Source organism: Candidatus Omnitrophota bacterium (assembly GCA_021735655.1).
GTDB lineage: Bacteria > Omnitrophota > Gorgyraeia > Duberdicusellales > 4484-171 > JAHKAJ01.
The window spans coordinates 215,343-273,013 of the sequence record JAIPGM010000002.1; the positions used below are offsets into that span (position 1 = coordinate 215,343).

63 protein-coding genes, 2 tRNA genes and 2 riboswitches (2 of these 67 cut by a window edge) are annotated in these 57,671 nt (G+C 37.0%); of the genes, 41 read left to right on the forward strand and 24 right to left on the reverse strand.

Features of this window, described 5'->3' with window-relative positions; translation table 11 throughout:
- A protein-coding gene (locus tag K9L86_02105; GenBank protein ID MCF7907653.1) for an AAA family ATPase crosses the window boundary here: on the reverse strand, positions 1–1,499 show its 5' end (the start). It extends 1,549 nt beyond the left edge of the window; 1,499 of the gene's 3,048 nt are visible here — the first part of the coding sequence; the start codon lies at positions 1,497–1,499; its stop codon lies beyond the left edge, outside the window.
- 171 nt (positions 1,500–1,670) lie between these two features.
- Between K9L86_02105 and hflK the strand changes: the two genes are divergently transcribed.
- The 39 genes from hflK to K9L86_02300 all read left to right on the forward strand — a co-directional run bounded on the left by hflK (position 1,671) and on the right by K9L86_02300 (position 33,354).
- Complete coding sequence (gene hflK / locus K9L86_02110) at positions 1,671–2,684, forward strand: FtsH protease activity modulator HflK (protein ID MCF7907654.1); 1,014 nt, start codon at positions 1,671–1,673, stop codon at positions 2,682–2,684.
- Complete coding sequence (hflC, locus tag K9L86_02115; protein ID MCF7907655.1) at positions 2,677–3,624, forward strand: protease modulator HflC; 948 nt, start codon at positions 2,677–2,679, stop codon at positions 3,622–3,624. The genes hflK and hflC overlap by 8 nt, the downstream gene beginning before the upstream one ends.
- A gap of 27 nt (positions 3,625–3,651) precedes the next feature.
- The gene (gene purU / locus K9L86_02120) at positions 3,652–4,503 is read left to right on the forward strand and encodes a formyltetrahydrofolate deformylase (protein ID MCF7907656.1); all 852 of its coding nucleotides are present in this window, start codon (positions 3,652–3,654) and stop codon (positions 4,501–4,503) included.
- 109 nt (positions 4,504–4,612) lie between these two features.
- Positions 4,613–5,896: an ABC transporter substrate-binding protein gene (locus K9L86_02125; GenBank protein ID MCF7907657.1), complete on the forward strand. Its 1,284-nt coding sequence runs from the start codon at positions 4,613–4,615 to the stop codon at positions 5,894–5,896.
- A complete protein-coding gene (locus tag K9L86_02130; protein MCF7907658.1) occupies positions 5,893–6,807 on the forward strand; it encodes a sugar ABC transporter permease in 915 nt (304 codons plus the stop codon). The genes K9L86_02125 and K9L86_02130 overlap by 4 nt, the downstream gene beginning before the upstream one ends.
- A complete protein-coding gene (locus K9L86_02135) occupies positions 6,788–7,627 on the forward strand; it encodes a carbohydrate ABC transporter permease (GenBank protein ID MCF7907659.1) in 840 nt (279 codons plus the stop codon). The genes K9L86_02130 and K9L86_02135 overlap by 20 nt, the downstream gene beginning before the upstream one ends.
- A complete protein-coding gene (locus K9L86_02140) occupies positions 7,627–9,942 on the forward strand; it encodes a hypothetical protein (protein MCF7907660.1) in 2,316 nt (771 codons plus the stop codon). Before K9L86_02135 ends, K9L86_02140 begins: the two co-directional genes overlap by 1 nt.
- Before the next feature lie 102 nt (positions 9,943–10,044).
- Entirely contained in the window at positions 10,045–11,235 is a 1,191-nt protein-coding gene (locus K9L86_02145; GenBank protein ID MCF7907661.1) for a hypothetical protein, read from the forward strand.
- A gap of 68 nt (positions 11,236–11,303) precedes the next feature.
- Positions 11,304–12,686, forward strand: coding sequence for a hypothetical protein (locus tag K9L86_02150; GenBank protein ID MCF7907662.1), 1,383 nt, complete (start codon positions 11,304–11,306; stop codon positions 12,684–12,686).
- A 44-nt stretch (positions 12,687–12,730) separates the two neighbouring features.
- The gene (locus K9L86_02155; GenBank protein ID MCF7907663.1) at positions 12,731–13,363 is read left to right on the forward strand and encodes an energy transducer TonB; all 633 of its coding nucleotides are present in this window, start codon (positions 12,731–12,733) and stop codon (positions 13,361–13,363) included.
- Between the two features lie 182 nt (positions 13,364–13,545).
- Entirely contained in the window at positions 13,546–14,349 is an 804-nt protein-coding gene (gene amrB / locus K9L86_02160; protein ID MCF7907664.1) for an AmmeMemoRadiSam system protein B, read from the forward strand.
- A gap of 24 nt (positions 14,350–14,373) precedes the next feature.
- Positions 14,374–14,715 (forward strand): DUF1844 domain-containing protein, encoded by a 342-nt coding sequence (locus K9L86_02165; GenBank protein ID MCF7907665.1) that lies wholly within the window; start codon positions 14,374–14,376, stop codon positions 14,713–14,715.
- The gene (locus K9L86_02170; GenBank protein MCF7907666.1) at positions 14,705–14,872 is read left to right on the forward strand and encodes a Trm112 family protein; all 168 of its coding nucleotides are present in this window, start codon (positions 14,705–14,707) and stop codon (positions 14,870–14,872) included. Before K9L86_02165 ends, K9L86_02170 begins: the two co-directional genes overlap by 11 nt.
- Before the next feature lies 1 nt (position 14,873).
- Positions 14,874–15,323, forward strand: a complete 450-nt coding sequence (gene aroQ, locus K9L86_02175) for a type II 3-dehydroquinate dehydratase (GenBank protein ID MCF7907667.1) — start codon at positions 14,874–14,876, stop codon at positions 15,321–15,323.
- Positions 15,320–16,384, forward strand: coding sequence for a Xaa-Pro peptidase family protein (locus K9L86_02180; GenBank protein ID MCF7907668.1), 1,065 nt, complete (start codon positions 15,320–15,322; stop codon positions 16,382–16,384). Before aroQ ends, K9L86_02180 begins: the two co-directional genes overlap by 4 nt.
- The gene (efp, locus tag K9L86_02185; GenBank protein ID MCF7907669.1) at positions 16,365–16,925 is read left to right on the forward strand and encodes an elongation factor P; all 561 of its coding nucleotides are present in this window, start codon (positions 16,365–16,367) and stop codon (positions 16,923–16,925) included. The genes K9L86_02180 and efp overlap by 20 nt, the downstream gene beginning before the upstream one ends.
- Before the next feature lie 11 nt (positions 16,926–16,936).
- On the forward strand, positions 16,937–17,356 hold the full coding sequence (gene accB, locus K9L86_02190) for an acetyl-CoA carboxylase biotin carboxyl carrier protein (protein ID MCF7907670.1): 420 nt from the start codon (positions 16,937–16,939) through the stop codon (positions 17,354–17,356).
- A gap of 34 nt (positions 17,357–17,390) precedes the next feature.
- Complete coding sequence (gene accC / locus K9L86_02195; GenBank protein ID MCF7907671.1) at positions 17,391–18,743, forward strand: acetyl-CoA carboxylase biotin carboxylase subunit; 1,353 nt, start codon at positions 17,391–17,393, stop codon at positions 18,741–18,743.
- A 33-nt stretch (positions 18,744–18,776) separates the two neighbouring features.
- Positions 18,777–19,355 (forward strand): alkaline shock response membrane anchor protein AmaP, encoded by a 579-nt coding sequence (gene amaP / locus K9L86_02200; GenBank protein MCF7907672.1) that lies wholly within the window; start codon positions 18,777–18,779, stop codon positions 19,353–19,355.
- A 16-nt stretch (positions 19,356–19,371) separates the two neighbouring features.
- Complete coding sequence (locus tag K9L86_02205) at positions 19,372–20,394, forward strand: 6-phosphofructokinase (GenBank protein MCF7907673.1); 1,023 nt, start codon at positions 19,372–19,374, stop codon at positions 20,392–20,394.
- 15 nt (positions 20,395–20,409) lie between these two features.
- A complete protein-coding gene (locus K9L86_02210) occupies positions 20,410–20,973 on the forward strand; it encodes a D-sedoheptulose 7-phosphate isomerase (GenBank protein MCF7907674.1) in 564 nt (187 codons plus the stop codon).
- Positions 20,974–21,028: 55 nt separating this feature from the next.
- Positions 21,029–21,490, forward strand: coding sequence for an adenylyltransferase/cytidyltransferase family protein (locus K9L86_02215; GenBank protein ID MCF7907675.1), 462 nt, complete (start codon positions 21,029–21,031; stop codon positions 21,488–21,490).
- On the forward strand, positions 21,487–21,894 hold the full coding sequence (locus K9L86_02220) for a thiamine-phosphate pyrophosphorylase (protein ID MCF7907676.1): 408 nt from the start codon (positions 21,487–21,489) through the stop codon (positions 21,892–21,894). Before K9L86_02215 ends, K9L86_02220 begins: the two co-directional genes overlap by 4 nt.
- Entirely contained in the window at positions 21,894–23,147 is a 1,254-nt protein-coding gene (gene thiC / locus K9L86_02225) for a phosphomethylpyrimidine synthase ThiC (GenBank protein ID MCF7907677.1), read from the forward strand. Before K9L86_02220 ends, thiC begins: the two co-directional genes overlap by 1 nt.
- A 2-nt stretch (positions 23,148–23,149) precedes the next feature.
- Positions 23,150–23,220 (forward strand) — tRNA-Gly (locus K9L86_02230).
- A 165-nt stretch (positions 23,221–23,385) separates the two neighbouring features.
- Positions 23,386–24,021 carry a peptidoglycan DD-metalloendopeptidase family protein gene (locus tag K9L86_02235; GenBank protein MCF7907678.1) on the forward strand — a complete coding sequence of 212 codons (636 nt, stop codon included), beginning with the start codon at positions 23,386–23,388 and terminating at the stop codon, positions 24,019–24,021.
- Positions 24,022–24,026: 5 nt separating this feature from the next.
- Complete coding sequence (locus K9L86_02240; protein ID MCF7907679.1) at positions 24,027–25,589, forward strand: hypothetical protein; 1,563 nt, start codon at positions 24,027–24,029, stop codon at positions 25,587–25,589.
- A gap of 7 nt (positions 25,590–25,596) precedes the next feature.
- On the forward strand, positions 25,597–26,097 hold the full coding sequence (locus K9L86_02245) for a metallophosphoesterase (protein MCF7907680.1): 501 nt from the start codon (positions 25,597–25,599) through the stop codon (positions 26,095–26,097).
- On the forward strand, positions 26,090–26,560 hold the full coding sequence (locus tag K9L86_02250) for an HIT domain-containing protein (GenBank protein MCF7907681.1): 471 nt from the start codon (positions 26,090–26,092) through the stop codon (positions 26,558–26,560). The genes K9L86_02245 and K9L86_02250 overlap by 8 nt, the downstream gene beginning before the upstream one ends.
- A gap of 14 nt (positions 26,561–26,574) precedes the next feature.
- Positions 26,575–27,615: an HD domain-containing protein gene (locus K9L86_02255; GenBank protein ID MCF7907682.1), complete on the forward strand. Its 1,041-nt coding sequence runs from the start codon at positions 26,575–26,577 to the stop codon at positions 27,613–27,615.
- 48 nt (positions 27,616–27,663) lie between these two features.
- On the forward strand, positions 27,664–28,194 hold the full coding sequence (locus K9L86_02260; protein ID MCF7907683.1) for an SPOR domain-containing protein: 531 nt from the start codon (positions 27,664–27,666) through the stop codon (positions 28,192–28,194).
- Positions 28,195–28,204: 10 nt separating this feature from the next.
- Entirely contained in the window at positions 28,205–28,450 is a 246-nt protein-coding gene (locus K9L86_02265) for a small basic protein (GenBank protein ID MCF7907684.1), read from the forward strand.
- 6 nt (positions 28,451–28,456) lie between these two features.
- Entirely contained in the window at positions 28,457–29,218 is a 762-nt protein-coding gene (locus tag K9L86_02270) for an SH3 domain-containing protein (protein MCF7907685.1), read from the forward strand.
- 6 nt (positions 29,219–29,224) lie between these two features.
- Positions 29,225–29,836 carry a site-2 protease family protein gene (locus K9L86_02275; GenBank protein MCF7907686.1) on the forward strand — a complete coding sequence of 204 codons (612 nt, stop codon included), beginning with the start codon at positions 29,225–29,227 and terminating at the stop codon, positions 29,834–29,836.
- Positions 29,833–30,942 (forward strand): 3-dehydroquinate synthase, encoded by a 1,110-nt coding sequence (aroB, locus tag K9L86_02280; protein ID MCF7907687.1) that lies wholly within the window; start codon positions 29,833–29,835, stop codon positions 30,940–30,942. Before K9L86_02275 ends, aroB begins: the two co-directional genes overlap by 4 nt.
- A gap of 87 nt (positions 30,943–31,029) precedes the next feature.
- Positions 31,030–31,359, forward strand: a complete 330-nt coding sequence (locus K9L86_02285) for a PilZ domain-containing protein (GenBank protein ID MCF7907688.1) — start codon at positions 31,030–31,032, stop codon at positions 31,357–31,359.
- A gap of 151 nt (positions 31,360–31,510) precedes the next feature.
- The gene (locus tag K9L86_02290) at positions 31,511–31,861 is read left to right on the forward strand and encodes a PilZ domain-containing protein (protein ID MCF7907689.1); all 351 of its coding nucleotides are present in this window, start codon (positions 31,511–31,513) and stop codon (positions 31,859–31,861) included.
- Positions 31,862–31,880: 19 nt separating this feature from the next.
- Positions 31,881–32,411 carry a DUF4416 family protein gene (locus K9L86_02295; GenBank protein MCF7907690.1) on the forward strand — a complete coding sequence of 177 codons (531 nt, stop codon included), beginning with the start codon at positions 31,881–31,883 and terminating at the stop codon, positions 32,409–32,411.
- A complete protein-coding gene (locus tag K9L86_02300; protein MCF7907691.1) occupies positions 32,401–33,354 on the forward strand; it encodes a radical SAM protein in 954 nt (317 codons plus the stop codon). Before K9L86_02295 ends, K9L86_02300 begins: the two co-directional genes overlap by 11 nt.
- On the opposite strand, the gene K9L86_02305 is transcribed toward K9L86_02300, so the two are convergent.
- The gene (locus K9L86_02305) at positions 33,347–33,625 is read right to left on the reverse strand and encodes a hypothetical protein (GenBank protein MCF7907692.1); all 279 of its coding nucleotides are present in this window, start codon (positions 33,623–33,625) and stop codon (positions 33,347–33,349) included. The two genes, K9L86_02300 and K9L86_02305, sit on opposite strands and share 8 nt — an antisense overlap.
- 180 nt (positions 33,626–33,805) lie before the next feature.
- On the opposite strand from K9L86_02305, the gene K9L86_02310 reads away from it, so the two are divergent.
- The gene (locus tag K9L86_02310) at positions 33,806–34,021 is read left to right on the forward strand and encodes a hypothetical protein (protein ID MCF7907693.1); all 216 of its coding nucleotides are present in this window, start codon (positions 33,806–33,808) and stop codon (positions 34,019–34,021) included.
- 349 nt (positions 34,022–34,370) lie between these two features.
- On the opposite strand, the gene K9L86_02315 is transcribed toward K9L86_02310, so the two are convergent.
- From K9L86_02315 to fusA, 13 genes are all read right to left on the reverse strand, one after another.
- Positions 34,371–34,976 (reverse strand): type II secretion system protein GspG, encoded by a 606-nt coding sequence (locus K9L86_02315; GenBank protein MCF7907694.1) that lies wholly within the window; start codon positions 34,974–34,976, stop codon positions 34,371–34,373.
- Positions 34,977–34,998: 22 nt separating this feature from the next.
- Positions 34,999–36,402: an HD domain-containing protein gene (locus tag K9L86_02320; GenBank protein ID MCF7907695.1), complete on the reverse strand. Its 1,404-nt coding sequence runs from the start codon at positions 36,400–36,402 to the stop codon at positions 34,999–35,001.
- A gap of 64 nt (positions 36,403–36,466) precedes the next feature.
- The gene (locus tag K9L86_02325) at positions 36,467–39,397 is read right to left on the reverse strand and encodes a PAS domain S-box protein (GenBank protein ID MCF7907696.1); all 2,931 of its coding nucleotides are present in this window, start codon (positions 39,395–39,397) and stop codon (positions 36,467–36,469) included.
- 201 nt (positions 39,398–39,598) lie between these two features.
- Positions 39,599–40,306, reverse strand: coding sequence for a DNA alkylation repair protein (locus K9L86_02330; protein ID MCF7907697.1), 708 nt, complete (start codon positions 40,304–40,306; stop codon positions 39,599–39,601).
- A 48-nt stretch (positions 40,307–40,354) separates the two neighbouring features.
- Complete coding sequence (locus tag K9L86_02335) at positions 40,355–40,555, reverse strand: hypothetical protein (protein ID MCF7907698.1); 201 nt, start codon at positions 40,553–40,555, stop codon at positions 40,355–40,357.
- A gap of 22 nt (positions 40,556–40,577) precedes the next feature.
- Positions 40,578–40,868 (reverse strand): hypothetical protein, encoded by a 291-nt coding sequence (locus K9L86_02340; GenBank protein MCF7907699.1) that lies wholly within the window; start codon positions 40,866–40,868, stop codon positions 40,578–40,580.
- Positions 40,869–40,894: 26 nt separating this feature from the next.
- On the reverse strand, positions 40,895–41,827 hold the full coding sequence (locus K9L86_02345) for a DUF3137 domain-containing protein (protein ID MCF7907700.1): 933 nt from the start codon (positions 41,825–41,827) through the stop codon (positions 40,895–40,897).
- A gap of 22 nt (positions 41,828–41,849) precedes the next feature.
- Positions 41,850–42,407 carry a LemA family protein gene (locus tag K9L86_02350; protein MCF7907701.1) on the reverse strand — a complete coding sequence of 186 codons (558 nt, stop codon included), beginning with the start codon at positions 42,405–42,407 and terminating at the stop codon, positions 41,850–41,852.
- Positions 42,408–42,479: 72 nt separating this feature from the next.
- Positions 42,480–43,652, reverse strand: a complete 1,173-nt coding sequence (locus K9L86_02355; GenBank protein ID MCF7907702.1) for a DNA polymerase IV — start codon at positions 43,650–43,652, stop codon at positions 42,480–42,482.
- A 125-nt stretch (positions 43,653–43,777) separates the two neighbouring features.
- On the reverse strand, positions 43,778–45,016 hold the full coding sequence (locus tag K9L86_02360) for a M48 family metallopeptidase (GenBank protein MCF7907703.1): 1,239 nt from the start codon (positions 45,014–45,016) through the stop codon (positions 43,778–43,780).
- A 70-nt stretch (positions 45,017–45,086) separates the two neighbouring features.
- Positions 45,087–45,242: riboswitch (cyclic di-GMP riboswitch) on the reverse strand.
- A gap of 65 nt (positions 45,243–45,307) precedes the next feature.
- Positions 45,308–46,354: a mechanosensitive ion channel family protein gene (locus tag K9L86_02365; GenBank protein MCF7907704.1), complete on the reverse strand. Its 1,047-nt coding sequence runs from the start codon at positions 46,352–46,354 to the stop codon at positions 45,308–45,310.
- Positions 46,355–46,385: 31 nt separating this feature from the next.
- The gene (locus tag K9L86_02370) at positions 46,386–47,579 is read right to left on the reverse strand and encodes a diguanylate cyclase (GenBank protein ID MCF7907705.1); all 1,194 of its coding nucleotides are present in this window, start codon (positions 47,577–47,579) and stop codon (positions 46,386–46,388) included.
- A gap of 8 nt (positions 47,580–47,587) precedes the next feature.
- Positions 47,588–50,203, reverse strand: coding sequence for an elongation factor G (gene fusA, locus K9L86_02375; protein ID MCF7907706.1), 2,616 nt, complete (start codon positions 50,201–50,203; stop codon positions 47,588–47,590).
- A 665-nt stretch (positions 50,204–50,868) separates the two neighbouring features.
- Here fusA and K9L86_02380 point away from each other — a divergent pair.
- Positions 50,869–51,315 carry a GatB/YqeY domain-containing protein gene (locus K9L86_02380; protein ID MCF7907707.1) on the forward strand — a complete coding sequence of 149 codons (447 nt, stop codon included), beginning with the start codon at positions 50,869–50,871 and terminating at the stop codon, positions 51,313–51,315.
- 1 nt (position 51,316) lies between these two features.
- On the opposite strand, the gene K9L86_02385 is transcribed toward K9L86_02380, so the two are convergent.
- The 9 genes from K9L86_02385 to K9L86_02425 form a co-directional block, all read right to left on the reverse strand.
- The gene (locus K9L86_02385; protein MCF7907708.1) at positions 51,317–51,640 is read right to left on the reverse strand and encodes a hypothetical protein; all 324 of its coding nucleotides are present in this window, start codon (positions 51,638–51,640) and stop codon (positions 51,317–51,319) included.
- An 8-nt stretch (positions 51,641–51,648) separates the two neighbouring features.
- Positions 51,649–52,263 (reverse strand): hypothetical protein, encoded by a 615-nt coding sequence (locus K9L86_02390; protein MCF7907709.1) that lies wholly within the window; start codon positions 52,261–52,263, stop codon positions 51,649–51,651.
- Positions 52,264–52,297: 34 nt separating this feature from the next.
- Positions 52,298–52,531, reverse strand: a complete 234-nt coding sequence (locus tag K9L86_02395; GenBank protein ID MCF7907710.1) for a hypothetical protein — start codon at positions 52,529–52,531, stop codon at positions 52,298–52,300.
- Between the two features lie 49 nt (positions 52,532–52,580).
- On the reverse strand, positions 52,581–53,300 hold the full coding sequence (locus K9L86_02400; protein MCF7907711.1) for an anti-sigma factor antagonist: 720 nt from the start codon (positions 53,298–53,300) through the stop codon (positions 52,581–52,583).
- 44 nt (positions 53,301–53,344) lie between these two features.
- Entirely contained in the window at positions 53,345–54,079 is a 735-nt protein-coding gene (locus K9L86_02405; GenBank protein MCF7907712.1) for an undecaprenyl-diphosphate phosphatase, read from the reverse strand.
- A gap of 4 nt (positions 54,080–54,083) precedes the next feature.
- A complete protein-coding gene (locus K9L86_02410; GenBank protein ID MCF7907713.1) occupies positions 54,084–54,779 on the reverse strand; it encodes a zf-HC2 domain-containing protein in 696 nt (231 codons plus the stop codon).
- A gap of 109 nt (positions 54,780–54,888) precedes the next feature.
- Positions 54,889–56,859 (reverse strand): TonB-dependent receptor, encoded by a 1,971-nt coding sequence (locus K9L86_02415; protein ID MCF7907714.1) that lies wholly within the window; start codon positions 56,857–56,859, stop codon positions 54,889–54,891.
- Positions 56,860–56,980: 121 nt separating this feature from the next.
- Positions 56,981–57,190: riboswitch (cobalamin riboswitch) on the reverse strand.
- A gap of 360 nt (positions 57,191–57,550) precedes the next feature.
- Positions 57,551–57,623, reverse strand: a tRNA-Arg gene (locus tag K9L86_02420).
- Between the two features lie 9 nt (positions 57,624–57,632).
- Positions 57,633–57,671 carry the final stretch of an adenine phosphoribosyltransferase gene (locus K9L86_02425; protein ID MCF7907715.1) on the reverse strand. 474 nt of this gene lie beyond the right edge of the window, so 39 of the gene's 513 nt are visible here — the last part of the coding sequence; its start codon lies off the right edge, out of view; its stop codon occupies positions 57,633–57,635.

Below are 57,671 nucleotides of genomic sequence, written 5' to 3' on the forward strand. Positions count from 1 at the left end.
TTATTAATGATATCTTCTTTGTCTCTTTCAGAAATTTGCGAAGGGAAGCCATGTTCTTGAGTTATACCTCCTGGGCCCGAAGTCCCCATGCCCCACTGATCTACCATTTTCATCGCTAGATTGTTTGCTTGTTTAAGATCTTTCCCTACTCCGGAAGATACCGAACCAAAGCGAATTTTTTCAGCAGCATAACCACCAAGAAAACTCTTTATTTGACCTAAAAGATATTCTTTATCCGGGATGTGGCGTTCTTCTTTGTCCCTTGTCCAGGTAACCCCTCCGGCTGAACGTCTAGGAATAATACTAGCCTTAAAAACATCTTGAGTTGGCACTAAAAAGTAAGTAGCCAGTGTGTGTCCGGCTTCATGGTAGGCGGCAATTTTTTTATCTTGGAGAGATAACACATATTCAGCTTTTATCCCGATATCGATTCTTTCTTTTGCGTCATGGATGTCGGACAAATCAACTTGATTTTTTTTCTTACGGGTAGCAATTAGAGAAGATTCACGAACAATGTTTGCTATGTCAGCTGGGCTATTGCCAACTGTAAAACGAGCTAACTTAGCAAAATCAATTTTTTCCTTATTGTAGGAAATCTTGGTGAAATAGTATTGTAAAAGATCTTCACGTTCTTTTAACCCGGGGAGCCCAACATAAACTTTGCGGTCGAATCGTCCGGGACGCATTAGGGCGCTATCAAGTTCACTCTCGGGAACATTTGTCGCCGCGATTATTACGATATTGTCTTTGGCAGTATCTAACCCGTCCAATTCAGTTAAAAGCTGATTAACGGTAGCATTATAATCTTGACCGGCACGGCCGCCTCCGGAACTTTCTATTCTCGGTCGGGCGAAAGTATCAATTTCATCGATAAAAATTATACAACCACCATCTATTTCAGCGGAGATTCTGGCTTCCTTAAATAGGCTTTTTACTCGATTGGCGCCAACCCCGACAAACATACCTTGGAATTCACTACCGGCAACGTGAAGAAAGGGGAGTTTCGTTTCAGTAGCGATAGCTTTAGCCAGATAAGTCTTTCCGCATCCAGGAGGGCCAATCATTAAAACACCTTTAATAATTTTTCCGCCAACCCGGTCTAAATTAGTATGGTCATTTATGAGCTGAATTACTTCCCAGACTTCCTTCTTTATGTTTTCCATCCCAATAACGTCAGACCATCTGACATTCACTGATTGCGGTTTTACTTTTTTTGATTTTAATTTATCAAGACCTCCCCCCCAAAGAAAGTATACAAATATACTTGTCGTTATTGCACCGGATACAGTACCGACAATTAGCATAAAAAAGATTTGCAGAGGAATACCGGCAAGCATTGATTTACGAAAAAAAGAATCTAACTGGAAGAAGGTTCGAAGGCCAACAGTGGTTAAAGCAATTATGCTTAGAATTAGGAGAATAGCTACACTTATTATCGTAACTTTTATCCAGTGTAGTTTTATATACTTTGTTAATCGTTGATTTGAGCTATTTGCCATGGATTCGCCTCCCGAGATTAAGAATACCATATATTTTTATTATTGTCTACTTCTTAGATGTTGCCAACACCTATTTTAATAAGGTTTCCCTGCTCTGTAAGCGATTACATCTATATTCATATATATAAAAAATAGCTTGCTAAAACAACCGAATAAGCTATAATCTATTTTATGGAATTTCAAAGTCGACAGCCCGATGAAATCTTTCAAAATTTAAAACAAAAATTTAGTGGCCAGAGGCCGAAAGGTTTTTGGTTTCCTTTACTAATTGGTATTGCTATCTTGTCTATATTTTTAAACGGGGCCGGACTTTCTCCCAATCCTTTTTATACTATTCAGCCAGACGAAGTTGGTGTTGTTTTACGTTTTGGAAAATTCATCAAGGCCACTAATCCTGGTCTTCATTTTAAGTATCCTTTAATTGAAAGAGTTATCCCAGTTAAGGTTGAGAAAGTTTACACTGAAGAGTTTGGCTTTAGAACTCAATCCCCAGGGGTAAGAACTGTCTATAGCCCGAAGTCGTTTGATGATGAGTCGTTAATGCTTACCGGAGATTTAAATGTATTAGATTTAGAATGGATTGTTCAATATAAAATAAGTGACCCTTTCGGTGCTTTGTTTAATATACGAAAATTGGTTAAGGCTATACGTGATGTTTCTGAGTCAGTAGTTCGAAGATTAGTCGGCGATCATTCTTTTAACGAAGTTCTTACTACCGAACGAATAGAGATAAATAATCAAATTCAAGATGAGATGCAAGAAATTCTTGATTCTTACAACTGTGGAATTCAAATCGTTAAGGTAAAATTACAAGATGTTAACCCGCCTGACCCGGTTAAACCAGCCTTTAATGAAGTAAACCAGGCAAAGCAGGAGCGAGAGAAGTTGAAGAACCAGGCTTGGGAAGTTTATAACCAAAAAATACCACAAGCCAAGGGCGAAGCTCTTAAGTTATTTCAAGAAGCTGAGGGTTACGCTACCGAGAAGGTTAATTGGGCAAAGGGTGATGCGGAGCGTTTCTTGCTGCTTTATAAAGAATACACCAAAGCTAAAGATGTCACCTTGAAACGACTGTACTTAGAAAACATGAGTCAAATTCTTAAAAAAGCTGGTAAAAAATACATTCTTGATCCTAAAGAAAAGGGGATTCTTCCCTTACTAAAGCTAGAGAGTCAAAATGAATAAGAAGTTTGGTTTAATTCCTTTAATAATTATTTTTGTAGTTATTTTGCTAGGCAATCCTTTTTATGTCATAACTGAAGGCCAACAGGCAGTGATTACTTTATTAGGTAAACCAAAGCGTATAGTTATTGAGTCAGGATTAAAGTTAAAGGTTCCTTTTCTTGAGAAAGTAAATAAATTTGAAAAGCGAATATTAGAGTGGGATGGTTACCCTAACGAGATACCAACTAAAGATAAACGTTACATTTGGATTGATACTACTGCTCGTTGGAGAATAGTCGATGCTTTGAAATTTTTTAAAGCCGCTTCCTCAGAACGTGGTGCCCAAACCATACTCGACGGGATTATTGATGCAGCGGTCAGAGATGCGATTACCGCTCAGAAATCAACTGAAGTTGTGCGGTCTTCGAACAGGTTACTGGAAAGTCTAAAAACTGCTAAAACCGAAGAAGGCTTTGTTGATGAGAGCGCCTTGGATGCAACTGAGATTGGTCGAGACAAAATTCGTGAAGAGATAGTTGAAAAAGCAAGGGGAGACTTAGGCTCTCGCTATGGAATCGAGCTAATTGATGTCAGAATTAAACGAATTAATTATATCGAAAAAGTTCAACAGGATGTCTACGAGCGAATGATTGCTGAACGTAAACGAGCCGCTGAGCAATATCGTTCTGAAGGAAGAGGGATTAGGGCTGATGTTGAAGGGCGTACCGAAAAAGAGCTTAAGTCGATTCTTTCAGAAGCTTATAAGAAGGCTCAAACCATTAAAGGTGAAGCTGATGCCGAGTCTACAAAGATTTATGCTGATGCTTATGGGAAAGATCCTGAATTCTTCGCATTTTTAAAAACTCTCGAAACTTACAATGATACCGTTGATAAAAATACGATAATTATCCTAACTACTGAAGGGGAGTATTATAAGTATTTGAATGCAATCAATCCTTAAAGTCCTTCTGCTTATTTTCCCACACAAATGAATACTGCAACTTTATTAATATCTTGTCCCGATCAAAAAGGCATAACCGCAAGTATTACCGATTTTATTTATCGGCATCAAGGAAATATTGAACATGCCGATCAACATATCGATTTTCAATCTAATATCTTTTTCATGCGGATCGAATGGTCTTTGGATAATTTTGAAATTCCCAAAGATAAAATTAAAGAATCATTCAATTCTCTAGCTGATAAGTTCAGAATGAACTTTTCGCTTCATTTTAGTTCTAAAATTCCCCGAATGGCAATTTTTGTCTCAAAGCAAACCCATTGTCTCTACGATTTACTGCTTAAATACAAACAGGGGCACTTGCGTTGCGAGATACCTTTAATAATTAGTAATCATTCCGAAGTTAAAGAAATTGCTAAAAGTTTTAACCTGAAGTTTTTCTATTCAGTTAAGAATCAAAAAAATAAAGTAGCTTCTGAAAATAAAGAGCTGACCTTACTAGCTAAGGAAAAAGTAGATTTTCTTGTCTTAGCCAGATACGGACAAATTTTTACCAAAGAGTTTGTTGAAAATTTCCCTAGTCGAATTATAAATATCCATCATTCTTTTTTACCGGCCTTTATTGGCTCAGATCCTTATCGTCAGGCTTATTCTCGGGGAGTTAAAATTATTGGAGCAACTAGTCATTACGTAACTGAAGCTCTTGATGCTGGGCCGATTATTGATCAGGACATTACTAGGGTTAGTCACCGCGACTGCTTAGAAGATTTGAAGCGGGAAGGCCAAGATTTAGAGCGCACAGTCCTAAGTCGGGCAGTTCGTTGGCACCTTGAGCACAAAATCTTAGTTTATGCTAATAAAACTGTTGTTTTTGATTAAATATTGCAATATTTTTAATATATGTTAAAATAACCATCTTTGTAAGCGCAGAAAATAACCGCGCTTACACCTCTTTTTTAAATTTTACAATATTCAAGGGAGGAGCGTAATGAAAAAAATACTTAAGTTTACTGCTATCATTGTCTTATTGTTGTTTGTTTTTGGCTGTTCTGGTCAAAAACCTAAAGACGGCACAGTGGTCGTTTGGCATTGGATGACCGACAGAAAAGATGCTTTTTTAGAGTTAGCTAAAAAGTATCAGGCTGAAACCGGCGTAACTGTTGAATTTAAACTGCTATTTCCTCCGGAAACCTATTCAATGAAGGTTACTGCCGGAGCCCGAGCAAAAACCCTACCTGATATTTTTGGTATTTTAGGTGAGAAAAAAACAGTTGGTTCGTTCATTCGGGCAAAGCATATATCTGATCTTACTTCCGATATGACTGCTGATTCAAAAACATGGCAGAAACGTTTTTACCCTCAAACTTTAGATGTAGTTGTATTTAAGAAAAACAATTATTCTGGTGTCAAACCGGGAATATACGGTGTCCCAATAGATACTACGGTTATGCAGTTTGTTTATAACAAATCACTTCTTAATGATTTAGGCTTGCCAGGACCTCCGGAAACTTTTGAGGATTTTATCAACTATGCAAATCGAGTAAAAGAAAAAGAAAAAACTTTCGGTTTTGTTTGTGGCTGGGGTGAAGGCTGGTTGCTTAATGCTTTAGCGACTGAATGGGCAATAAACCTTATGGGGGAAAAGAAGTTTTTAAGTACCCTTGAAGGGAGTGTTTCTTATACTGACCCTGACTGGATAAAGGTTTTTTCATTATTCGAGACCTTGCGTAACTCCGGCATTCTTTCACCGAATATCGCGACTATGACCAACAAAGAGTCAGAGAATGCTTTTTCTAAAGGCAAAGCTTTGTTTTCTTTTAATGGTAGTTGGTCAATGAATGTTTATGCACAACTTAATCCCGAACTTAATTATGGCTTTTTTTCACTTCCCAAGGTTTCGAAAAATTATCCGGTAAAGGTTTGGGGAGGTTCAGGAACCTCGTTTATGGTTAATGACCGTTCTCCTAATAAGGACAAAGCCATTGAATTTCTTAAATGGTTAACCAAAAAGGAACAACAGATCTTTTTGATTAAGGAAACTAACAATCTGCCGGCGATTAAAGGCTGTGAAGATCAGATGTCAGAAAGGCTTAAAAAACTTACTTTAAATTTAAATAACCTTACTCATCCTGATGTTTGGCCGGGCAATGAGGATTCAAGGGTAATTGAATCTTTGAATCGTGGCCTGCAGCAAATAGTCATGGGCCTCAAAAAACCTCAAGAGGTTGCTAAAGAGGTGCAGGAAAAGAAAGACAAAATTGTAAAAAGATGAATTCTTCGGTAAAAGAGAATAGCGTAAATTTTTCATTCATTTTTCCAGCCCTTTTTATTTTTTCGGTTTTTTATATCTACCCCTTCTTTTACAGTTTCATTTTAAGTTTAACTAATTATGATCTGATTGGAGATTTTAACTTAAAAGAATACTATATCGGCTTTGGTAATTTTCAAGACGCCTTAACCGACAAAGACTGGTGGAGTTCGATGTATAACGGAGGCTTCATCACCTTTTGGGCTTTGACTTTTCAAAATATTTTAGCATTTGCTTTAGCTCTTGCTGTCGATAAGGTAGTACGGTTAAAGAAATTTTATCGAGTCGTATTTTTTATTTTGCCGGTTCTTTCAGAAATTATAATCGGTTTATTAATGAAACAACTTTTGATTGGTGAGCCTATCGGCAGGGATGTGTTTAATCATATTTTAACTAACCTCCATTTGGGATTTTTAGCTCAGGATTGGATTGGCGGAGAGAATGTACGTCTGGTTACGGCCTTAGTCCATTGCTGGAAAGGCTTTGGGTGGGCGTTTGTTATATTTTTTGCTGGTTTACAAACTATTCCTGAACAACTATACGAGGCAGCAAAAATTGACGGCGCTGGAGCCTGGCAGCAATTTCGTAAAATTACCGTCCCTTTGCTTATGCCCGTCATTACTCTAATTATTGTTCTTACAATATTAGGCACTATGCAGGCCTTTGCTATGATCTTAGCTTTAAATGCCGGGGCTGGAGGCCAAACGACGGTGCCGGTTATGATTATTTTTTCTCATATTGGCGGAGCCAGTAAGCTGGCCGGGCTAGCCTGCGCCGAGGGTCTTATTCTAGGGGTGATGCTGGTTATAGTTTCATTTACTATGTTTTTTGTTTCCAAAAAAGTAAAGGAAAAATATGGTGTATTACCGAGCTAAGAAAATAGTCACTTTAATTATTTTACATACATTTCTTTTTAGTGTTGCCTTGAGTTGTATTTTTCCTTTTTTCTGGATGATTAACGTATCCTTAAAAACTCAAAGCCAATATGATGCTGACTCAGGCTTAAAAATTTCTAGTTCTTTAAATTGGGACAACTATTACAAAGTAATAGTTGAAGGTGAATTTTGGCGTTATATTGTTAACAGTGTTATTTATACGTTCTCTACGGTTATTTTTATTGTTCTTGTATCTTCTTTAGCCGCCTATGGATTTTCCCGTCTTCATTTTCCCGGTAAGAATATTATCTTTTTTATGTTTTTGGCGGCGATGATGATACCGCTTCCAGCCGGTTTTGTTCCAGTGTATGCACTCTTGCAACAACTAGGTCTCTTAAATCGAACCGGATATGTTTTAGCTATGACAAATATCGGTCTTTCTTTCAGTATCTACCTTTTAAAAACTTTTTTTGACCAATTGCCGCGCGATCTTGAGGATGCAGCCAGAATGGACGGTTGCACCAAGTTTCAAATTTATTGGCATGTTGGTTTGCCTTTAGTTGCTCCAGCTCTTGGCGTAGTTGTTATTTTCAACGCTTTAAATGTTTGGAATGAGTTTGTTTTAGCTAAACTTATATTTACTGACGAACAATTTATGCCCCTTCAAGCTGGATTAATGGAATTTACTGGGAAAATGGTAACCCAACACACTCTGATCATGGCCGCTTTAACCATAGCGGCTCTTCCGATAATTCTATTGTATATTAAGATGCAAAAGCAATTTATTAAAGGGCTTACTGCCGGAGCAGTGGTAGGATAATGAAAACTATAGTTAAAAATTTAATTTTACTTTTATTTCTATCTAACCTCTTAATAGTTGAAAGTTACTCTCAAGAAACTGCGAAACTTGAGAAGTCCAAACATGTTAATAGTGCTTGGTCTCTACGCGGTCAGAAAAAATACGAACAAGCCTACGAAGAAGTAGACGCTTGCATTGCTAACCTGACTGATAATGCTAATCGCCTAGCGAAAGCTTTAACTGGGCCAACCGATGAAGTTAAAAAATCTAGCTATCAAAATATGAATGATATTGCTGAATGTTACTTTATTAGAGCTGAAATATTTCGTGATCAGACAAAGTATGAGGAAGCTAGTAAAGCTTTCAGCGTCATTATTGAAAAATATCCTTACGCTCAGTGCTTTGACCCCCGGGGCTGGTTTTGGTCTCCGGCCAATGCAGCAAAAGACGCTATAAAGGAAATAGCTAATGTTAAACTAGAAGAAAAAATTACCATCGAACCAGAGGTTCCAATCAGTCTTTACGACCCCGGGTTGGAATTCCCGGTTGATTACTTAAAATATGGTGAATTTAAAGGTGAGGGAACTGAAGATTACGAATATATTACTAGTGACCCAATAGGCCTATCTAAAGCTGTTGGTGAGGGAATTTATCCAAACACTAGTTCGATTAAATTTGATCCAGGATTCATTGCGATCAAGAAAACACTTTCTAGTATTGACCACTGGAAGATCTTAAATAGCCGAAACTTAAAATTAGCTTTTTATAAGTGGAATATGGCTCCTGAGCCTCAGGGAGTGAAGCAATTTCATTTAGCGGAAATTTTAGAAAGAAGTGGCCTGGTTGAATCGGCGATAAAAGCTTACTATGCTGCATTGGTTCATTTTCCAAAAAGTTATGGCTGGACTTATTGGCATACACCTTGGTATGTATCTAAGGTGGCACTTTACCGAATAAAATATTTACTTAAAAAAAATCCCGAACTCAATCTTGCTCTCGAAGGAGCTGAAGTTAAAATAATTAACGGCTACGATAACGATATTCGTAATGATATCTTCTTAGTCAGCCCAGGTCGTTTAGTCGCACTTTCATTCTGGGAAAAAAGCTTCATTGACAACTCTTGTTCTGCTCGCAAGCAAAAACTTGGAGAAGTTGTTAAGAGTAGCGGAAATATAATTAAACTAGTCAATTATCAACCCGGAGGATGGCAACTATTGTTAAATGATAAGCCATTTATGGTCAAAGCAATAACTTACGGACCTACTAGAGTTGGAGAATCTCCTGATGATGGTAGTATGCAGAACTGGACTACTCAGGATTTAAATGAAAATGGAATTATTGACTCAGGTTTTGAAACTTGGGTTGATAAAAACCAAAATAATCTTCAAGATGAAGGGGAAAAAGTGGTTGGCGATTTTGCTCTTCTTAAGCAAATGGGGGCTAACTCGATTAGGCTCTATCATCAGCCTCTAGAATTAAATAAAAAAATTCTTCGACAAATGTATGAAAAATATGGTATATATGTACTACTGGGTGATTTCCTTGGTAAATACGCCTTAGGTAGTGGTGCAGATTGGGACCCAGGAACCGATTATGATAATCCGGACCAAAAGCAGAAAATGCTTGAAAGTATTGAGAAAATGGTCCGAGAGTTTAAGGATGAACCCTACGTTCTGATGTGGCTTTTAGGTAACGAAAACGTTTATGGTCTAGGATGTAATGCTGACAAGAAGCCAGAAAGCTTCTTTAAATTTGCTAATGAGGCAGCCCGCCTCATTAAGTCTTTAGATCCAAAAAAGCGTCCAGTAGCCATTGTTTCAGGGGATATTCTGTATTTAGATATCTTTGCTAAAAATTGCCCTGACATTGATATTTTTGGTACCAATGCTTATCGGGGAAAATATGGGTTTTTAGATATTTGGGATGAAGTTAGCCGAGTTGCGAATAAAGCAACGATGATAACCGAGTATGGTACTTCTTCTTATGCCAAGGGTTACTCTTTGGAGGAAGCTGAACAATACCAAGCCGGCTATCATCGAGCTTGTTGGGAAGATATAATCTGTAACTCTGCTGGTTTCGGAGCTGGAAATGCCGTTGGCGGAATAGCTTTCGAATGGATAGACGAGTGGTGGAAGGCGTATAAGCCTGCTTACCACGATCGTAAAGGTCTTTTTAGCGGGCCGTTTCTTGATGGATATATGCATGAAGAATGGCTTGGTGTCTCTGGTCAGGGCGATGGAAGTAAATCACCTTATTTGCGCCATTTAAAAAAGTCTTATTTTACGTACAAAGAACTTTGGAATCAACCTTGCGAAGAAAGGGTAAGTAAAAATTAGAATTACAGAAACACGAAATAACCACGGGAAGTGTAAAATTTCTGTAATTCTAGTAAGTAGTTAAGGTAGTCCGTGGTTATAAGAAAAGAGGAGGTTCACGAAATGGGCAAAAGACTTTTGTTGAGCATTTTCTGTTTTGTTGCGGCGACTGGATTTGTCGTAGGCAGCTATGCCTTGAGTGGCGAATGTTTGGCTGTAGATAATTTCTTTGTCTATACCGACAAAAATTCACCACAGAATAACTTTATTCCTAGTGGTTGGATGGGTGACTATGGGGATTTGCGGATGAACGACCAGGCAACTGATGAGTACGCTTCTGGAGCAACCTCAATTAAGATCACCTATACCGCAAAAAAAGCCCAAAATCAGGGCTGGGCTGGTATTTTCTGGCAATCAGCACAAGGCAACTGGGGCGAGAAAGATACTGGAATTGATTTAAGTCGTTACAACAAGCTTGTTTTAAAAGCTAAGGGTGAAAACGGCGGCGAGGTAATAACCAAAATAAAGGTTGGTGGAATTACTAATAATTCAGCTACTGGAGAGCCAGTATCTTTTCCTGACACTCTTGATGTAGAATCGGGACCAATACGCCTAACTAATGACTGGCAAGAATATTCTATAAATCTTGCTGAGCAAGATTTATCTAACGTTAACGGCGGCTTTGCTATAATTTTCAACGTTGATCATGCTGAAGGTGGACAAACAATCTATCTAGATGAAATTCACTTTACTTATGATGCCGGACTAAAAAAAGAAGAAGCAAGAGTTAATCTTCCTTTTTATGTTTATGCTGATTCAAACTCTTTAGACAATCACTTCATTCCCAGTGGTTGGATGCCGGCAACTGCCGCAAGAGATTTGCATATAAACACAAATTGGAAAAATTACCCTTTTTCAGGTGACAGCTCGATAAGAGTTGAATACAAAAATGAATCAGGAACACGTTGGGCTGGCATCTATTGGCAGCAACCGGCAAATAACTGGGGAACAGTACCTAATGCTGGATATAATCTTCAAGGGGCCAGCAAACTTACTTTTTGGGCTCGTGGAGACAGCGGAGCTGAAGTAATCAATGAATTCAAAGTTGGAGGAATTTCCAGCGGCGAGTATATTGATTCTGACAGTGCCAGTATCGGCCCAGTTCAGTTATCTCCTGAATGGAAAAAGTATGAGATTGATTTGACCGGTAAAGACCTTTCATACATTATTGGTGGTTTTTGCTGGGCAACTAACATCGACGTAAACGATCCAGAAGGAATAGTATTTTACCTCGATGAAATTGCTTACGAATAAACGGAAATAATAAACCCTACTAGAGACTTTGTTCTCTAGTAGGGCAGTCTTAATTTAAATTTTATTTTATGTTTAAAAACTTTAAATTTACTTGGGCTAATTTTAAAATAGACAGAAAACGTGCTCAACGTCTTTGTGTAGCATTCATTTTTTTAATGCTGATTGGAATATTTGGCTATCTTTTAGCTTATACCCGTTTTTTAACCCTTCAATCTAAAACGATAAGCCTTATTTCTCTGAACAAAAAATTAACAGCTAAACTTAAAAATTGTCGGGAGCGACTTGAATTATGTCAAGATCGCTTTGTAAAAAAAGTTGAAATAATCCCTAATTCTTGCGGTGGTTACAACTTTTATGTTAAAGGAAAACCTTTTCTAGTAAAAGGCGTAGGCTATAATCCTACGCCAATAGGTAAAGGTTACGACTATGAACTTTTCAGCGATGAGACTAAACCTTGGCTCGTTGACGGTAAACTTATGAAAGAGGCCGGCATAAACTGTGTCCGTATTTATTCAACTGGTAGTGATTTAGAAAAAGTTAAAGAATTTATCAGTGATATGTATGAAAAATTTGGTATTTATACTTTAGTTAGCGATTGGCTAGGATTGTGGGATTATCCACGAGCAAACTATGCCGATCAAAAATTTCGTGAACGAACTAAGAAAAGAATTTTAGGAATCGTTGAAGCCTTAAAAAATGAAGAAGGCCTATTAATGTGGATCCTTGGTAATGAAAATAACTATACCTTTTCCGGGCGTATTGGATTTTGGACTTCAAATGAAATCGAAAAGCTTCCTGAAGCTTGTGATAAGCAAAATAAACGCGCTGAGATTTACTACAGTTTTGTTAATGACCTCACTTTAGCGATTAAAAAAATAGACCCGTTGCATCCAATAGCTTTAGGCAATGGTGAGGCTAACTTTCTTCAAATTGCCTCTCAACAGGCCAAAGATGTAGATCTTCTAGCAATAATTATCTATCGTGGTAAAAGTTTCGGTAATTTATTCAATAGCGTTCGTCACTCTTTCGATAAACCGATTATGCTTTCAGAATTTGGCTCCGATTCTTATGATGCTTATCGTGAGAAGGAAGACCAGGATATTCAATCTGAATTTTTAATTTCGCAGTGGAAAGATTTGTATGCTAATACCACAATCAGCGGTAACTGCGAAGCAAATGCGATCGGTGGGTCTCTTTTTGAATGGAATGATGAGTGGTGGAAGCATAATGAGGGTTACAGCGATGGCTGGAGCATCCACGATACCGAAGCTGGCTGGTCTCACGGAGCCTATTTTTTTGATATTCGTGCCAAAAATAATTTGAATATGAATGAAGAATGGTTTGGTATCGTTAGCTTAAGTAAAGACAAGGAAAATGGAATAAATAAAAGGAATCCTAAAAAGTCTTACTACGATCTTCGTACTTTTTTCGGCCAACCTTATACCGATTAATAACAGTTTTGTTGCACAGACTATTTTGATATAATGTAATTTGGATGAAAAATTATTGGAATCTAGCCATAACTTTCTCTTTGATTTTTCATAGTGCCTTAATTATACGCTTACCTCAATTGACTTTTTTTAGCAAAAAAAGAAACGCTGTTAAAACGGAAATTAAAAAAGAAGTAACCATGGTACCTGAAAATGTTAAAGAGAAGGTAAAGGTCAGGACTGATTCGATAGCCCTAATCGAACCTGCACCTTATACTGAAAATATTATGGATACGCTTATAAAAAATGGCGGTATTACCACAATGAGTAAAACTGATGTTTTTGAAAAAAACATTAAAGAAATCGTTCTTTCTGAAATACCGCCACACAATAAGGAACTAAAAAAAAATCCAGCCTATATGAACTATTATCGTCTTATCCGAGAAAAAATACGTAGTAATACTTATCGTTACTATCGCTCAAGTAATACTGGTAAGGTATTGTTAAGCTTCATCGTGCTTAAAGACGGTGACTTAGGTGAGTTTTTTCTAGACGATGAATCAGTGGCTGATGATGGTTTGCGCCAGATAACTCTAGAAAGCATTAAAGATGCAGCTCCTTTTCCGCCTTTCCCTGATGAGTTAAGTAATTATACCCAGCTTAGCTTTCGTATCCCAATTTACTTTAAAAATAATTAATCTGGGTTACCTGCGAAGTGGCCCTGCCGTCTTGCTCAGGGGCTTCTCGCCGTAACGAAGTGCGATTGAGGGTGCAAAAGGAAAGAATTAACCCAAGAGTAGCCGAGCAACTTTATGGAAATGCATAATTCGACTAAGCCCTCATTACTTGACATTCGAGGTTAGGATTATATAATATAGCGATGATAAGGAAGCCGGCGGTAAGCGGGCAATTTTACCCTAGTGATAAAAGAGATCTTGAGGCTACAATCGATGGATTTAAGCCTAAAAGAAACAATAAAATTTCTGCTAAGGGTATAATTCTTCCTCATGCTGGTTACGCTTATTCAGGACGGGTAGCAGTTGAAACAATCAGTAGAGTTTTAGCTAAAAAAAAATTGATTTTACTTGGACCCAATCATACTGGGTTGGGTGAAAAGTTTAGTCTTTGGGGTAAAGGAAAGTGGGAGACCCCTTTGGCCTCAATTAATATTGACGAAGAGTTAAGCAAGCGTATTTTAGGAACCGGAAGCTTAATTGCTGAAGATAAGCTTGCTCATCAGCACGAACATTCTTTAGAGGTTCAGTTACCGATTCTATATCGTTTTTTTGGACAATTTAGTTTTGTTCCGATCGCTTGTCAACAAGCGAGCCTTGCAAATTATCGTAAGGTTGCAGCTCAGATTTGCCAAGCGATAAAAGCTCAAGAGGATGAAGTTCTTTTCATTGCTTCGACTGACCTAACTCATTATGAACCTGATATAACAGCAAGGGTCAAGGATAGGACAGTTATCGAAGCAATTATTAACTTGGACGAAGAAGAGCTACTAAACAAAGTTAAGGCAAAAGGCATAACTATGTGCGGTGTGGCTCCGGTAGCGATTCTTCTTTGTTGTTTAAAAGCGGTTGGCGCCAAAAAAGCAGAAGTTTGTCTTTATCAGACTAGCGGCGACGCAGGTGGAGATAAAACTTCAGTTGTCGGTTATGTAGGGATGATTATTAAATAAACGATTTTAAATTAGGAGAAAATAATGGATCAAGAAGCTCAAAAGAAAGTGGATGAAAGTTGGAAAAATCAGGTACGTAAAGAAAAGGAAGAAACCGAAAACAAAAATGATACTTATCATCAGCCGAATTTTTCAATATTTTTATCATCTTTAGGAATGCAAGCTATGATTGCAATGGGAAAACTAGAAAACCCTTTAACTAAAAAGCTTGAGATCAACCTTGAGCAAGCAAGATTTTTAATTGACACTATCGGAGTAATTAAGGAAAAAACTAAAGGTAACCTTAGCCCTGAAGAGGAAACTTTGTTGAACGATTCACTTTATAGTTTACGCATGATTTACGTGGAGTCTAAAGGTGATAAATAAAGATCTTTTAAGTATTCTTGCTTGTCCGGCCTGTAAAGGTTCAGTTAATTTAGAGAATCAGACAGTTGTCTGTGAAGTTTGCGCTAAGGCTTATCCGATTAAGGACGGTATTCCAATAATGATTGTCGAGGAGGCAGAAAAACATGAAATCAAGTAAAGTGAAAAAAGTTTTAATTATCCACGGACCCAACCTGCATCTTTTGGGTAAGCGCGAACCAGACATCTACGGAAACTTTAGCTTGTTAGATTTAAATCGTGACTTAAAGCTTAAAGCTAAAAAAAGTAAGATTGCGATAGCGATTTTTCAGTCTAATTCTGAAGGAGAAATCGTTGAAAAAATAACTAACTCTAAGTATGATTTTTTAATAATTAACCCCGCTGCTTACACACATACTTCAGTGGCCATTCGTGATGCGCTTCTTGGCGTAAATAAACCTACCCTTGAGGTGCATATTTCAAATATTTACCGGCGAGAAGACTTTAGAAAAAAATCCCTAGTCAGCGACGTTGTCTTAGGAATTATTGGTGGGTTAGGTAAATGGAGTTACTTATTGGCCTTAGATGCCGCCATTGCCTTCTTTAAGAATAACCTTTCAGCAAAAAAGTGAAAGCAAGAATTAAAAAGTGCTCGCAATTAATGCGCAAAAGCGGTTACGAAGCGCTTTTTGTTTCGGACCCTTTGAATCTTGCGTATCTAACTGGATCTCGAGAAGTTGAAGGGTACCTTCTCATTTCCACCAAAAACAAACCGATTTTTTTTACCAATTTTATATATCAAACAACGGCTAAAAAGTTGAGCGATTGCAATCTTGTTATTGCTAAGCAAGCTGAAAGCACCTTTAAACTTGTTGCCGACTGCGCTGCCCGCTTAAAAATTAAACGTCTTGGCTTCGAGGCTCAAAGTTTTAATTTTAAACAATATCAAAAACTCAAATTTTTGCTGACCGAGAAGAAAATAAACTGCTTGATAACTGATGGTTTAATCGAAAATCTACGGGCAATCAAAGAGCCCGATGAGCTCAAACTAATAAAGAAATCAATCCAAATTAGTGAAGAAGCTTTTCAATTTGCCAGGGAAATATTTGAAGGTTCAATGAGTGAAAAAGGGCTAAAGATTGAGCTGGAGCGTTTTTTAAGGCTCAAAGGAGACAATGAAATTGCCTTTAGTTCAATCGTTGCTTCTGGTAAAAATACAGCCTTTCCGCATCATTGCTCGAATGAAACGATAATTGGTAATAAATTTTTCCTAATTGACTTAGGTTCAAAATATTATGGATATTGCGCTGACTTGACAAGGGTATTCTTCTGCGGTAGAATGCCCCTTCTTTTTAGAAAAATACACGATACAGTACGAAAAAGCCAAGCTCAGGCTATAGCAAAAATCAAAGCTGGGGTTAGAGCTTGTGATGTAGATAGTACAGCACGCAAAATAATCGATAAACAAGGCTGGGGAAAATATTTTGGACATAGTTTAGGGCACGGCGTTGGAATGGCCGTACACGAAGCACCCCGAATTGGACCAAAAAACACCACCGTGCTAAAAGAAGGTATGGTGGTTACAATCGAGCCGGGTATTTATTTAAATAATAAATTCGGCATCCGACTAGAAGATATGGTGTTGGTAAAAAAAGATAAGTCAGAGGTGTTGAGTGGGCATGGTAATTGGTGAGTTAAGGCCAGGAATGGCTATTATTTATAACGATCAGCTTTATTTATTAATTAACTGCGAGCACACCAAAATTGCTAGAGGCCCGGCCTTCTGTCGAGCAAGGTTAAGAAATTTAAAAACTGATCAGGTGCTTGAGCGAACTTTGCGTGATTCTGACAATGTTGAACCGGCTTTTATTGAAAAACGTAAACTTCAATATCAGTACCATCAAGACGACCAGTACCACTTTATGGACTTAGAAACCTATGAAGATCTTTTATTGCATAAATCGCGAATTGCCGATAAATCTTTTTGGCTAGTAGACAACCTGGAGCTGGTCGGTCTTTTTTACGATAATAAACTTATTGATTTAGAATTTCCGCCTTCTTTAATATTTAAAGTTACTGAAACTGATCCTGGATTTAGAGGCGATACAGTTAAACAAGGCACTAAGCCGGCAACACTTGAAACCGGATTGGTTATTAATGTGCCGAATTTCATAAATAGCGGTGAAAATATTAGGGTGAATACAAAAACTAAGGATTATTTGGGCCGAGCATAAAGGGGGCAAATATGGAAGTTGAAAAACTAAAAAAGTTTATAGAATTCATGGATCAGAATAATCTCGCCGAGTTAGAAATTGAGGAAGGAGACAAACGCATTCGTTTAAAACGAAACATTTCCAGTGCCCCGGTTGCAAATTATCATCCGATAATCCCGACGCCTGAAGTTGCTGGCTCTAAAAACGAAAATACTGTTGAGATAAAGTCACCAATGGTAGGAACATTCTATCGAGCTCCTTCACCAGGAGCAAAACCTTATGCCGAGGTTGGGCAAATTATTAAACCTGGAGACGTGGTTTGCATTGTTGAGGCGATGAAGCTCATGAATGAGATTAAAGCTGAAGTTGGCGGCAAGATTGTTCAAGTTCCGGTTGAAAACGGCGAACCAGTTGAGTTTGGTCAAAGTCTATTTATAATCGAAGCGGCATAAATAAAATGTTAGTATTTGATTTTGAGGAAAAATAATGTTTTCAAAAATACTGATAGCCAATAGAGGCGAGATCGCAATTCGGATAATTAGGGCTTGTAAGGATCTTGGCGTTAAGACCGTTGCTGTATATTCTGAAGCTGATAAAAATTCTTTGCATTTAGAATTTGCTGATGAAGCAATCTGTATCGGCAAAGCAGCATCTTCTGAAAGCTACCTTAACATTTCAAGTCTCATTAGCGCAGCTGAAATTACTGATAGTGATGCTATACATCCCGGTTATGGGTTCTTGGCCGAAAATCCTCACTTTGCTGAAATTTGTGAATCTTGCGGTATAAAATTTATTGGGCCTTCGGCAGAAAATATTCGCCTGATGGGAGACAAAATAAAGGCTAAAGAAACTATGCGTAAGGCCGGCTTGCCTTTAATTCCCGGTAGCAAAGCTGGTGTAAAATCTAAACAAGAGGCCTTAGATTTAGCTAAGCAAATTGGCTATCCGCTCATTTTAAAAGCAAAAGCCGGCGGAGGCGGTAAGGGGATGCGAGTTTGCCATAGTGATGTCAGGCTGGTAAGCGCTCTCCTAACTGCTCAATCTGAAGCTGAAGCTGCCTTTGGTGATTCTGAAGTATACATTGAAAAACTTATCGAGAACCCACGACACGTTGAAGTTCAAATCGCTGCTGACAATTATGGCAATGCAGTTTACCTTGGAGAAAGAGATTGTAGTATCCAGCGCCGTCATCAAAAAATTATCGAAGAAACGCCATCTCCAGCTATAGACGCTCGGCAACGTAAAAAATTGGGTGAATTGTGTCTTAAGGGGGTTAAATTTATAAATTATTGTAGTGTTGGCACTATCGAATTTCTTCTTGATTCCAAGGGTGATTTTTATTTTATGGAAATGAATACTCGAATTCAAGTTGAACATACAGTAACTGAAGAAGTGACCGGAATTGATCTTGTAAAATTACAAATTGCCACAGCCGCCGGAAAACAACTCAAGCTAAAGCAAGATGACATATCTTTAAAGGGTGCTGCTATTGAGTGTAGAATCAATGCCGAAGATCCTGAAAGAGGGTTTATGCCTTCACCAGGGTCAATCAACTTTTGCTATTTACCCGGAGGCAATAACGTAAGAGTCGATACTCATATCTACTCCGGGTATCGCATTCCGCCTTATTATGATTCATTAATTGCAAAAGTAATTACTAAAGCTAATACTCGTGCCGAAGCTTTGAGAATAATGGATCGTGCGCTCAGCGAGCTTATCATTGAACCAATTAAAACAACGACCTCTTTTTGCAGAAGTGTAATTAACGACGTTGATTTTAAAAACGGCAAATACCATACTGGATTTTTGGATAAATTTGTTGAACTTAAAGAAGAATAATTAGCCCCGAGGGGGCCTACTAAGGAGGTGCATATGGGTTTTTTAACTATTTTAGTTTATATTATTTTATCCTTGGTTGTGGGAATATTGTTGATTGGGATATCTTGGGATCCAACCGTTTTACAGATCGCGGTAACTTATCTAGAAGGGCAATTTTTTTCTGACTACTGGATGCGAGTTATTGCTGGTTTGTTAGGGATACTATTCATCCTTATGTGTTTTAGTTATTTGCAACGAACTCTGCAACGCTCCCGACGCGATAAATCTTTAACCTTTGAATCAGAGCAAGGAAAAGTTAGTATAACTTTGTTTGCCATTGAAGATATGCTGAGAAAAATTCTTGAATCTCGTCCAGAAGTTTCTCACATTAGGGTTAAGGTATTACTAAAAAAGAAGTGCATCGAAGTTATGATCAGAGGCATTTTAACCGCCGAAGTTAATTTGGTAGATTTCACAAAAGAAATACAAGAAAACGTTAAGGAAAAAATGCATACTCTTCTTGGCGAAGACAAAGAGGTTCAGGTTAATCTTGAAATACGTAAGGTAGCAATTGGAGCAAAAAAGGGGCTGGTTGAGGAACATGAACCAGAAATACCTTTCAGGAACTATTAATTAGGAGGTAATCGGAATGAAAATAGGTATTCTTACCGGTGGTGGCGACTGCCCAGGTTTAAACTCAGTAATACGCGCCGTGGTACGTAAAGCGATTAATGATGGCCAAGAAGTTATCGGCCTGCGCTATGGCTGGAAAGGCCTTCTTGAAAAAGATACCGTACCTTTAGATTTAAGGTCAGTATCAGGAATTCTTCCCAAGGGAGGAACCATTCTTGGCACCTCACGGACAAATCCCTATAAAAAAGAAAATGGCGTTAAAATAGCAAAGGAAAACTTTAAAGCCTTGGGCTTGGATGCGCTAGTAGCTATTGGTGGTGAAGATACGTTAGGAGTAGCCTCAAAATTATCTGAAGAGGGCTTTAAAATCGTCGGAGTGCCTAAGACTATTGATAATGATCTTGGGGCGACTGACTTTACTTTTGGTTTTGACACAGCAATTAATATCGTAATGGAGTGTATCGATCGTTTACATACAACAGCCGAATCTCACAATCGAATTATGGTCGTTGAGGTCATGGGTAGACATGCTGGTTGGATTGCTGCCTATTCAGGGATAGCTGGAGGAGCTGATTATATACTTATTCCGGAAATACCAATTGACATTCAAGAAGTTTGCTCTTCGATACAAAAACGCCATGAAAGAGGAAAAAATTTTAGTATCGTGGTTGTTTCAGAAGGAGCTTTTTTCAAAGAAGAGAATTTATGCTTGCAGGAAAAGAAATTGGACGAATTCGGTCATGTACGCCTAGGTGGCATTGGCCACACCCTTGGCAAAATGATTGAAGACAAAACAGGCTATGAAACTCGAGTTACAGTTTTAGGTCACATTCAACGCGGCGGCTCTCCGTCAGCCTTTGATAGAGTTTTGGGCACCCGGTTTGGAATTAAAGCCTATGATTTAGTAAAGAGTGGCAAGTTTGGACGAATGGCCAGCTTAAAGGGAAATCAAGTTGTAGATGTCGCATTAAAAGACGCGATAACTAAGCTGAAAACTTTAAACCTTGATCTTTATGAGATAGCCTCAATATTCTTTTAGAAACAAATAATTCTAATGAATAAAATAATTACTGAGTCTTTGAATCAACATAGAGAGGCAGTAGCTTTCCTTGAAAGTAACTGCCAACTTCTTGAAAAGATAGCTGGAATTTTTATTGAAACCTTAAAACAAAAAGGTAAGGTTATTTTCATGGGCAATGGTGGTAGTGCTGCCGATGCTCAACATCTTGCGGCTGAACTGATCGGAAGATTTAAGCTTAACCGGGCACCTCTAGCAGCATTAGCTCTTTCCACCAATACTTCGACCATCACAGCGGTCGGTAATGATTTTGGATTCAAAGAAGTGTTTGCTCGCCAGGTTGAAGCTTTGACTGAGGCCCGTGATTGTATTGTTGGCATTTCGACTTCGGGAAAGTCGGAAAACGTCATTATCGCAATCAAAAAAGCAAAAGAGATCGGAGCTAAAACAATAGGATTTTTAGGTAAGGACGGTGGAGATCTAGCTAAAATTGTTGATTTACCTCTAATAGTTTCAGTGAACGATACTCCGCGGATACAAGAGATGCATCTTTTGGCCGGACACATCATTTGTGAAATAGTTGAAAAAGAACTTTGTTAATATTTCGATTAGCCGCTTTTTAAAAAACTAAATTTCCTAAATACTCACTGTGACTATGGCTAAAACACAAACTTTAATTAAGCTAAAAGCGATTGCTCGCGACTTAAGAAAAAAGGGCAAGCGACTAGTTTTTACTAATGGTTGTTTTGACCTACTTCATCCCGGTCACATCAAAGTACTGAAAGAAGCTAAACAAAAAGGCGATATCCTAATTGTTGCTGTAAATAGTGATTCTTCAATTAAAAAAATTAAAGGTCCGAGTCGACCAATTCTAAAAGAAAAAGCACGAATAAAACTTCTTGAACACATCGACCTCATTGACTATATCATTATTTTTAAAACCCCAACCCCATATAGTCTAATTAAAGCGCTGAAGCCCGATGTCTTAGTTAAAGGCGGAGACTGGCAAAAAAAAGATATTGTCGGTAGCGATCTTGTTGGTCAGGTTCATCGAGTAAAACTCTCGCCAAGGCATTCAACCACGGCCATTATCAAAATTATCAAGGAGCGGAGTTGAAAAAAAATCTCTTGCGAGTGGTTGATGTGAATTTTAATCGCTCTAAAGAAGGCTTACGTGTCATTGAGGATATTTTTCGCTTTGTGTTCGAGGACAATTCTTCTAGACGTAAGGTGAGAACCTTGCGCCATGCATTAGATGCGATTGCTCAAGATAGACTTTTAAAAGAAGCGATTTTGAATCGAGATTCTAATCGAGATATTGGAAAAAAAATTGACAACCTTGAAACAAAACGTTCAGACGCCAAAGATATACTTTATATTAATTTTCAGCGCGTAAAAGAGTCTTTACGTGTTCTTGAAGAATTTTTTAAAATTTTGCTTCCGAATAGAGTTTCCGAAATTAAAAAGTTACGCTATAAAGTATATACTTTAGAAAAAGATACTCGCAAAAAATACAAATAATGTTTAGTAAGAAACTAATCAAGCAAATAGCTAAAAAAGAGAGAATAACTGCCAGTTTCCTAGAGCAACAGCTAAGTCGTGGCCGAGCAGTAATACTTGCCAGCAAAAAACACCTTAATTGCCAGCCTACAGCTATCGGAGAAGGCTTAAAGGTAAAAATTAATACTAATATTGGTCTTTCAACCAATCGGACCAACACCGCTCTCGAACTAAGTAAATTAAAAGTAGCCCTTGATAATGGCACCGATACAATTATGGATTTAAGCGTCAATAAAAATTTAAGTATTTTTCGACAGAAACTTCTTAAAAAATGCCCGGTGCCCTTAGGGACAGTTCCAATATATGAAATAGCCAATGAGGTAAAAAAAAGAAAGGGCGACGTCAATAAAATGACGTTTGATGATATTTGGGACGTATTGAAACAACAAGCTGAAGAAGGAGTGGACTTTTTTACAATTCATGCCGGAATTTTAAAAAAAACGGTTCAAAGCATCAAGCGTACCAAGCGAACAGGTGGGATTGTTAGCAGAGGTGGAGCACTTTTAGCTCAATGGATGTTGGTTAATAAAAAAGAAAATTTACTTTATGAAAATTTTGACAAAATACTTGAACTTGCTAAAATTCACAATATCACCTTAAGTTTGGGGGACGCTCTACGCCCGGGGTCAATAGTCGATTCGACTGATAGGCCACAACTAGCGGAATTGCGTGTTTTGGGAAAGTTAGTAAAACGTTGTCGTGAAAAAAATGTTCAAGTAATGGTAGAGGGGCCAGGTCATATACGATTAGATGAAATTGCAATGAATATGTTGTTAGAGAAAAAATTTTGCTACCACGCTCCGTTTTATGTATTGGGACCTTTACCGATCGATATCGCTGCCGGTTATGATCATATTGGTTCAGCAATTGGAGGGGCCTTGGCAGCTTTCTATGGTGCTAGTTTTCTTTGCGTAGTTACTCCGGCTGAGCATCTGCGTCATCCGAGTATAAATGATATAAAAGAAGGGGTTATAGCCTCACGCATTGCTGCTCACTCAGTAGACGTATTACGGTTTAAAGATGAGTGGAGGAAAAATCAGGAAGTTTCTCTCTATCGATCTAAAAGGAATTGGGAAAAAGTTTTTCCTTTGTTAATCGATGAGGCTAAGGCTAGGCGCTACAGAAAGGGCCTAAATCTTTCTGAAGACCTTTGCACAATGTGTGGTGATTTTTGTTCTCTCAAAATAGCTGACAAGTGTAATCTTTTGAAATGAACGCGGGCGTGGTTCAATGGTAGAATATGACCTTCCCAAGGTTGAGACGGCGGTTCGATTCCGCTCGCCCGCTAATACGATCTAATTTTTCTTAAAGTATTGCCGTCAAAAAAGTGGGACGAGGTGAAAATTTCAATAAATAATAATTGATTGAAATTTTTCTAATTTACGATAAGATATTGTAGTTTTCATCAACTAATACCTAAGTTAACCAACAGCTCTTATACTTAATTCTGCAATGGGTAAATTGTTTTTATTCTTAATTATTATTTTTGTTTTCATTTCCTGTACTGCCACTGAATCTTTCCATCGACAACCTCAACCTGAAGTAGCACCGTTAAAAAAAATAAACTATATTATTAAGTCAGGAGACTCTCTATGGAAAATATCTAAGCGTTACGGGACTACGCCAGAAGAACTTATGAAAATAAATAAAATTCCTTCTCCTAATAATTTACAAATCGGCCAAAAAATATTAATACCACATTCGGAGAAAAAAGTTAAAGGAGATTTTAGCTGGCCGCTTAAGGGAAATGTTGTTAATTTTTTCGGCGAAAATGTCGATAACTCAGTTAATCGTGGCTTAAACATACAGACAAATTCTATCAGCAAGGAAGTAAAATCCGCTGCTAAAGGTAAGGTTGTTTTTGCTAATCAACTTAAAGGCTGGGGGCATACAGTTATTTTACAGCACCTTGGTGATTTTTATACAATCTATGCAAATCTTGAGCCTTCATTAATTAAGGAAGGTTCAATCGCTAAAAGTAATCAAATTATCGGTAATGTCGCTTCAGGAAAAAGTGGCAATCATATATTACATTTTGAGATTCGCAAGCGCTATATACCCCAAGATCCGTTACAGTATCTGAATTAAATTTTATGAGTAACAAACCCTGGACTACAAAACTCTCAGTTTTAGACAAAAGAGTTAGTGCTTTTAGCGAAGGCTATCGTCAAAACATTGCTCTTTTGGGTAATGATGCCGAAGAGACAGCTTATCTTTTACAGAATTACCGAGAACTAAAAAACCACAATCAATTTGTCTATATCCATATCTCGACAGTTTATGCCGGAAAAAAAGAGTTATTGAAGGCGACAATCCTTTCTTTACTCAGTAGCTATGCCGATAAGACTGATAGCCTCGATAATCTTATTTATGCCGTGAGCTCAGTTCTTCCTTTAACTACCGAGAATATAAAAAACTGTCTCAAGAAAAACTCTATCTGTTTTTTGGATATTTTGGAAATAATTAACGCTTTTATTAACGAAAGTGGTTCACGTTGCGTTTTTATTATCGAAGAATTTCTAGGGGTAGTTGCTCTCTTTGAAAACTTCTATTCTGATTTCTCAAAGTTTATAATTTTACAACAAAATTGCATGATCATTCTTGCCGCTTCTTCGGAACGATTGGCTCAAAAAGTTCTTTCTGATGAATTAAATTTACTATTTGGTAACTTTGAGATTATTTCTCTAAGCGAAGAGTCTTTTCTCAATAGCTTCGTTTATTTAAAAAATTTACTCCCATCAATTACCCCATCACCGTTTTTTTTATCGTTTTTTGCTAACTTTTTGGGTTCAAACTGTATATATTATGACTCTCTGGCTAAAAGTATAAAAGACAAGTACCAGTCTGATAATGAAGAGAGCGCAATAATTTCTATATTGGAGGAATTTTTATATAGGCAAGAGACATACTGTTTCCAACGTTTTATCAAAAATATAGACAAATTAAAATTTATTTTTAAGGATTTTCAGCCAACCCTTAAATTACTGACGTCGATCAGTCAAGGCTATATGCGTAAAAAAGAACTCTTAGCTTTAGGGTTTTGTGATTCCAAAGAATTAAATAGCAAATTGCAAAAACTGATTGACTCAAATTACATAGTTAATTTTGGAAATATCTATAAAATCCGCGATTCTTTATTCTCATTTTGGTTATCACATGTATTCGAACTACACTCTTTATTCCCCTTACATAACCCTAAACAGCGGAAACAATTTTTTAAAGAAAAACTTAAAAAGGAAATATCTCTTTTTAAAGATGAGTTTTATACGGATTCCTTAAAGAAAGTTTTGCAACTCTTTGCTTCCTTTAAAAATGACACTTTGAAACTCGGGAAGACCAGGTACAGCTTGCCGACTATAGAACGAACCAAAACTATTTCCTACCCTCAAAGAGATTTCCACTTTATCATCGGAGAAGGAAAAGAAATAATTTTTGCCGGAATCAAAGGTAAAGATGCCGACGATATTGACATGACTGATTTTATTGAGAAGGGAGCAAACATCCGCGGTAAGGGAGTGAAAAAAATATTTATATCATTAGGTACATTGCCATCAGCCACACGTTTAATTGCTAAAAATAATAAAATCGCCATTTGGGATCTTCAGGAGCTCAATAAACTTTTACATATATATAATAAACCGGTTTTTTCTCAATAAAAAGATCATGACAAGAATATTAGTACTTTCCGATACCCACATACCGACCGCTGCGGATAATCTGTCAGCAGTAATAGCCAAAGAAGCAAAAAAAAGTGATTGCTGTCTTCATGCCGGAGATTTTGTATCCTATTCGGTTTTTGAAGCTTTATCTAGCTTCAAAAAAACCTACGGCGTTTATGGCAATATGGATCAAGAACGAATTAAAATAGAGCTTCCTGAACAGCAAATTCTAAAATTTGAAGATGTTACCTTAAGTTTAACCCATGGGGCCGGGCATCCGGCAAATCTAATTGGCTACCTTCAGAATAAGTTTTCGGAAAAAATCGATGAAATTGATATTTTTGTTTTTGGTCATTCTCATTGTGCAACCGATGAGGAAATTGACAAAAAAATTTATTTTAATCCCGGATCACCAACAGACAAAGTATTTGCATGTTATCGTTCATATGGTATCTTAGAAATAAATGGCTCTGAAATAAAAAGGAGGATTATAAAAATTGAGTGAACTTTGGGCTCCTTGGAGAATAAATTATGTACAAGACAAAAAGGCAAAGGGTTGCGTTTTTTGTAAAATCCTAAAAGCAAAAAATGACACCCAAGACAATGTTCTTTTACGGTCAAAACATTGTTTTGCCGTTTTAAATAAATTTCCTTATAATAACGGACACACATTAATAGTAACTAATCGTCACATTAAATCACTAGAACAGTTAAAAGATCAAGAGTTATTAAACATTAACAAAACTTTAATTTCGGTAAAATCAAGACTTAAAAAAATTCTCAAGCCCGATGGGTTTAATATCGGAATTAACATTGAAAAGTCGGCCGGGGCAGGAATAGTGGGCCATATTCATATTCATCTTGTGCCTCGCTGGACTGGTGATACAAATTTTATGCCAGTGACCGCAAGTACAAAAATAATCTCCCAAAGCCTCAAAGAATTAAGTCGACAATTTAAAAATAAATAGTACAATCAAACACTATGGTGCACTACACAACTATATTTTCTTCCTTCCATACTCTCTATCGTCTAACTACTACGCTTGATGATTTGCCAAGCTTTGCTATGGGTGTATGTCGCCTTTACCGCAACGCTTTTAATGCTGATAAGGTAGTAATAATTTGTAAAAGTGTTTCTAGCCAGACAACTCTTAAAGTCTGCTGCGAAAATAAAAATTCCTATATAAAAAAGGGAGGCAATTCTATTCTTACCAGAATAGAAAAAGAACTTCTTAAACAAGAAAAAGAAATTCTTTCAACCAACCGTTTCATTTACCCTTTTATATTTACCCATATTCTAGGAGGAATTTATGTGAAGCGTGATTCAAAAACCAACAAGTTTGATGAGACTGAAAAAAAATGGTTTTTGTCGCTTTGCGAAGAAGCAAGCATGAGTCTAAAAATATTTGATTTGTATAGCGAGCAAAAAAAGATAGTACTTAGCTACATTAAATCTTTATCACAATTCTTAAACCAATATGTACCAACTTCTTATTTGCACACTAAAATTATTTCTCGTTTGATTAAAGCTTTAGGTAAAGCGATGAAGCTGTCGGAAGTTGAAATTAAATCTCTGGAACACGCTTCTTTATTGCACGATATAGGAAAAATGCAAGTTCCTTCACAACTATTAAAAAAACAAAAACCACTAACAGACAAAGAGTTTAAACTTATCGCAAAGCACCCTCGAAAAGGTGCTAATTTATTTAAAAATTTAGAAATTCTGAAGCCGGCCATACCGATAATCTTACACCATCATGAACGTTATGATGGAAAAGGATACCCTTCAAAGTTAAAAAAAGAACAAATCCCCTTAGCTTCAAGAATATTATCAGTGTTAGATACCTTCGACGCCATGTATTTTGGACGACCTTATCGACGTAAACGTCGCCTAAAAGAAATTGAGAAAGAATTTAAGGAGCAGCGTGGAAAGCAATTTGACCCTAAGGTAGTTGATGTATTTCTTGCGATTTTGAAAAGAAAAAGTATACAAAAATACTTCAAATCTTCCCCAAAAAAGTAACCACAAGGAATTCTTGATTTTTACCCCTATTTATCTTATAATAATCATATGAGAGGAAAGCAGCTTTATCTTTTTGGTCTCAAAAGTGATAGTTCAAATACTCCGCCACAGCAAAAAATTAAGCTACCTTTAGATATATTAACTATAGCTAGTGTGGTTTTTGTTCTTTCATTGATTATTTCATTTTCTCTGGGAGTGGAGAAAGGCAAAAAAATTGCTTCTAGTAAAATCGCAATAGAACCCCAGGAAAGATTACCCCGTTTAGACGTTGCTGTCGATAAGCAATCCGTCGAACCAGATAGTTCGAAACAGGATTCTTTAGTTGAAGAGAAAATCGTTCCAAACGAAATAGTAAAAAATAAGCAAAAATACAATATTCAAGTAGCTAGTTTTTATAAAGAAAATACAGCTCGCAAAGAAGCAGAACAATTAAAAGAAAATGGTTATCCGACCTCAGTATCCCGAAAAGGTAAATACGTTGTTATCTATGTCGGGGATTTTGACGATGAGGGGGAAGCCAAATCTAATTTTGAACTTTTGCAAAAAAGATACAAAGACTGCATATTGCGACAACTATAAGGAGGATTAAATGGGACTACATCCATCATTGAAACGATCAGATGTAAAGGGTAATCGTTCAGTAATGAAACGAACTGAACGGATAAAGTGGCTTATCGGAAAAGGCAAATGGAACGAAGGCGATCCAGTTTTAGGTTTACCTAAAATAAAAATTATAAAATTAAAAGCCATAAAGAAAGAAAAGCAAAAACCTGAAGAAGAAGGGCAACCTACCGAAGGTGCAAAAAAACCAGTTGAGAAAAAATCAAAAGATTAACCAAGAATGAAAATATTCTATATTCTTCTGATAGCAATATTTTTTTCTATGACTTTGGTTTCAGCCTTTGATCTTTATGAAGTAGCTAATGATAAGGCACAAATTCGGGTCGATTCTACAAGTTTGTCAGGCTCTTTGGGTTTCTTCAACCAAGGAGACTCAGTCGAAGTAGTTGGAGAGAAGTTTGATTGGTACCGCGTTGTTTTGCCAAAAGAGACTACTTGTTATGTTTATAGCAAGCTCATTGAAGTGCTAGACGGAGGAATGGTGAGAATTAGCGCAACAAATGTTAATTTACGCTATCAACCTTCGCTTGAAGCCCCAATTATTGGTAAAGCATTAAAAGATGAAGTATTTTCACTCCTTGGAGATAATGGGGAGTGGCTTAAAATTAATAATAATTCAAAGGCTAGAGGTTGGGTACATAAAAAATTCCTAAAAAAACAGGATTCGTCTCAAAATTTAGCCTTACTTGAAGAAAGAATTGTAACTTCCGATACGGCTACGATCTACAATACGATTACCATTCTAAGCCAGCTAGGAAAAAATAAACCGGAGTTGCTACCCCGGTTTTTAGAAAAGGCCAAAAGATTATCACTCAAACCAGCAAGCGCCTACCTAGACATCTTACAAAACATTCTTGAGCCCAAAGATCAAAAGAAGGCTTACTTTTATCAAGCTCAAAACAACGCCCTTAGTGATCAAGATATTCAAAGGGCCTTAAGTTTGTTTCAGACAATGATCGAAACCAAAAATATTAGCCAATAGACACTAATGGCAATTACTTACTTACTTATCGTATTTTTTATCCTTTTGTTTTCAATAACTATGCACGAATTTGCGCATGGTTGGATTGCTTATAAGCTCGGCGATCCGACCCCTAAAGATCGTGGTCGTTTAACTTTAAACCCTTTTGCTCATATTGATTTAATCGGAACAATAGTTGTGCCTTTTCTTATTGTTTTTATCAGTCGAGGATTGCTTCCGCCGATTGGCCGAGCCAAACCAATACCGATTAACCCTTCACATTTTAAAAACCCTAAGCAAGATATGATGTTAGTTGGAGCAGCAGGGCCACTAACCAATATCGCCATTGCCATAGTTTTTATTCTATTAGCAAAAGTAAGCAGCCCACTGATCTCGGAAATACTTGCTTTTGGTGCGGTCTTAAATCTTGTCTTGGCAATTTTTAATCTTATTCCGATACCACCGCTTGACGGATCACGAATAGTTGCCGGATTGTTGCCATCGCGACAATACCAAGCCTATCGTAAAATCGAAAGATTTGGATTTTTTATATTGATACCGTTTATTTTTTTAATTATTGCTACCGGGTTATTTGGAAAAATTATTAATTTTTTACAAAAGATAGTTTACTCTTTATGAGCACTACTTTAACTGCGACGACTATAACCGTTGGTTTAAAAAGTAATCCTTACCGGATATATATCGGGAATAACCTTTTAAAAAAAATATCAACACACATTGCTAAACTTAAGTTAGGTAATTTTGGAATAGTGATCACCTCGCCAAAGATATACTCAATTTACCAAAAACAAATCATAAAAAACTTCGGACCCAATAAATACAAAATTATTAAAGTTGCTGACGGCGAAGCTGCTAAATCTAAAAAGTGGCTTTTTAGAGTTCTTGATGAAATAGCTCGTTGTGATAATTACAAACTTAGTCCATTCATAATTTGCTTGGGTGGAGGCACAGTTGGGGATTTAGGCGGATTTGTTGCCGCAATTTATAAACGCGGAATACCCTATATACAAATTCCAACAACTCTTTTGGCTCAGATTGATTCTAGTATCGGCGGTAAGACTGCGATAGACATGCCACATGCAAAAAATATCATCGGATCTTTCTATCAGCCTAAGGCAGTATTCATTGATCCTTGCTTTTTAGCCACATTACCGCTGGCCTATTTTAAAGAAGGGTTGTCTGAAATAGTTAAATATGGGGTTATTAAAGATGCTGAATTTTTTCGTTTTCTGAAAGTAAATCATTCTAAAATCTTAAAACGTGACTCAGTTTCTATTTTTAAAATCGTCTCAGTTTGTGCGAGAATAAAAGCCCAAATAGTAGAGAAGGACGAGAAAGAAACAAAAGGTTTAAGAACCGTGCTTAACTTTGGCCATACCTTTGCCCATGCCTTAGAAAGCGCTTTAAAATATCAAAAAATTTCACATGGCGAAGCTGTATCTCTAGGGATGATTTACGCTGGAAAATTATCTTTACTGCTTGGAAAATGCAATAAAACCTCTTTTTTCGAACTTCTAGATATATTACGGCTTTTTGGCTTGCCGATAGGTATAAAATTTGATCCAGCAAGGATTTATCGGTCTTTAGTCCATGATAAGAAGTTTATTTCAGGAAAAATTCGCATGGTCCTTTTAAAGAAAATAGGCAAAGTAGAAGTCGTTGATTCGATCAGCCCTTTAGACATAAAAAGAGCGTTTAAAGTTTTCTATCCCGCCTCACATTGACAAAGCCCTATAAATATGGTATATTTATACCGAATATAGGTTTATTAAGCGTTGCGGCTAATAAAATCAATAGTTGGAAGAGCTAATATGGATGAAAGACGGCAATACCCCAGAGTAAACATTTCTCTCCCAGTCGAATGTAAAATGTTACCCTCGCGGGACTATTTCTATACAGTAAGTAAGGATTTAAGTCAGGTAGGCTTAAAGATTGTAAGTAACGAATTTATGCCTAAGAATGAGCTTTTAAAATTAAGTTTGAATCTGATCAACAAGATGCTTGATGTTAAAGCTAGGGTAGTTTGGTGCAGCCAGGAACGTGCTTCGGAGAGATACTCGGCTGGCGTTGAGTTTGTGGAAATTGAAGATCACTCGCGCAATGAACTTACCGCATTTTTAGCTACAACCGAAAACTCATAAAATGGCAAAAGCTGAAGAAAAAAGAAAAAATTGCCTAGGTTGCAATAAGTCACTGGTGCGATCCCAGTGGTACTATCGCAATGGCGGCTATTTTTGCAACAAGTCTTGTTTCAAAACCAATCTTAAAAAGCAAGAATCCAAATAAACCTTAATGAAAGAGCGACGAAAATCAACGCGCATCAATAAGGTTCTTTCGGTGAAGCTATCGGATTCTGAATTTGATATTTTAACCGAAACTAAAAATATTAGCGCAACCGGTGCCTATTGTCCAGTTTCAAAACCACTGGACCTGATGACTAAACTACGCTTGGTGCTTCTAATCCCAATTCAAAAAAATCGCACGAAAACGATAAAGAAAATAAGTTGCGAAGGTATCGTTGTGCGACTTGAAACGACTAAAGACAAAGGAAAATACCCTTATCGTGCTGGAATATTCTTTAACGAAATTAATGATCAGGATAAGAAGTCGCTCCTCTCTTATATACAGTCCTCATTAAAATAAAACTTTTTTAGCCCAATCGATGCTCAAACTTCAATTTCCTAAACCGGTAAAGTTTATCTGTGGTTTTATCTATTCTACCGAAAAATCTTATCAGCAGGTTAAAAGTATCTTGGAAAGTAAATTCGGAAAGGTTGATTTCGAAACTCAACCAATAGACTTTACTTTTACTGACTACTACGAAGAAGAAATGGGTAAAAACCTCAAGCGACGGTTTATTTCATTTAGAAAGTTACAAAACCCTAAACGATTTACCACAATTAAGCTTTTTTGTTTAAAACTGGAAAAAAAGTTTGCATTAAATAATAAACGGCAAATAAACATTGATCCTGGATACCTTAATGAAGCAAAATTAGTTTTAACTACTACCAAGGATTTTTCACACCGTATCTATCTTGACAAGGGAATCTATGCTGAGATAACTTTGCTGTTTAAAGATGGTGCTTTCTGTAATTTGGAAACTACCTTTCCCGACTATCGAACTAAAACCTACAAAGGAATCTTTCACCTAATTCGTGATACTTACCGTCAAAATCTAAAAAATGAATATTGAAGGTAAAATCAATAAGATTGAGCCATTGTTAGAGGCCCTCAACCAGCGTCTTAAAACCTGCGATATTTGCCCCAGAAACTGCTATACAGACCGCTTAGCCGGCCAAAAGGGGTATTGCGGAGGAGGAAAGGATATGGCCCTTTTTACGGCCTTTTTGCATTGTGGAGAAGAACCAGCAATAAGTGGTGAAAACGGCTCAGGCACAGTGTTCTTTTCTGGCTGCAATCTTAAGTGTATTTACTGTCAAAACTATGAATTTTCGCAAATTAAGAAGGGTAAATTAACCACAATTGATAAGCTGACCGACATTATGCTCGGTTTAGAAAAAGATGGAGCCCATAATATCAACTTGGTTACTCCGACCCATTTTCTTCCTCAGATACTAAAATCGCTTTATCTAGCCCTAAAAAGAGGCCTTAAAATACCAATAGTTTATAATACTTCAGGATACGAGAAAAAAGAGGTCATAAGTCAATTAGAAGGAGTTGTTGATATATATCTGACTGATTTACGTTATCTAAATAGTGAGTTAGCGAAAAAGTACTCTAATGCCGAAGATTATCCAATGGTGGCTACTGAGAGTATTAAAGAAATGTACCGGCAATACCCACAAGCGATCTGGGACGAAGATATATTAAAACAAGGTACAATTGTCCGCCACCTAGTCCTTCCTGGATATTTAAGCGAATCAAAAAAGGTCTTAAACTGGATTAAGGACAATACTCCTAAAGTTTTACCCAGTGTTATGTTTCAATATCAACCTTACTTTAAGGCAAATACTTACCCAGAGATAAATCGACCAATCAACAAAAACGAATATAAAGAAATTAAACAGTTTGTCGAGGAACTAGGCCTAGAAGGAGGCTGGATTCAAGAATTTGGACCACAGAGCGATTTGGCCGGAGTACATTTTAAGGCCGATCAAAAAGATAGCTTCATCTAGTCTTCTCAGTAAAGAAACCTACCTTTTTTTCCTTTTCCGGACCTTTAATAATAATATGGTGAATATTAGCAAGAGGGATAATAGCCAAATCATCACCTTTAGTTTGAGCATCAATAATCATTAAAGGCTGAAAGACGCTAACCGTCGGTTCAATAATTTTATAAATAGAATCAGTTTCGTATTGTTGACCGTTGTTAAGATAGATAACGGCCGTGTTTTTCCTGCTTTTCTTTAAGAATTCCTCAGTAGTCTTTATTGCAATAATATCCATAAGGAGCCTCCTTTTAGGTATTGTAACCGCAAGTAGCTAATGTGTCAAATTGAGCAATTCGATGGAGGAGAAACGGAGAAACTTTCTGTGTTTTTTAGTGTTTTTTTGTATACTTGAAAATATTGTCAATTCTGGTATAATAAATACAAGTTAAATGGCTGCTAACAATAAGGAGTAACGATGGCTATAAAAAAGACTAAAAAAGGGCGCCCCAAAAAGGCTATTAAATACACTAAAACAATAAATGTTCGCCTAACCAGCGATCAATGGGTACAAGTCCTTAATTGGGCCCAAAGAGCCAATCTGGAGCCTTCGGTATATATCCGCAAGATTCTTCTAGACTTTCTTAATATCGAACATGAAATAAGTGTCGGTAAAAGTTCGGCTAAGAAATAGAACCCCGGATAAGAACTCGCAACTAAAACATAAGGAAAGAGTGCCGGTTTAGAGACTAAAAAGCCCAGGAAAACCGCATACCTTCTACTTCCGATAATATATCTTATGTTAACTTTTATAAATGAGTGATTTGGCCTCTTTGTTTAATGTCACTAATGACTTTTGGTGTTTTGACAATAACCTGTGAATTTAACCAATGGTCTTTACTTTCTATTGGGTATTACATAATAACCTTACTTTAAAGTCTAGACTAAAAGAGCTCTTAAAGTTGATTGGAAAGGGTGTTTTGGGGCGATTTTAAGTTAACTTAACTGCCTTGGAAGCAGATATAGAAGCCTTCAGTTTGGATTTACCAACAACTGTAAGTACTACAAAAATCCCACTGCATTACCCAAACTGCATCAGTGCCTCCCGGATGCTGAAAGTACCCAGTAGTTACATTACCATCATCAATCACAGCATCAATTCTTTTTGCGGAAGCAAGCGGTAAAGAGCAATTATTTGGGCCGTCGGGATAGCAATAATCTTCAAACTCTACACAAAGTTCAATATCTCCGGCAGGATCAGTCGGCTGCCTGCGGCGATTGGTATTAGTCGTAAATGTATAGATTCCTCCCCAGGGATGTACTCCACTTTTCTGATCTAAATAGGGCCCGTCCCAACCCGGCCAATCACCAGTTAAGTCCGGTGGTGTTGTACTCGGCCAGGCTCTAGTAGGGTTTCTTATTAGGTGTGACTCTATAACCCGACCTTCACTATCGCCTCCATGAGGCCACTTGCCTGTGTCAGCATAAAGAGATCCACAAGCAGTCTTCATGGCTTTAAAATCAGCTATTGCCTTAGCAACTTTAGCCTTCTCAATAGCCTTAAAAGCATTAGGTGCAATGATTGCGGCAAGGATAGCTATGATAGCAATAACCACTATAAGCTCGATAAGAGTAAAACTTTTTTTCATGTCGCCTTCCTCATCAATACGTTTAATCTTCTCTTATAATTTCAATAAGAGCCTCCACCACCTGTGGATTAAATTGAGACCCTTTACTTTCATTTAAGCGCTCGATTGCCTCTGCAACTTCCATAGCCGGCCGATAGGCTCGGACTGAAACCATGGCATCATAAGCATCAGCAACTGAAATAATTTGCGTACAAATATCCATTTTTTTACCCTCAATTTTATCAGGATATCCTTTTCCATCGTAGCGTTCGTGATGAGAACGAACAATCGTCAATAACTGCTCATCAAAGGCCACTGGTTTTAAAATGTGCTCACCGATTATTGGGTGATTTCTGATTATTTCCCATTCTTCTTCGGTAAGACGGGTCTTTTTGTTTAGTATGTTTTTCTGAATGCTGAGCTTTCCAATGTCATGAAGCTCAGCGGCTCGCTTAAGTAATTCTATCCTTTCGGGAGATAATTTCATTTTTTGGCCGATTTTTTCGGCATATTCAACAACCCGATCAGAATGTCCGTGAGTATAGGGATCCTTAGCCTCAAGAATTCGAATTAAAGCCTGCATTGCCCGATAAAAATAATCACGCATTTTGTTTTGGGATTTAGATAAACTCTTAGCCATAGTATTAAAAGATTGAGCTAACTCACCAATTTCATCATGCCCCTTAATACTAACTTGATATTCTAGCTCACCATTAGCTAGATGATGGGTACCTTCGACTAATCTCTCAATACGATCGGTAATTCGCCAAGAAATAATCATGCCCAAAACCACTGAGAGCATAATACCGACGATAAAAACTAACATGGCTCGGTTGTGGACTCGCTTGCGCAAATTATAAACCGAATCAGCCATAATATCGACTCCTAACATGGCTATAGCTTGACCGGCTTGATTAATTATCGGTGCATAACCTGACAAAGTGGCCCCCCACTCATCAATTTCTAACTTTGTGTCAGCCGACGGCCCATCAAAAGCTTTCAACATTTCCGGAAAACGTGAGGCATCATATTTGTCACCCGGATAAGAAGTAAGTCCTTGCTCTATATCCTCGGGTGTATAGCCTGAAGGATCAACAATAAATTGCCATACCCCCTCCTCTTCTGTCTTAGCTAAGGTATAAATATATTTAATTTGAGGGTTGACAGATCGAACCTTGTTCAGTTTTTCAGCAATTACTTTAAAATTTTCAGTCTGTATGCCCTTCTTATTTAACGGTATTTGAATGAGCTTATCCGGGTCAACCAGTAAAGCCGCGGTTTGAGCTATGATCTTAAGTTTATCGCGCAAATCATTAAACTGGCTATTTAAAGTGTATTTATAGATTAGGAAATTACTGAGGGTTCCAGAAAGAAGCATACAAAAAATAAAGGCCAAAGTAACCTTTACTTGAAAACCACGCAGTGGCTTAAAGGTAATCCGTTTCATACTTAAATATTATACCAAAGTTAGATCGTTTTGATAGGGATAAAAGATATGCTTTCGGCGAGAATTAAAACATTTCGATAACCAAAGTAAATTTATCTACCAGTTCAGGATCAAATTGAGTCCCAGAACATCTTCTTATTTCTGCAACAGCTTCTTCTTTGCTCACGCCTAGGTGATAAGGACGAACATTAGTCATAGCATCATAGGAATCTAAGATAGTAAGTATTCTGCACTCTAAGGGTATTTGTTCCCCTTTTAATCCAGTCAAATAACCCTTACCATTCCACCACTCATGATGGTAAAGAATCAAATTTGCAATATGCGATAATTCTTTAGAACGGCTAGCTATGATATGGCCGATCTTTACATGTTCCTTCATTTTTTCATATTCTTTTTCCGATAGTCTTTTTGGTTTAAATAAGATTTTATCCGGTATTCCTACCTTACCTAAATCATGCATTTTAGCTAAAAGATCAAGGTTTCTTTTCTCATTGTCAGAAAGAGCTATAGCATCGGCCATTTTATCGGCCAAGACTGAAAGTCTCTCTAGGTGACCCTGAGATATAAAGTCTCTTTCCGATAAAGCAGCTACTAGCATCTCGATAACCTTATTTTCAGGAATTTCAGGCTTAGCTGAGCGATCCTCATACATATTATCGTCGGCTCGCTGATAAACATCATAAACGGTTTCTTTTCCGGTATCTTGAGCGGTGGCCACACCAATTGAGATATGCATCGGGACTACTGGTTTCTTACTATTATAAATATTGATTAACTTTTTTATTTTATCTCGTTTAACTAAGGCTTCCTTATAATCAACCTGTGGCAATATAATACAAAACTCATCACCACCAACTCGAGCAATCAAATCCATCTTTCTAAAAGGAGTAGTTATGACCTTGGTTGCTGCGACTAATAACTTATCACCACTTTTATGGCCAAAGGTATCATTAACTAGTTTCAGCCGATCGATATCCAAAGATAAAATACTTAAAGGTAATGAACGGGAAAAATCTTTGCTTAAACGAGCCATCTCCTCAGCAAAAAAGGCACGATTATAAATACCGGTGAGCGGATCATAGGAATTAACGTATTTAAGATGCTGCTCGCTTTGTTTTAATAACCTCTCGGCCCTTACGCGTTTTGTGATATCGCGGATATTGCACTGAATAATTTTCTTACTTCCAACCAAATAAAGACTACTAATTAGTTCAACCTCTACCTTTTCACCATTTTTTTTCTCAAGAGTCAAATTATCATAGCGTAGGCTTTTTTCACTCCTTAGTTTTTTAAAAGCTTGCCAAGCAGTGTCATTGTTCTTTGCAAACCCAAGATTGCAAAACTCATTACCAATAATTTCCGATTCTGAGTAACCCAACATATTGACTAAGGCTGGATTAACGGCAATTATTTTTTTCGACAAGACATCAATGATCATCATACCATCGCAAGCAGTTTCAAAAAGACGACGATAGCGAGATTCCGAAGATTGTAGGGCCCTCTCTGCTTTCTTTCGCTCAGTAATATCACTATGTACCTCAACTGCAATTCTACCACATTCCGAATGATCAATCAGTGAAGACTTTACATAACACCAAATACGAGCCCCATCCTTCTTTATGTTTTCGACCTCCCCTTTCCATTCGCCTTCCTTTTTTAAAATAAGTGCAATTTTATCCTTAATTTCCTTAGGGGTTCTATTGCCTGGAGCATTAATTACCGAGATGTCCTTGCCAATCAGCTCCCCGGATTTATAACCAAACATTTTTTCAAATTTAGAATTTGCAGAAATAATCTTGGCATCACGCAAACAAACTAAAACAACCCCTTCGGCTAGATTTTTCATTACTTCATTGTTAATGACCAACTCATTTTGGATTTTTTGTTTTTCGGTAACATCTTCTCCAGAGCCTAATGTTGAAATAATTTTCCCGTCATTGTCACGTAAAAATGAATTATGCCAACCAATGATTCTTTTTTCTCCAGAAGCAGTCAAAACGTTGTTTTCGAAATATTCAACCGGAGCCAATTCCCCAGAAATAAGCTGACTATATACTTCTTTAACTTTAGCCCTTTCATCTTCAGGAATAAAATTATCAAACCAATTTTTTCCAATAATTTCTTGTTCAGAATAACCTAATATTTCACATCCCTTTTTATTGATTAGGCTGACTTTCTGATCAGAATCAATCACGATAATTATGACATTGGCAATTTTAAGATATTCCTGAATGCGCGCCTTTTCCCCCTTTATATCTTTTAGGGCTTTTCTCTGCTCATCAATATCTTGCACTTGAAAAACAAAATACAAAGGCCTACCGTCAACACCACAAACTAATGAAGCAGTTAAAAGAATCCAGATTACTTCTCCGTCTTTGCGAACATAACGTTTTTCAATGCAATAATAAGGTAAACTCCCCTTTAGCATCTTCTCAACGTAATCGATCTCAATGCCGATGTCCTCAGGATGAGTTATTTCCTGAAAATTACTACTTAATAATTCTTTCTTCGAATAGCCTAAGATTGAACACAAAGATTTATTAACTTTTAAAAAAGTACCATTAGGCTCAACTAAAGCTATGCCGATTCCGGAAACCTCAAACATAGTTTTAAAACGCGATTCACTTTCGTTTAAAGAATGGATTAATTCTTGATTTTTGGTGGCGTCTTGAAAGATACCTTGGACTACCGGTTTGCCACCAGAAAAAGTTAACAAAGTAGTTATCAAGACTGGTTTTACTTCTCCGGTTTTAGTTATTATCTCTGCCTCGCGGATAATTTCCCCATTTTGCTTTATCAGCCGTTTAAACATTTTAACGTATTCTTGGGATTTCTCAGGCGGATGGATTGAAGACTGGTGCATTCCAATAAGTTCTTTTCTTTTTCTGGCAAAAAGATTTTCAGCGGCCTTGTTACACTCTATGATTAAACCAGATTCAGCTTCGGCCCAAAGGATAGCAACTCGTGTATTATCGATTAAGGATTTTTTTAACATAAAACCGCCAAAAATAAAAAAAGCGTCAGTTTTTCTAACGCTTTTGAACATCTAAGCTGTTTTTTAGTTAATCTATTTATTTGTTTTTTCCACATAATATTTCGTGGCATATATAATATAACACGATTTTAACATATTATCAAGGTAATTTAGGCAATCGGCCGACCGATCCAGCAATAAAATATTGCTCAGTAAGGATTTTTAAGATTTTTTTAATTTAAGGTAGGCTTGTCTTCTGGCCTCAGGAAATCTCTCAATGGCATATCTAACTGTGATTCGGGGCATTTTTAGCTGATATTTACTTAAAAACCTCTCCTCTAACGACTGGTCACGCTTACCAACCTCACGTAACATCCAACCAGTTGCCTTATGAATTAAATCTTCTTTGTCGCAAAGTAACATTTTAGCTACTTTTAAAGTATCTTTAAACTGATTATTTTTTATGAAGTAAGCTGTTGAAACAATGGCTATTCGTCTTTCCCAAAGGTTCTTTGATTTCGCTAATTTAAATAAAATGCTTCGGTTCTTATCCCAAAGGTAAGCCCCAACAATATTGGCAGCAGTTAAATCAACTAAGTCCCAATTGTTAACATAGCTGGTGTTTTGTAAATATAATCTATAAATTTCGGCTTTCTTGCCAGTAGTAGCTTCTTGAAATTTTAAAACAAGAATTATCAGTGCTAATAAGCGTTCTTCGTGAATTGGTGATTTAATAAGTTTTTTTAAAACAACCAGGCTTATATTTTGATATTCTTTGGCAAGTTTACGAATTTGAGGCACAGTGACTCCGATAAAAATATCACCTTCAGCATATTCACCGGAACCAGTTTTAAAAAAACTCTGTAAGATTTTAGCTTTTTTCTTATTACTATAATTAGCAAGAGTCTTTTTAATCTGCGGCAAAGTCATAACATTGCAATTTGAAGCCCAGAAACATCAGCTTAGAGGCTTTTTAGACTAAACTTTTTTTCTAACTAGCCGCTTAATGTTTGTCGGTGGCTTTTGTATGCTTATTCCACTTCTTCGTAAAGCTTTCAACATTCGGTCGTAAACTTGATAGAGCGTTCGGCCTTCAGTGAGGTGGTTGAGACACAAGGCAGCATAACCTTTACGGTTTTCCATCTTAAAAATCCTTACCTTTTGAACGCTAATTTTCATGCTTACCTCCTCTCTTCTTACTTTACCAGTTATTCTGCTCCATTCGCTTACGATTACAAGAACCCCTTTGCTTCATTTTTCCAACAAATTCATCTTTGTAAGAAGAAATAACATACTTTTCATATTTTTTTTCAGCAATAGTGTTAAAAAGAGCGCCAACCACCGAAGAAAGAGCTAATAACCATATTGTAATTGCAAGGACTCTACCAAATTTTTTTAGGTTTTCAGAGTCAGTTTTAGATGCTCCTAGCAGTACAAAAAAACTCACAATCACCAAACCAACAGCCTTCATTAGCATTGCATAACTTTCCATATAAACACCTCCCTTTTTTTAATAACCTAGGCTTTCGTCCAAATACGTGTATTTAAATTGAGATCTTCGGCTATGCTAACAGCCATACCTAAATCTTCATAGTATTGTTTTATCGGCGCAAAGTCCAAGAGAGTTTTAAATATCCGCGGCTCAAAGAGCCTTCGGGCATAAGGTATTGCGACAAATATTTTTGATTTTACAAATGAAATGTAGATTGCTTTTTTGGTTTTCTTTCTGAAGTCAGCGATTCGTTTCATTAAGCTTGTTGAAAGAATATAGCGAGCCTCGATCTGGTCACTTCCGTATACTGCAAAAAATTTTTCAAACTCCGGGTCTTCTAACCTTATGGGTTCTCCTCGCATCTTATTCCAGGATTGTAGCATTTTTCCAATACCACCAAAGAGCCGTTCGGCAATATCTGGCAAAACCACAGTAATACCCTTAAAGGACTTATTAAAATCAGCAATAAAAAATAGTCCATTAAAAATCGGAGTTCGGTTTCTATTTTTGCCGCTACCGGATTCATGCGCGGCGTGCAATTCTGAAAATCTAACCTGGGTTTTATCTATGGTTCCTTGGATATAATCGTCACCTTTATATCTGTTCGGCCGCAAGTTAAAAATCTTACTTTCAGTAAAATCATCTAAGGATATGTACTTGGTTGGCGAATATTGCAGATTGCCATCAACCGCCTTAATAATTTTCTCAATTATGCTACTTTTGAAATTTTTCCGGTAAGCACTTGAAATTATCTGTGTGGCTACAATACAGCCAACAATGCCGAAAAATATAAAGTGAACCACATGGGCTAGAAGGGCTAAGATTATGGCCAAAGGCGTAATGATCGCCACTACTATATAGATTTTTTTTAATACTTGCTTGCGTTGCTGCTCTAGGATTTTTAATTCTGACCAAAGCACGGTGCTATAGTAATCTTCTAGTTCTCTTATCGTTTTCATTAAGGCTTCTTTTTTCTAGAAATTACTTATTAAAAAGATCCTTTACGCTAACGTTTTTACGTTCTTTTTCAACTATTTCAAATACTTGCTTGCGTTTATAATTCATCATTGAAGCTACTATATTAGTCGGAAACATTTCAACCGCATTATTGTAATCAGTAACTGAAGCATTGTAGGCTCGGCGAGCTGCCGAAATCTGTTCCTCTACTTCATTTAAAGTCCCCTGAAGCTGTAGGAAATTCTGATTGGCCTTAAGATCTGGATAATTCTCAACAGCGACCATTATTCCGCCCAAAGCTTTGGTCATTTTATTATCCAGGTCAACCTTTTGATCATCAGAAAGTGAACTGGAAACAGCCTTAGCTCTCATCTCAGTTATTTCAGTTAAGGTGCCCCTTTCATGTTGCATGTAAGTTTTAACTGTAGCGATTAGATTCGGAATAAGGTCATACCTTTTCTTCAGTAAAGTGTCGATACTGGCAAATACATTTTGGACCTGGTTCTTTTTTCCAACCAAGCTATTGTAAAGAAAAACCGGAATTAAAACCAGTACCCCGAGAATAATAATTGTTGGTAACATCACAAACCTCCTTTTTTACCTCTGTATATATTATCATAATTGACTTACTATCTCAAGACTGAGACTATTACTTTAGCTTAAAAATGTTTTTTTGGCTCGATAAATAGCCTGGTTGCCGAATTTATTTCTTATTGAATCTACTGCCTGATGAACCCTTTCTTTCTTTTTATCTTTTTCTCCCTCAAAAAGACTATCTTTGATTTCAGAGTCCATACAGTTCGATGCTTTAACACCTAACAGGCGTACTTCTCTTTTTTTAAGTTCAAAGTCCGACAAAAGTTTTCTAGCCGTCTTATAGATTGTATCGACAAAGTTAGTAGCGGCAATCAAGGTTAACGATCGAGTGTAGGTTTTGTAACCTTTAAGACGTATCTTTAAAGTTATCGTCCTTGCCTTTAAACCTTCTGAACGCAGGCGGCGTGAAACCTTCTCTGAAAGCCCAACCAGGGTATCTTTAATTAGCTCTTTATCGTTAGTGTCACGCTCGAAAGTAATTTCGTTGCTTATTGATTTTATTTGATCGTTGGCTTCTACTGGACGTTGATCAATTCCTTTGGCTAGCTCCCACCAGTGTCGACCATTTTCACCAAAAATTTCGATTATCGTTTCTAATTTTTTTTCCGCTAAATCACCGATAGTTTTTATGCCTCGCTCTTTAAAAACTGCAGTACTTTTTTTACCTAATCCCCAAATTTTATTAATTTCTAAAGGATGAAGAAAGTCACGCAAATTACTTTCGGTAACCATAACTAAGCCGTCAGGTTTTTCAAGATCAGAAGCAATCTTGGCAGCCATCTTGGTCGGAGCGCAACCAACTGAAGCGGTAAGTCCAGTTGTTTTTTTTATCTGGTCTTTAAGTGCTTGGCAGGTTTTCTTTGGGCCGCCAAAAAGGTGAAAACTCCCAGTTATATCCAAAAAAGCTTCGTCAATACTAATCGGCTCGACCTTAGGTGTAAAATTATAAAATATTTTATAGATTTCTTCTGAGGCTTGATGATATTTATCCATATTAACCGGAAGAAAAACGCCCTGAGGACATTTCTTGTAGGCCAAGGATATCGGCAAGCTTGAATATATCCCAAATTTCCGAGCCTCATAAGAACAAGTTGAAACCACCCCCCTACCATTTCCTTTTTTGGGGTCAGCACCAATAATTATTGGTTTACCAGCTAAATTCGGATTATCGCGCTGCTCAACAGCAGCGAAAAAGGCATCCATATCTACATGCAGGATGTACTTTAGCATAATTTTGGGTTTATTTGGCCTATTTGAAGCCTATCGGTTTTAAATGCCCTAATTATATATATTATTGATATTGTCCAAAATAGAGCTATTTTTGAGCTAAATAGGGGCATTCTAGGGGGCACTTTTTAGGGCATCTTACGAATAGCTTCGACCCGTTTCAATACCGGCGGATGACTATAATCCAAAAATACCTTTAATCGATGCGGGCTTAAATTAGAAAGATTGTTTACAGTGAGCTTTTTAAGCGCCGAGATAAAGGCCTCCGGATTTTGATAGGTCCTTACCGCATAGCGATCAGCTTCATATTCATGTTTTCGCGAAAGCAAATTACCGAATATTGAAAAAATAAAACTAATTGGTGTATAAAGGAAGCTAAAGAATATAAGCCCAGCGTAAACTGATATTTCATCCATTCTAAAAGCATTGAATAGCCCAGGATTTTTTATAAAAAATGAAAGCAGGTAAAACATCAGACCTTTAGTTAATGCTGAGAGTAAAAGACGTTTTATAATATGTTTCTTTTTATAGTGGCCAACTTCATGTGCTAAAACAGAAACAATTTCTTCAGTAGTGTGTTTTTGAATTAAAGTGTCAAATAAAGCAATCCGACGAGATTTGCCTAAACCAGTAAAAAAAGCGTTAGACTTACTTGACCGACGCGACCCATCAATTTTAAAAATACCCTTTATCTTGAACTTTTGCGAATTAGCATAATCGCTAACCGCCTTTTTAAGCTCCCCATCTTCTAAGGGGGTAAATTTGTTAAAAAGCGGTAAAATTAACACCGGAGCAATAAAAATAAAAAAAGTACTTAAGAGAACCGTAGCCAACCAACACCAAAGCCAAGCTCCCTGATCGCTAAACTCGACAAAAAGACGTACAATTAAATAGAAAGCCGGACCGGCAATAATTACCAACAATATCCAGTTTTTAATTAGATCAGTAATAAAAGTTTTTACGGTAGTTTTATTGAATCCATACTTCTCTTCAATAACAAAGGTCTGATAAATAGAAAAAGGTATCTCAATAATTTGAAGTCCGAAAACAATAATTCCGGCAAAAATTAAACCGCTAAACTCAATATTTGAGCTCAAATCTCGGGAGATTCGGTCAACTAAATTGAATCCTCCGCTTAGAATAAAAATGATAACAACTGTCGTAAAGACGGTTTTTTGAATAAGACTAAAGTAAGTATTTTCTTTAAGGTATTTTTGCGAACGACTATAGTCCTCAGGATTATAATAACCTTCAAATTCTGCAGGTAGACTAAAACCAACTGAGGAAATATTTAACATCTCTACGGTCACCCGCAAGACATACTCGCCGATTAAAATAGCTAAAATAATAACTAAATAAGGATTCATAAAACTATTTATTTTTTGAAGTTGAAACTGACAAGATTAAAAAAACCGACAAGGGCTTCACGGTGTGTCTACCGGCAACTCAGCCACCATCATAGTCTAAGGCTCATACTCGCAAAGTTGGGGAGCGTTGCGTTTTAGGAGAGCTTGCGAATCATCTCGCCCAAGAACTATCTTAGGTCTGTCAGTTTTGCGCCCCTTACTTTCGTAAGGTTTGCCCTTATCGGCACCTTAATTATACAATATTTTTGGTGCTAATTTCAACCCAATATTCAGAATATATATACAATATCGTTACTTTGTCAGATGAACAGTCTGAGTAGGAAAAGCAAATTCAATCTTTTTCTTCTCAAATTCACCCTTAATGCCCAGGTTTATCTCTTGTTGAATATCCATATATTTATTATAATCACTGCTAAGCACGTAATAGACTACCTCAAAAATAAGATTAAACTCACCATAAGAAAAGAAATGAGCTCGATCCAAAGTGGCACCCTCAACACCTTCAATTATCTCCCCAATAATCTTAGGTATTTCTTTTAACTTAGAAAGAGATGTGTCATAAGTAGTACCCAGCTGAAACATCACTCTTCGTTTCTGCATTCGCTTATAATTACGTAAGCGAGAATCCGTCAAATCAGAGTTAGAAAAAACTAGCTGTTCGCCGCCTAAACTGCGAATTCGAGTAGTTTTAATTCCAATGTTTTCTACTGTTCCCAAAAGATCGCCAACAATAACAAAATCGCCAACTTCAAAGGGACGGTCAAAAATAATTGAAAAATAACTAAATAAATCCTTTAGAACTGCTTGGGCAGCCAAAGCAATGGCTACACCACCAATACCCAACCCGGCAATAACCGTTGATATTTTAAAACCTAAGTTGTCTAAATAGAAAATAATAGCCAGGGCCCAAATAATAAACTTAGTAACCCTCAAAACACCCTCTAGACTATTCTTTAAAGTTTCACTGCGCCTAGACTTTCGCCAATAAACATCTAAACTATAGGTAATTATACGAATCAATAAACGGACCGTAAAAAAAGTTATTAGCGCCATCACTAGAACGCCTAGGCCGCGATTAACCTGTTCACTTAAGGTCAAGGTTTTAAGACTTAAGTAGAAGGCCGCAAGGTAAAAAATCGGAATAGCTATTTTCTCAATAATTTCAGCTAAGAAATCATCAATACTAGTAAGCGTCTTTGCAGCTAAACTTCTGAGTTTTTTTAAAATGATGAGCTCGAATATCTTTATTACAACACAAGCTAACAGGAATGCACCAATATGAACAATATAATCCTGTAATGAGTTGCCAAGTATAATGTACTCTGAAAATTCTTGCATAGTTACCCCCAAAAAAATATCAGTTAAACTGTTAATTTTCCGAAATCGAATACCGAACTTTAGATTTTTGTATTTCCAAAGTGCTAGCCAGTTCGGTTTCAGTTACAAACCCGAGTTCTTTTAAAATTTCTCCAAGCATAATTCCTCTTTTCCAATGAATTAAAAGAGCTTCATCGAGCTGATTTTGAGAAATTGCCTTTCGTTCAATTAATATCTGACCTAAAGGTTTATCATTGGTTGTCTTTCGATGATAGATTTCCGGTGTTGCGTCTTTATTTGTTTTGGTGTCACGACGATCAACCATAAATTTGCTCTCAGGGATAGTTTTGAGGTAACGCTTTATTTCGGTAACTTTTTCATTAAGCTGAATCATATTTTCGATACCAGAAGTGTACTCTCGATTGACTACGGCAATCGAAATTGTCATCAAAGGTGTATTTGTTAATTTACGAGTTCGATCGCGATTAACCACAAAACCTTGGTTGCGATCTATTTCAGAGTAATGAAAAGGAATAATCGTATCGAAACTTTTAATAAAATTGTGGCATATTTGTGCGTATTTATCCATGGTGCTGATAAAAACAAAATCATCTCCTCCAATATGACCGATAAAATCATCAGAATTTCCGAATTTTTTTACCGCGTCAATTAACAAGTGAGTTGTATGAAGAATTACTCCGTCACCTTTACGGTAGCCATAGACATCATTGAAAGATTTAAAATTATCAATATCTAAATAAGCAAATGAAAATGGTTTTCCAGTTTTAAACTTTTCATTTAAGGCATCCTCAAATATTTTAGCACCAGGAAGACCAGTTAAGGAACTCGCATAAATACTGTGTTGGGCGCGTCTTGCAGCCATTTCAATTCGAATACGTAAATCAAGCGGGTCTGGTGGTTTTATCAAATAATCATCGACTCCTTGCTTTAGACTTAATAATTGAGCGCGTAATTGCCGCTTATTGATTAAAGTTATGACCGGAGTAAAAGCAGTGGCAAAATTTTCTTTTAAAAGCCGACACATGGCTAATTGTTCTTTACGGGCTGATTGAATATCAATGACTATGACATCAGGGGAAATTCTTTTTATTTTTTCGATATCTTGCGGTTGAGTAAATTCACGTAGGAAAACTTCGTATCCCCAACCGTCAAAACAAAAGCGCAGAACCTCTTTTAATTGACTATCCGAAGAGATAATTAAAATTTTATGTATAGTATCAATCATTTAAACTATTATACCACTTTCTTCTGTTCCTCAATTATTTTTTGGGCTATTTCCTTTGGTACCTGGGTGTACTTTTTAAAATGCATTGAGCAACTTGCCCGGCCACTAGATAAAGACCTAAGATTGGTTACGTAACCAAACATTTCCGAAAGTGGAGCCTCAGCCGAAATTAGCTTTTGGTTACCTTTTGAATCCATACCTAAAATTTTCCCCCGACGCGCACAAAGATAACCAACAATACCACTAGTATGCTCTTCTGGAGTAAGTACTTCCAAGCTCATGCAAGGCTCAAGAAGAACCGGACTCGCTTTTAAAAAAGCGTTTTTAAAGCAAGTTCTTGCAGCAATTTTAAACGCTAACTCTGAAGAATCAACTTCATGGTATGAACCATCAACGAGCTTTACCTTAACATCGACCACCGGATAACCGGCATAAGAACCTTTTTTCATTGCTTCAATAATACCTTTCTCAACTGCCGGTATATAGTTTTTAGGTATTGCTCCACCTTTAATGCTATCTTTAAATTCAAAACCAGCAGCTTCTTCATTAGGAGAAAGCTCAATCGCTACGTGGCCGTATTGGCCTCTGCCTCCGCTTTGCTTAGCATGTTTATACTCTTCGCTAGTAGACTGAAGGATTGTTTCTTTATAGGCAACTTTAGGCTGACCGGCCTGCGCTGAAACCTTAAATTCTTCCTTCAAACGTTCAACGATTATTTCAAGATGTAATTCTCCCATACCAGAAAGAATTGTTTCAGAGGTTTCCTCGTCGGTATGAGCGTTAAAAGTGGGGTCTTCTTCTGCTAGTTTAGCTAAACCCTTGGCCATCCTATCCTGATCGGAACGACTCTCCGGTTTTATGCTGATTGAAACGACTGGCTCAGAAAATTCAATTGACTCAAGTAATATTGGATTTTGAATGTCAGAGAGTGTATCGCCGGTTAAAGTGGAACTGAGACCGACAATTGCCGCAATATCACCGGCAAACACTGCGTCAACATTTTCTCGTTGGTTAGCATGCATTCGAACAATTCTCCCGATACGCTCTTTTTTATTTTTAGTTGCATTTAAAACATAAGTTCCGGCCCTTAAGCATCCCGAATAGATTCGAGCATAGATCAATTTACCTACATGCTGGTCAGCTTGGACCTTAAAAGCAAGCGCTGAAAAAAATTCATCATCTTGAGGCTTACGTTCCAAGCTTTTTTCTTTATCATCGGGGTCAGAACCAATAACTGGCGGAATTTCAGCCGGAGAAGGTAGATAGGCAACAACTGCATCAAGCAAGTCTTGAACACCCTTATTTTTTAATGCTGACCCGCAAAAAACCGGAACAATCTTATTTGAAACTGTAGCTTTGCGCAAAGCCTCAGTCAGATCGTCTTTGCTGATTGACTCCTCTGACTGTAAGTATTTTTCCATTAATTTACCATCATAAGAGGCTACCCGATCAACCAAACTATGGCGGTATCTTTGAGCGATTTCTTTATAGCTTTCATGAATATCTTCCGACCTAATATCTTTGCCTAAGGATTCGTCATTATAAAGATGCATTTTCATATTAATAAGATCAATTATGCCTTTAAAGTCACCTTCCTTACCGATCGGTATCTGTAAGGCAACTGGTTTAGCCCCAATAGTATTTTCGATCTCTTCTAAAACCTTAAAAAAATCAGCCCCGACCCGATCCATTTTATTTATAAAGGCTATCTTCGGTACATGATATTTATCCGATTGGCGCCATACGGTTTCAGTTTGAGACTCTACTCCTCCCACCGCACAAAATACAGCAACTGCCCCATCTAGGACCCTTAACGATCTTTCAACTTCAGCGGTAAAATCAACGTGGCCGGGGGTATCAATAATAGTAATTTGGCAATCTTTCCAACTACAAGTGGTTGCAGCTGAAGTTATAGTTATACCTCTTTCCTGTTCTTGTTTCATCCAATCCATCTGAGCTGCCCCGTCATGAACTTCGCCGATTTTGTGCGACCGGCCGGTATAGAAAAGAACTCTTTCAGTAAGAGTAGTTTTCCCAGCATCAATATGGGCCATAATCCCAATATTACGGATCTTGCCCAGTTCTATTTTTCTCTCCGGCAGTGGCTCCTCTACTTTTTTTACTGCTTCAGGCTTAGGCTCGGCTTGTATTTCTGGTTCTTGAGCCGATAGCTCCGGAGTCACTTCTTCACTTGCGGTTTCAGGTTGCCCTTGGGTCAAATCTTTAGTTTCACCTTCCTGCCCTTGGATTAAAGATTCGTCTTCCTTTAGCGATTCTTTATCTGAAGGTAACTCTTCAAATTCCTTAGTTTCTGAAATAGGTTCACTTGGCTGCGCCTGAACTAACTCATTCTCAAGATTGGAAGATTCTTTTTGAGAATCACCGTCCTCAATTAAAAGAATATCTGCTAACTCATCGTCCTTAATAACGCCGCTTCGTTTAATCTCGCGTAATTTATTAAGAATACGAATCCGCTCCTGATCAATTTTTTCGATATCTTTACCTTTTAGCTCCAACTCCTTAGATTTAATCTCTAACTCATTTTTTAATTCTTCACTTTGTTCTTCTAAAAGAGAGTACTCTTCTTTAGATACCCATTCGCTTTGACGTTGTTTTTCTTTCATTTGAGCAACTTCAGCAGCATGTGCGACAGTTTCTTTAGATAGCTGGTGCATTCTTTGAGTCTGATCTTTTAGCTCACTTTCCAAAGAAATAATCTTATCTTTCAATTGATTGATATTGACTTCACGAATTTTGATTACTTCTTCAGCTTGATCAAGTTCTTTTTTAAACTGCACACTCCGGGAAAACTCTTTCTCTAAATCCTTTTCCTTAGTAATCAATTTAACTCTCAAAGCCTCATAGGGACCTTTTCCTTTTTTCAAAGTAAGCTGCTGACTATTAAGCCATTTTTTATTGCGGTTAATTTCCTCGCCCAATTCTTTAGCCTTGAGGCTAAGCTTTTGATGCTCATCTTGCAAGCTGAGATACTCAGCCTGAGTTTTTGTTAAGGCGACAATTTCATTTTTTAATTTTGTTAGTTCCCTTTTTGAAGATTTAAGGTTTTCTGACAAGGCAGAAATTTTTTGTTGTTGCAAGTCAGGCTTAAGGCCAAACTTTGTACCCAGAGTACCTTTTAAAACTGAATCATCTTCGTTGTTAACTAAATACAGTACTAGGGCAATCGATACTCCAATTACAACAAAAATTAAAGTCATATTAAAATTATATCATATCTTTGCTATAAACAAAGACTTGAGAGTTAAAATATGCGTGCTATAATAAGACCATGTTAGAAGAAAAAATTTACCAGGATTTTATAGCTGCCCGCAAAGCCAAAGAAAAGGTGAGTTCTGACCTTCTCGGTATTATTCGCTCAGAACTCAAAAACAAGGCTATTGATTTAAAAAAAGATAAAGTTGATGATACGGAAGGTTTAACAGGACTCAAAAAACAGCAAAAACGCCTCCTTGATACTAAAAAAAGTATTGCTCAGTCACAAAGAAACGATTTGATTGCTAACACTAATCAAGAAATCGCCCTTTTAGAAAAATATCTGCCTAAACCGCTTGCTGATGATGAATTGATAAAAATTATCGAAATAGCTATTTCGGATGCTAATGCTTCCTCAATTAAAGATATGGGTCGAGTAATGAAAGAAGTGATCGCTAAGGTTGGCGTTCGGGCTGATTCGAAAAAAGTTAGCCAAATAGTTAAAGAGAAACTTTCAGCTTAATTTACCACTCTCCAGACCATTCAACATCGCCACTTTTGCCTATGTCTTGAAAAAGCTCCTGAATGAATTCAATAATTGGATGAGTGTTTTTTTGAGCGGCCTTTTTAATTAGATTTTCTAAACGTTGAGGTTTTTCTATTTCCTCACTAACTTTATCAAAATTAAAATCAACTTCCTTGTCAAAATAGTTTTCTAGATCTTTCATGAAAATTTTTGAATTGTAGTTTTGACGATAATCAGCTAACCTAGTTATTTTCTCAGCTCTTTGACGACGAAAAGATTCAAGTCTAGGATCCTCTTTTTCGGGCCTTTTTGAATCACTCATCTTAAATTTTAAGGGTTAATCTTGTCACGATTCCAAGAATGCCAAGTCCGTTGTTGGTTTTCAATTTTCCAAGAACCATCTTTTTGCTTAACAACTGAAAGATAAATCCCGGCTCCAGTAGAGCGATTCCATTGATTAGCGACATGCAAGATAGCACGAGTTCTTTGACGGTTAAAACCTACCCGAGAAAGAGTTAAAATTCCTCCTGAACTAGGATAACGGTCATAATAACTATCCCAGTGAGGATTATGATCAAAAATATAGTCAATTTCTTTTTGACTAATAATAATGTAATCGACCCGTTGATTTATAAAGCTCTCTAAAGAATAAGTCCTTACATTCTTGGCCTTAAAATCATTAATAATTTCATCTTCTAGGACAGGCATTTGCTGTCTAACGTAGTCTAGCTCAGTTTCAATCGGTCTGCCTAATTGGTAAACGCTGGTATGATCTCGAATCAATATCTCTTTATTTTGCTCATTTGAATACCACTCGTCAACCACCGTTGAGTAAATTAAATACTCATCCAGTTCAAAGCCATATTCATTAATACCTAAGGCATTACCTTGGGGTAAAATGATTAAGCAGACAATCACTATGAAGATATAGCGCTTGATTTCCATTAAAAATATCACTAGCTCTAAAGAGGTGAGCTCTTTACATCAAAGTTACTGCTTCTTGAATGAATGGTAAGATTGCTTCAGCTTCTTCTTTAGAAACTCTTCCTAAACGGGTAAGCCTAAAGTCACCGTTTGAATCCCGATTTTCGCGGGTAATTTGCAACTTCTTAGCACCTTTGTTGTAAGAAAATACCCCGACTGTGACTTTTGTTGTTTCTGATTCCCAAGATTTAGAAAAAATCTTCTCGTCTAAATTGCTATCGTATGGCATATGCCCTCCTTTTTAACCGATTTATTATATCACATAATTTACAATTCGACTATTCCTGTGCCGAATGAGTTGTATGTTTTTCAACAAAAAGTACTATTTTTTCTTGAATTTCAGGATTTATGTCATTAAATTCAAGCCCCATACCGGGAAAATCTTCCGGCTGTATCTCTTGGTCAGAAATCCAGACTATTTTAGCATCAACTTCAAGTGTACCTGGTTCAGGAATTAGGTGTATTCGAGTATGTAATAAATCACCCATTGAAAATAATTTTTGGGCAGCTACAAAAACTCCATCCCCGCTTAAATTGATAATTTTTCCGCTATAGAACTCATCTTGACTAGAAAACTTCTGTCGGTATTCAATACTGGAGTTAAACGGTATTCGTTTAAAGCGTCGACGAAACTGACTGTCTGATGACTCAATGATATTCTTTTCTTCCTTAATCTTCTTTATCGCATGATCTTCGGTAACATGATATTCAAAGATTCGATCTAAACCTACGATTGAAAATAATTTCATTACATGGGAGGGAACATTGCATAGCTTCATTGCTCCCTGATGATTCGATACATTTTTATAAATTACGGCAATAAGTGATATGCCTACATAATCAATTAAATTAACACCTTCAAAATTACAAATGACGTTCTTGGATTTATTACTAAGAACCCAGCCAACAGTTTCAACAAAATTAGAGGCATTGATATCAATATTCCCTTCTAGGTCCAAAATGGCCATGCCCTCTTTTTCACGAATATCTATCTTCATTTGTCTCGACGAAATTACCCCTCTAGGGATTTGGTTAAGTTACCTTAGACAATTATGCTCAGAATTGCTACTAAAATACAGTAATAACCAAAAATAGCAAATTTCTCAGATTTTAGCACTTTTTTGACTATTTTCAAAGCTAAAAATCCTGAAGCAAATGCGGCCACAAAACCTCCACTAGCAGCCAAAATTGACATATTTAAGTCGGGTAGCTCCTTCATTTTTAGCAAAAATGCCCCTAAGGTAACTGGGATCATCATTAAAAACGAGGTCGTAAACGCCTCTTTTGGTTTAAAACCCCTACCGATCAATCCAACGATAGTAATCCCTGAACGAGATATCCCTGGAAATATAGCTAAGCCCTGCAATAACCCGATAAATAATGATTCTTTTGTGGTAACAGTATCATAATTTCGCTGTCCGAAAACTTTTTTCATACTAAGCAAAATTAGACCATTTATGATGAGAAGTAAACCAATCCAAAGTTTATTTTCAAAAAAACCAACTAAAAAAGTGTTAATAGCTAGGCCAATTATTGCAGTAACTAGGGTAGTTATCCCTAATTGAATCAAAATCCTTCTTTTAGACAAAACTGACAATATGTCTCGACGTAAAAAAATAACGACTGCCAACAAAGTTGCTAAATGAAGAAGAACAAAGAAAGGAAGTAAATTTTGGCTAAAAGACAAAAGTCTTTTTATGATATAAAGATGTCCGGAGCTACTTATTGGAAGGAATTCAGTTAATCCTTGAGTAATGCCCAAAGCTATGGTTTTCACTAAATTAACCCTTTAAAAGAAGATAAAGCAAAGCGCCAAAAATAATTATACCAATAGCCAGTATGGTATATTCAAGAATCCCTGCCTTGCTTTTATTAAGTGGGATATCATCTAACACAAATTCCTCTTCAGGTTCGCTAACCGGTGTTTTTTTCGGCTCTGGCTCCGGTTCTGGTTCTGGCTCGGGAAGAATTTCCTCTTTTTCTGGTTCGGCCAAAGTTTCAGCGGGAACTGGCTCAATATTTTCGGAAGGCTTTCCTTGATTAGACTCTGGTTCCAAAGAAGCCAAGGCCTCTTCGGTTTTTTCAGGAACAATTTCAGTTATCTCCTCAGAAACAACTGGCGTTTCTTTAATTTCTGGCTCTGGTTCTATAGCTGGTATCTCTGAAGAAATATCAGCTGCACCAGGCACATATTCCATATCCTCTCTTGGCTCAACCGGCAAAGCCGGTTCAGGAGCTAACTCTGGTTGAATCTCTGGAACTTCTTTTTCAACTGAAGGTGTTATTACTGGCTCTGGCTGAGCTTCTTCTGATTTTACCGATTCTTCGTCAATAGCCAACTTATCCATGAGTTCGCCTAAAGTACTCCGACAATCATGGCAAACACAAAGATGCTCTTCAACATTTTTTATTTCATCTTCATTCGCAGTGTGATTAAAATATTTAGGAATTATAATTTTAATTTCTTCGCAGTCCATACAGCCTCTCCTTTTTTTAAGGATATATGATTTTGTAATATTATAGCATAGAGAGACCCTATCGCAAGAAAATATTTTAACCAGAGAGGTTATTTAACTTAAAATAGCCCTAAAAGCTTACTTTACAACCGGCAAAGAAGTTTCTTTCTGGAGAAGGATAAAGTCCTCGCGTGGTACCGGTAAGATTAGTTGCAGCGTACTCACTGTAAAGTTCGTTAAATAAATTATTAACACCGGCAAAAAGCTCTAACTTTTTTCCGGTATAACTTAATTTTATATTAGTTGTGTTGTAACTTTTTAACTTAGGGCTGATATTATTAAGATCATTAATTAAATAAACTTTATCTCGATAAAGATAATCAGCAAAAAATGAAAAGCGTTCAAAAAAATCATATTTTACCGAAGCTGTAAGCATAGCCTTAGGAACGAAAGGAACTTCCTTTCCAGCGTAAACACCGCCACGGAATTTCGCATCGATAAAGCGATAGCCGAGAGTAAACTTTGTATTGTCAAATGGGGTAAGGGTTGTAGTGAGATTCGCACCTTGACGACGAATTTTACTATAATTTTCGTTAGCGAACGTCCCTGGGTTGTAGTATATTTCGTTATTAACATTCATTTGAAAATAATCCAAAGATGTGGTTAAAAAGTCAGTTAAACGCATATTGGCCCCCAAACTTATAGTTTTAGAACGTTGTGGTTTTAAATTTGTATTAATTGCTGCAGCCGGCCAAGTAACTAAGTATTCATCGGTCTTACCGACCCTCAAACCTCGCGAAAAATTAAGATAAATATTACTTTCGTTATCGATTTTATAGTTAAGTCCAGTTTCATACAAGCCTTCTCGAAAATTCAATCCATCATCAGTGCTTGTAGAACCAAAATAATCAAAAGTAAACTTTTCTTTTTGCACCCTAGCCCCTAAATGCCCAGCAAGTTTTTCATTAAAGCTAATTTCATCCTGTAAAAACCAAGCTAGGCTCTGTCGATCAATGTCAGTAGCCGCGCTTGAGGTATCAGCTGATAAATCCGAACTATAAAATTCAAATCCGGCAATTAGCTCTTGTTGAATTCCTCTAGTATCAAAAGACAATAATAGTTGTGGCCGCGCTTGAAAATTAGTTATATGTTTGTCAGTAGACATGCTATAAGAAAGTAAATCCTCCAACTCATTTCGGTTACGATAAAATAAATCAACTGAAGCAATCAGCTCAGGTGAAAACTCGTTTTTAATAGTTAAGCCTAAAGTATTATCCTCTCGTTGATAGTTATTTAAAGGAGTTGTTGAGTCACGACGTGAAGTTCCAGCTAACCGTTCAGCTTCGGTTATATCATCTGGCAATCCATAGATATATTCGTGATGAGTCAAGTCAGCACTTATCTCTAACTGTTCGGTAGGCCTAGAGTTTAGTTCTATTGAGCTGTATTTTGAGCGGTAATGACTATTTTGACGATAACCACTTGTTGAATGGTACTCAGAAAATGTGCGAAACGATAAAAGGTCTTCTCCACCTGAGGCTGAAATAGACTCTTTGGTCGAGCGGTAACTTCCGGCTTCAAAGTTAACTTCAACTGAAAGATCCTTAGCTTGAGGATCTTTTGAAATAATATTAACTATTCCTCCGGCAGCACCCTCTCCATACAGGACAACTCCGCCACCCCGGATTACTTCTATTCGTTCAACATTTTTTAAGGGCAACTCAGTCCAGTTAACTCCGCTCATATCGATTTCATTAATTTTTCGACCATTCACTAAAACCAGCATGTTTGATGCAGCATTATCACCAAAACCCATCATATCAACAGTTGTCTTAACGTTAGTTCCGTAATAATCGCTGACGTGTAACGACGGAACATTTCTTAAGAAATCAATTACTGTGCTTGATCCGCTAGCCTTGATATGTTTCTCGGTATATACTTTGGTCGCATAAGGAGTTTCAGAAATTGTTGTTTCTTCTACTCCGGCATAAGGAGTTACTACTATTTGCTCTAAATCTATTTGTCCTTGCGCCAACAAAGGACTTAATGATCCAAATTGAATAGTCAAAAATAATATTAAAAATACAAAACACCTTTTCATACTACCCCCTCCTTTAAAACTAATCTTAAAATAAAAAAACCCTATACCTTCTGGTATAGGGTGCACCCTGATTTACTTGGCCCTAAAATAAAAAAATTCAGGTAATGTTTCCACGCAAAACCTAAACTTTGCTTCTTACGGCAGGTCTTCTGACTTCCCTACATCTTTTAGCTACCTTCCCACCTGCATTTTAAAACAGATAGTGGTTTAAATCGCTAAAAGGGCCCTAAAATTATCTCTAGGGGTCGGGATCACAGCACCGGGAGTGTCTCCGATTCTCACGGAGTTCCCTATTAAGCTCCTTTTGAGCACCGTAAAATTAGCTACTTTTATACAAAGAACATCTGTATTATAACTTACAACTTTAACCTGTCAACATAAATAGCTCTTCATTTTCGCTAATTTCAAGGCTTTAATTTTACTGAAACTACTTTCAGCAAAGTTAAAAACTACCTTGAAATATGCATATAAATATGTTATATTTTCCTGAATCGCTAATATATTTAAATAGCAATAACTATGAAAAAATCATTTACTTTAATCGAACTCATTGTAATTATGATAATCACCGCTCTCCTAACGATCATTATTAAGCCTCGGGTTTTTATAAGCGCAGAAAAAGCCTATATGGGGCAAAAAAATAAAGCCTTCTTCCTTTCATCTTTCCAATAAAATGACCGATTTTAAAACATGCCCCCATCCCGACTCGAACGGGAATTTCAGCCTTAGGAGGGCCGCGCTCTATCCTGTTGAGCTATAGGGGCGACGAATGGTTAGTATTTGATGAGGGAATAAACTGGATAGTCTATAAT

Coding starts and splice junctions, on each gene's coding strand:
- hflK (MCF7907654.1), top strand. CDS start 1,671: ATGGAATTTCAAAGTCGACAGCCCGATGAAATCTTTCAAAATTTAAAA.
- hflC (MCF7907655.1), top strand. CDS start 2,677: ATGAATAAGAAGTTTGGTTTAATTCCTTTAATAATTATTTTTGTAGTT.
- purU (MCF7907656.1), top strand. CDS start 3,652: ATGAATACTGCAACTTTATTAATATCTTGTCCCGATCAAAAAGGCATA.
- K9L86_02125 (MCF7907657.1), top strand. CDS start 4,613: ATGAAAAAAATACTTAAGTTTACTGCTATCATTGTCTTATTGTTGTTT.
- K9L86_02130 (MCF7907658.1), top strand. CDS start 5,893: ATGAATTCTTCGGTAAAAGAGAATAGCGTAAATTTTTCATTCATTTTT.
- K9L86_02135 (MCF7907659.1), top strand. CDS start 6,788: ATGGTGTATTACCGAGCTAAGAAAATAGTCACTTTAATTATTTTACAT.
- K9L86_02140 (MCF7907660.1), top strand. CDS start 7,627: ATGAAAACTATAGTTAAAAATTTAATTTTACTTTTATTTCTATCTAAC.
- K9L86_02145 (MCF7907661.1), top strand. CDS start 10,045: ATGGGCAAAAGACTTTTGTTGAGCATTTTCTGTTTTGTTGCGGCGACT.
- K9L86_02150 (MCF7907662.1), top strand. CDS start 11,304: ATGTTTAAAAACTTTAAATTTACTTGGGCTAATTTTAAAATAGACAGA.
- K9L86_02155 (MCF7907663.1), top strand. CDS start 12,731: ATGAAAAATTATTGGAATCTAGCCATAACTTTCTCTTTGATTTTTCAT.
- amrB (MCF7907664.1), top strand. CDS start 13,546: ATGATAAGGAAGCCGGCGGTAAGCGGGCAATTTTACCCTAGTGATAAA.
- K9L86_02165 (MCF7907665.1), top strand. CDS start 14,374: ATGGATCAAGAAGCTCAAAAGAAAGTGGATGAAAGTTGGAAAAATCAG.
- accB (MCF7907670.1), top strand. CDS start 16,937: ATGGAAGTTGAAAAACTAAAAAAGTTTATAGAATTCATGGATCAGAAT.
- accC (MCF7907671.1), top strand. CDS start 17,391: ATGTTTTCAAAAATACTGATAGCCAATAGAGGCGAGATCGCAATTCGG.
- amaP (MCF7907672.1), top strand. CDS start 18,777: ATGGGTTTTTTAACTATTTTAGTTTATATTATTTTATCCTTGGTTGTG.
- K9L86_02205 (MCF7907673.1), top strand. CDS start 19,372: ATGAAAATAGGTATTCTTACCGGTGGTGGCGACTGCCCAGGTTTAAAC.
- K9L86_02210 (MCF7907674.1), top strand. CDS start 20,410: ATGAATAAAATAATTACTGAGTCTTTGAATCAACATAGAGAGGCAGTA.
- K9L86_02215 (MCF7907675.1), top strand. CDS start 21,029: ATGGCTAAAACACAAACTTTAATTAAGCTAAAAGCGATTGCTCGCGAC.
- thiC (MCF7907677.1), top strand. CDS start 21,894: ATGTTTAGTAAGAAACTAATCAAGCAAATAGCTAAAAAAGAGAGAATA.
- K9L86_02235 (MCF7907678.1), top strand. CDS start 23,386: ATGGGTAAATTGTTTTTATTCTTAATTATTATTTTTGTTTTCATTTCC.
- K9L86_02240 (MCF7907679.1), top strand. CDS start 24,027: ATGAGTAACAAACCCTGGACTACAAAACTCTCAGTTTTAGACAAAAGA.
- K9L86_02245 (MCF7907680.1), top strand. CDS start 25,597: ATGACAAGAATATTAGTACTTTCCGATACCCACATACCGACCGCTGCG.
- K9L86_02255 (MCF7907682.1), top strand. CDS start 26,575: ATGGTGCACTACACAACTATATTTTCTTCCTTCCATACTCTCTATCGT.
- K9L86_02260 (MCF7907683.1), top strand. CDS start 27,664: ATGAGAGGAAAGCAGCTTTATCTTTTTGGTCTCAAAAGTGATAGTTCA.
- K9L86_02265 (MCF7907684.1), top strand. CDS start 28,205: ATGGGACTACATCCATCATTGAAACGATCAGATGTAAAGGGTAATCGT.
- K9L86_02270 (MCF7907685.1), top strand. CDS start 28,457: ATGAAAATATTCTATATTCTTCTGATAGCAATATTTTTTTCTATGACT.
- K9L86_02275 (MCF7907686.1), top strand. CDS start 29,225: ATGGCAATTACTTACTTACTTATCGTATTTTTTATCCTTTTGTTTTCA.
- aroB (MCF7907687.1), top strand. CDS start 29,833: ATGAGCACTACTTTAACTGCGACGACTATAACCGTTGGTTTAAAAAGT.
- K9L86_02285 (MCF7907688.1), top strand. CDS start 31,030: ATGGATGAAAGACGGCAATACCCCAGAGTAAACATTTCTCTCCCAGTC.
- K9L86_02290 (MCF7907689.1), top strand. CDS start 31,511: ATGAAAGAGCGACGAAAATCAACGCGCATCAATAAGGTTCTTTCGGTG.
- K9L86_02295 (MCF7907690.1), top strand. CDS start 31,881: ATGCTCAAACTTCAATTTCCTAAACCGGTAAAGTTTATCTGTGGTTTT.
- K9L86_02300 (MCF7907691.1), top strand. CDS start 32,401: ATGAATATTGAAGGTAAAATCAATAAGATTGAGCCATTGTTAGAGGCC.
- K9L86_02305 (MCF7907692.1), bottom strand. CDS start 33,625: ATGGATATTATTGCAATAAAGACTACTGAGGAATTCTTAAAGAAAAGC.
- K9L86_02310 (MCF7907693.1), top strand. CDS start 33,806: ATGGCTATAAAAAAGACTAAAAAAGGGCGCCCCAAAAAGGCTATTAAA.
- K9L86_02315 (MCF7907694.1), bottom strand. CDS start 34,976: ATGAAAAAAAGTTTTACTCTTATCGAGCTTATAGTGGTTATTGCTATC.
- K9L86_02320 (MCF7907695.1), bottom strand. CDS start 36,402: ATGAAACGGATTACCTTTAAGCCACTGCGTGGTTTTCAAGTAAAGGTT.
- K9L86_02325 (MCF7907696.1), bottom strand. CDS start 39,397: ATGTTAAAAAAATCCTTAATCGATAATACACGAGTTGCTATCCTTTGG.
- K9L86_02330 (MCF7907697.1), bottom strand. CDS start 40,306: ATGACTTTGCCGCAGATTAAAAAGACTCTTGCTAATTATAGTAATAAG.
- K9L86_02335 (MCF7907698.1), bottom strand. CDS start 40,555: ATGAAAATTAGCGTTCAAAAGGTAAGGATTTTTAAGATGGAAAACCGT.
- K9L86_02340 (MCF7907699.1), bottom strand. CDS start 40,868: ATGGAAAGTTATGCAATGCTAATGAAGGCTGTTGGTTTGGTGATTGTG.
- K9L86_02345 (MCF7907700.1), bottom strand. CDS start 41,827: ATGAAAACGATAAGAGAACTAGAAGATTACTATAGCACCGTGCTTTGG.
- K9L86_02350 (MCF7907701.1), bottom strand. CDS start 42,407: ATGTTACCAACAATTATTATTCTCGGGGTACTGGTTTTAATTCCGGTT.
- K9L86_02355 (MCF7907702.1), bottom strand. CDS start 43,652: ATGCTAAAGTACATCCTGCATGTAGATATGGATGCCTTTTTCGCTGCT.
- K9L86_02360 (MCF7907703.1), bottom strand. CDS start 45,016: ATGAATCCTTATTTAGTTATTATTTTAGCTATTTTAATCGGCGAGTAT.
- K9L86_02365 (MCF7907704.1), bottom strand. CDS start 46,354: ATGCAAGAATTTTCAGAGTACATTATACTTGGCAACTCATTACAGGAT.
- K9L86_02370 (MCF7907705.1), bottom strand. CDS start 47,579: ATGATTGATACTATACATAAAATTTTAATTATCTCTTCGGATAGTCAA.
- fusA (MCF7907706.1), bottom strand. CDS start 50,203: ATGAAAGAAAAACAACGTCAAAGCGAATGGGTATCTAAAGAAGAGTAC.
- K9L86_02380 (MCF7907707.1), top strand. CDS start 50,869: ATGTTAGAAGAAAAAATTTACCAGGATTTTATAGCTGCCCGCAAAGCC.
- K9L86_02385 (MCF7907708.1), bottom strand. CDS start 51,640: ATGAGTGATTCAAAAAGGCCCGAAAAAGAGGATCCTAGACTTGAATCT.
- K9L86_02390 (MCF7907709.1), bottom strand. CDS start 52,263: ATGGAAATCAAGCGCTATATCTTCATAGTGATTGTCTGCTTAATCATT.
- K9L86_02395 (MCF7907710.1), bottom strand. CDS start 52,531: ATGCCATACGATAGCAATTTAGACGAGAAGATTTTTTCTAAATCTTGG.
- K9L86_02400 (MCF7907711.1), bottom strand. CDS start 53,300: ATGAAGATAGATATTCGTGAAAAAGAGGGCATGGCCATTTTGGACCTA.
- K9L86_02410 (MCF7907713.1), bottom strand. CDS start 54,779: ATGGACTGCGAAGAAATTAAAATTATAATTCCTAAATATTTTAATCAC.
- K9L86_02415 (MCF7907714.1), bottom strand. CDS start 56,859: ATGAAAAGGTGTTTTGTATTTTTAATATTATTTTTGACTATTCAATTT.